The organism is Nocardia sp. (assembly GCF_025465275.1).
Classification (GTDB): Bacteria; Actinomycetota; Actinomycetes; order Mycobacteriales; family Mycobacteriaceae; genus Nocardia.
In genome coordinates this window covers 1-57,671 of sequence record NZ_JAODNK010000144.1, presented here as the reverse complement: position 1 = coordinate 57,671, position 57,671 = coordinate 1, and the positions used below count along the sequence as shown (strand labels likewise).

53 protein-coding genes (1 of these 53 running past the window's edge) are annotated in these 57,671 nt (G+C 66.5%); 23 read left to right on the top strand and 30 right to left on the bottom strand.

The features are described 5' to 3' along the window. On the bottom strand, positions 1-777 hold the 5' portion of the coding sequence (locus tag JWN03_RS31345; protein WP_441343091.1) for a DUF445 domain-containing protein. It extends 564 nt beyond the left edge of the window; only the first 777 of its 1,341 coding nucleotides appear in the window; it begins with the start codon at positions 775-777; its stop codon lies off the left edge, out of view. 194 nt (positions 778-971) lie between these two features. Between JWN03_RS31345 and JWN03_RS31340 the strand changes: the two genes are divergently transcribed. The 3 genes from JWN03_RS31340 to JWN03_RS31330 all read left to right on the top strand — a co-directional run bounded on the left by JWN03_RS31340 (position 972) and on the right by JWN03_RS31330 (position 4,620). After that, entirely contained in the window at positions 972-1,658 is a 687-nt protein-coding gene (locus tag JWN03_RS31340) for a TetR/AcrR family transcriptional regulator (protein ID WP_297622529.1), read from the top strand. Positions 1,659-1,923: 265 nt separating this feature from the next. Beyond that, complete coding sequence (locus JWN03_RS31335) at positions 1,924-3,357, top strand: ABC1 kinase family protein (protein ID WP_297622527.1); 1,434 nt, start codon at positions 1,924-1,926, stop codon at positions 3,355-3,357. A 21-nt stretch (positions 3,358-3,378) separates the two neighbouring features. After that, complete coding sequence (locus tag JWN03_RS31330; protein ID WP_297622525.1) at positions 3,379-4,620, top strand: saccharopine dehydrogenase family protein; 1,242 nt, start codon at positions 3,379-3,381, stop codon at positions 4,618-4,620. 301 nt (positions 4,621-4,921) lie between these two features. On the opposite strand, the gene JWN03_RS31325 is transcribed toward JWN03_RS31330, so the two are convergent. Continuing rightward, positions 4,922-6,403, bottom strand: a complete 1,482-nt coding sequence (locus JWN03_RS31325; protein ID WP_297622523.1) for a hypothetical protein — start codon at positions 6,401-6,403, stop codon at positions 4,922-4,924. Positions 6,404-6,623: 220 nt separating this feature from the next. On the opposite strand from JWN03_RS31325, the gene JWN03_RS31320 reads away from it, so the two are divergent. The 4 genes from JWN03_RS31320 (at position 6,624) to JWN03_RS31305 (ending at position 9,838) form a co-directional block, all read left to right on the top strand. Then, positions 6,624-7,289: an ESX secretion-associated protein EspG gene (locus JWN03_RS31320; RefSeq protein ID WP_297622607.1), complete on the top strand. Its 666-nt coding sequence runs from the start codon at positions 6,624-6,626 to the stop codon at positions 7,287-7,289. 81 nt (positions 7,290-7,370) lie between these two features. Next, on the top strand, positions 7,371-8,222 hold the full coding sequence (locus JWN03_RS31315) for a polyphosphate kinase 2 family protein (RefSeq protein ID WP_297622521.1): 852 nt from the start codon (positions 7,371-7,373) through the stop codon (positions 8,220-8,222). A 270-nt stretch (positions 8,223-8,492) separates the two neighbouring features. Next, positions 8,493-9,272, top strand: a complete 780-nt coding sequence (locus tag JWN03_RS31310; RefSeq protein ID WP_297622519.1) for a DsbA family protein — start codon at positions 8,493-8,495, stop codon at positions 9,270-9,272. Beyond that, on the top strand, positions 9,269-9,838 hold the full coding sequence (locus tag JWN03_RS31305) for a vitamin K epoxide reductase family protein (protein WP_297622517.1): 570 nt from the start codon (positions 9,269-9,271) through the stop codon (positions 9,836-9,838). Before JWN03_RS31310 ends, JWN03_RS31305 begins: the two co-directional genes overlap by 4 nt. Positions 9,839-9,853: 15 nt before the next feature. Here JWN03_RS31305 and JWN03_RS31300 read toward each other — a convergent pair whose 3' ends face one another. Both JWN03_RS31300 and JWN03_RS31295 read right to left on the bottom strand, forming a co-directional pair. Continuing rightward, positions 9,854-10,972, bottom strand: coding sequence for a S1C family serine protease (locus JWN03_RS31300; RefSeq protein ID WP_297622515.1), 1,119 nt, complete (start codon positions 10,970-10,972; stop codon positions 9,854-9,856). Between the two features lie 142 nt (positions 10,973-11,114). After that, positions 11,115-11,846: a ZIP family metal transporter gene (locus JWN03_RS31295; RefSeq protein ID WP_297622513.1), complete on the bottom strand. Its 732-nt coding sequence runs from the start codon at positions 11,844-11,846 to the stop codon at positions 11,115-11,117. Positions 11,847-11,953: 107 nt separating this feature from the next. On the opposite strand from JWN03_RS31295, the gene JWN03_RS31290 reads away from it, so the two are divergent. Next, positions 11,954-13,006 (top strand): NAD(P)-dependent alcohol dehydrogenase, encoded by a 1,053-nt coding sequence (locus tag JWN03_RS31290; protein WP_297622511.1) that lies wholly within the window; start codon positions 11,954-11,956, stop codon positions 13,004-13,006. 76 nt (positions 13,007-13,082) lie between these two features. Next, on the top strand, positions 13,083-14,180 hold the full coding sequence (locus JWN03_RS31285) for an AI-2E family transporter (RefSeq protein WP_297622509.1): 1,098 nt from the start codon (positions 13,083-13,085) through the stop codon (positions 14,178-14,180). Between the two features lie 9 nt (positions 14,181-14,189). Here JWN03_RS31285 and JWN03_RS31280 read toward each other — a convergent pair whose 3' ends face one another. The 5 genes from JWN03_RS31280 to aceA form a co-directional block, all read right to left on the bottom strand. After that, the gene (locus JWN03_RS31280; protein WP_297622507.1) at positions 14,190-14,399 is read right to left on the bottom strand and encodes an antitoxin; all 210 of its coding nucleotides are present in this window, start codon (positions 14,397-14,399) and stop codon (positions 14,190-14,192) included. 74 nt (positions 14,400-14,473) lie between these two features. Next, on the bottom strand, positions 14,474-14,602 hold the full coding sequence (locus JWN03_RS31275; protein WP_297622506.1) for a hypothetical protein: 129 nt from the start codon (positions 14,600-14,602) through the stop codon (positions 14,474-14,476). Between the two features lie 139 nt (positions 14,603-14,741). After that, positions 14,742-17,060, bottom strand: a complete 2,319-nt coding sequence (gene metE / locus JWN03_RS31270) for a 5-methyltetrahydropteroyltriglutamate--homocysteine S-methyltransferase (RefSeq protein ID WP_297622504.1) — start codon at positions 17,058-17,060, stop codon at positions 14,742-14,744. A gap of 293 nt (positions 17,061-17,353) precedes the next feature. Then, positions 17,354-18,241, bottom strand: a complete 888-nt coding sequence (locus JWN03_RS31265; RefSeq protein ID WP_297622502.1) for a 3-hydroxybutyryl-CoA dehydrogenase — start codon at positions 18,239-18,241, stop codon at positions 17,354-17,356. 481 nt (positions 18,242-18,722) lie between these two features. Beyond that, positions 18,723-20,012: an isocitrate lyase gene (aceA, locus tag JWN03_RS31260; protein ID WP_297622500.1), complete on the bottom strand. Its 1,290-nt coding sequence runs from the start codon at positions 20,010-20,012 to the stop codon at positions 18,723-18,725. A gap of 455 nt (positions 20,013-20,467) precedes the next feature. On the opposite strand from aceA, the gene JWN03_RS31255 reads away from it, so the two are divergent. Then, positions 20,468-21,613: an alpha/beta hydrolase family protein gene (locus JWN03_RS31255; RefSeq protein ID WP_297622498.1), complete on the top strand. Its 1,146-nt coding sequence runs from the start codon at positions 20,468-20,470 to the stop codon at positions 21,611-21,613. Positions 21,614-21,725: 112 nt separating this feature from the next. Further along, entirely contained in the window at positions 21,726-22,202 is a 477-nt protein-coding gene (locus tag JWN03_RS31250) for a DUF1772 domain-containing protein (RefSeq protein WP_297622496.1), read from the top strand. 57 nt (positions 22,203-22,259) lie between these two features. Here JWN03_RS31250 and JWN03_RS31245 read toward each other — a convergent pair whose 3' ends face one another. From JWN03_RS31245 to JWN03_RS31235, 3 genes are all read right to left on the bottom strand, one after another. After that, positions 22,260-22,466, bottom strand: coding sequence for a hypothetical protein (locus JWN03_RS31245; RefSeq protein ID WP_297622494.1), 207 nt, complete (start codon positions 22,464-22,466; stop codon positions 22,260-22,262). A 69-nt stretch (positions 22,467-22,535) separates the two neighbouring features. Beyond that, positions 22,536-22,787, bottom strand: a complete 252-nt coding sequence (locus tag JWN03_RS31240) for a hypothetical protein (protein WP_297622492.1) — start codon at positions 22,785-22,787, stop codon at positions 22,536-22,538. After that, entirely contained in the window at positions 22,784-23,191 is a 408-nt protein-coding gene (locus JWN03_RS31235) for a hypothetical protein (protein WP_297622490.1), read from the bottom strand. Before JWN03_RS31235 ends, JWN03_RS31240 begins: the two co-directional genes overlap by 4 nt. Positions 23,192-23,509: 318 nt before the next feature. Here JWN03_RS31235 and JWN03_RS31230 point away from each other — a divergent pair, with 318 nt between their 5' ends. Both JWN03_RS31230 and JWN03_RS31225 read left to right on the top strand, forming a co-directional pair. Beyond that, a complete protein-coding gene (locus JWN03_RS31230) occupies positions 23,510-25,762 on the top strand; it encodes a tetratricopeptide repeat protein (RefSeq protein ID WP_297622488.1) in 2,253 nt (750 codons plus the stop codon). A 75-nt stretch (positions 25,763-25,837) separates the two neighbouring features. Next, on the top strand, positions 25,838-28,669 hold the full coding sequence (locus JWN03_RS31225) for a tetratricopeptide repeat protein (protein WP_297622486.1): 2,832 nt from the start codon (positions 25,838-25,840) through the stop codon (positions 28,667-28,669). Positions 28,670-28,692: 23 nt separating this feature from the next. Here JWN03_RS31225 and JWN03_RS31220 read toward each other — a convergent pair whose 3' ends face one another. The 4 genes from JWN03_RS31220 to uraD all read right to left on the bottom strand — a co-directional run bounded on the left by JWN03_RS31220 (position 28,693) and on the right by uraD (position 31,750). Continuing rightward, complete coding sequence (locus JWN03_RS31220) at positions 28,693-29,925, bottom strand: M20 family metallopeptidase (protein WP_297622484.1); 1,233 nt, start codon at positions 29,923-29,925, stop codon at positions 28,693-28,695. Beyond that, positions 29,922-30,572 (bottom strand): 2OG-Fe dioxygenase family protein, encoded by a 651-nt coding sequence (locus tag JWN03_RS31215; RefSeq protein WP_297622482.1) that lies wholly within the window; start codon positions 30,570-30,572, stop codon positions 29,922-29,924. Before JWN03_RS31215 ends, JWN03_RS31220 begins: the two co-directional genes overlap by 4 nt. 351 nt (positions 30,573-30,923) lie before the next feature. Continuing rightward, on the bottom strand, positions 30,924-31,244 hold the full coding sequence (gene uraH, locus JWN03_RS31210; RefSeq protein WP_297622481.1) for a hydroxyisourate hydrolase: 321 nt from the start codon (positions 31,242-31,244) through the stop codon (positions 30,924-30,926). Continuing rightward, positions 31,241-31,750: a 2-oxo-4-hydroxy-4-carboxy-5-ureidoimidazoline decarboxylase gene (gene uraD / locus JWN03_RS31205; protein WP_297622479.1), complete on the bottom strand. Its 510-nt coding sequence runs from the start codon at positions 31,748-31,750 to the stop codon at positions 31,241-31,243. The genes uraH and uraD overlap by 4 nt, the downstream gene beginning before the upstream one ends. A 513-nt stretch (positions 31,751-32,263) precedes the next feature. Here uraD and JWN03_RS31200 point away from each other — a divergent pair. Further along, the gene (locus JWN03_RS31200) at positions 32,264-33,289 is read left to right on the top strand and encodes an XdhC family protein (RefSeq protein ID WP_297622477.1); all 1,026 of its coding nucleotides are present in this window, start codon (positions 32,264-32,266) and stop codon (positions 33,287-33,289) included. Position 33,290: 1 nt separating this feature from the next. On the opposite strand, the gene JWN03_RS31195 is transcribed toward JWN03_RS31200, so the two are convergent. Continuing rightward, positions 33,291-34,400, bottom strand: a complete 1,110-nt coding sequence (locus JWN03_RS31195; protein WP_297622474.1) for an ABC transporter substrate-binding protein — start codon at positions 34,398-34,400, stop codon at positions 33,291-33,293. Between the two features lie 34 nt (positions 34,401-34,434). Further along, positions 34,435-35,043, bottom strand: a complete 609-nt coding sequence (locus JWN03_RS31190; protein ID WP_297622471.1) for a helix-turn-helix domain-containing protein — start codon at positions 35,041-35,043, stop codon at positions 34,435-34,437. 60 nt (positions 35,044-35,103) lie between these two features. On the opposite strand from JWN03_RS31190, the gene JWN03_RS31185 reads away from it, so the two are divergent. Further along, positions 35,104-35,469 (top strand): DUF4345 family protein, encoded by a 366-nt coding sequence (locus JWN03_RS31185; RefSeq protein ID WP_297622469.1) that lies wholly within the window; start codon positions 35,104-35,106, stop codon positions 35,467-35,469. A 6-nt stretch (positions 35,470-35,475) separates the two neighbouring features. Here the strand turns inward: JWN03_RS31185 and JWN03_RS31180 are convergent, their stop codons facing one another. The 10 genes from JWN03_RS31180 to JWN03_RS31135 form a co-directional block, all read right to left on the bottom strand. Next, positions 35,476-36,306, bottom strand: coding sequence for an ABC transporter permease (locus tag JWN03_RS31180; RefSeq protein ID WP_297622467.1), 831 nt, complete (start codon positions 36,304-36,306; stop codon positions 35,476-35,478). Next, entirely contained in the window at positions 36,303-37,067 is a 765-nt protein-coding gene (locus JWN03_RS31175) for an ABC transporter permease (protein WP_441343092.1), read from the bottom strand. Before JWN03_RS31175 ends, JWN03_RS31180 begins: the two co-directional genes overlap by 4 nt. 50 nt (positions 37,068-37,117) lie before the next feature. Beyond that, positions 37,118-37,945: an ABC transporter ATP-binding protein gene (locus tag JWN03_RS31170; protein ID WP_297622465.1), complete on the bottom strand. Its 828-nt coding sequence runs from the start codon at positions 37,943-37,945 to the stop codon at positions 37,118-37,120. A 99-nt stretch (positions 37,946-38,044) separates the two neighbouring features. Then, positions 38,045-38,452: a hypothetical protein gene (locus tag JWN03_RS31165; RefSeq protein WP_297622463.1), complete on the bottom strand. Its 408-nt coding sequence runs from the start codon at positions 38,450-38,452 to the stop codon at positions 38,045-38,047. 281 nt (positions 38,453-38,733) lie between these two features. Beyond that, complete coding sequence (locus tag JWN03_RS31160) at positions 38,734-39,672, bottom strand: hexose kinase (RefSeq protein ID WP_297622461.1); 939 nt, start codon at positions 39,670-39,672, stop codon at positions 38,734-38,736. Between the two features lie 112 nt (positions 39,673-39,784). Continuing rightward, positions 39,785-40,636: a class II fructose-bisphosphate aldolase gene (locus JWN03_RS31155; RefSeq protein ID WP_297622459.1), complete on the bottom strand. Its 852-nt coding sequence runs from the start codon at positions 40,634-40,636 to the stop codon at positions 39,785-39,787. Continuing rightward, positions 40,627-41,565 carry a hexose kinase gene (locus JWN03_RS31150; protein ID WP_297622457.1) on the bottom strand — a complete coding sequence of 313 codons (939 nt, stop codon included), beginning with the start codon at positions 41,563-41,565 and terminating at the stop codon, positions 40,627-40,629. Before JWN03_RS31150 ends, JWN03_RS31155 begins: the two co-directional genes overlap by 10 nt. Positions 41,566-41,573: 8 nt before the next feature. Continuing rightward, a complete protein-coding gene (locus tag JWN03_RS31145) occupies positions 41,574-42,785 on the bottom strand; it encodes an N-acetylglucosamine-6-phosphate deacetylase (RefSeq protein WP_297622454.1) in 1,212 nt (403 codons plus the stop codon). A 40-nt stretch (positions 42,786-42,825) separates the two neighbouring features. Further along, positions 42,826-43,764: an ROK family protein gene (locus JWN03_RS31140; protein ID WP_297622452.1), complete on the bottom strand. Its 939-nt coding sequence runs from the start codon at positions 43,762-43,764 to the stop codon at positions 42,826-42,828. Positions 43,765-43,776: 12 nt separating this feature from the next. After that, a complete protein-coding gene (locus JWN03_RS31135) occupies positions 43,777-44,721 on the bottom strand; it encodes an SIS domain-containing protein (protein ID WP_297622450.1) in 945 nt (314 codons plus the stop codon). Between the two features lie 121 nt (positions 44,722-44,842). Here JWN03_RS31135 and JWN03_RS31130 point away from each other — a divergent pair, with 121 nt between their 5' ends. The 5 genes from JWN03_RS31130 (at position 44,843) to JWN03_RS31110 (ending at position 51,957) form a co-directional block, all read left to right on the top strand. Beyond that, the gene (locus JWN03_RS31130; RefSeq protein WP_297622448.1) at positions 44,843-46,096 is read left to right on the top strand and encodes an extracellular solute-binding protein; all 1,254 of its coding nucleotides are present in this window, start codon (positions 44,843-44,845) and stop codon (positions 46,094-46,096) included. After that, complete coding sequence (locus tag JWN03_RS31125) at positions 46,093-46,989, top strand: carbohydrate ABC transporter permease (protein WP_297622446.1); 897 nt, start codon at positions 46,093-46,095, stop codon at positions 46,987-46,989. Before JWN03_RS31130 ends, JWN03_RS31125 begins: the two co-directional genes overlap by 4 nt. Continuing rightward, the gene (locus tag JWN03_RS31120; RefSeq protein WP_297622444.1) at positions 46,986-47,873 is read left to right on the top strand and encodes a carbohydrate ABC transporter permease; all 888 of its coding nucleotides are present in this window, start codon (positions 46,986-46,988) and stop codon (positions 47,871-47,873) included. The genes JWN03_RS31125 and JWN03_RS31120 overlap by 4 nt, the downstream gene beginning before the upstream one ends. A gap of 12 nt (positions 47,874-47,885) precedes the next feature. Next, positions 47,886-48,674, top strand: a complete 789-nt coding sequence (locus JWN03_RS31115; RefSeq protein ID WP_297622442.1) for a DeoR/GlpR family DNA-binding transcription regulator — start codon at positions 47,886-47,888, stop codon at positions 48,672-48,674. Between the two features lie 100 nt (positions 48,675-48,774). After that, a complete protein-coding gene (locus JWN03_RS31110) occupies positions 48,775-51,957 on the top strand; it encodes a BTAD domain-containing putative transcriptional regulator (protein WP_297622603.1) in 3,183 nt (1,060 codons plus the stop codon). Here JWN03_RS31110 and JWN03_RS31105 read toward each other — a convergent pair. Both JWN03_RS31105 and JWN03_RS31100 read right to left on the bottom strand, forming a co-directional pair. Next, complete coding sequence (locus JWN03_RS31105; protein WP_297622440.1) at positions 51,941-52,702, bottom strand: ABC transporter permease; 762 nt, start codon at positions 52,700-52,702, stop codon at positions 51,941-51,943. The genes JWN03_RS31110 and JWN03_RS31105 overlap by 17 nt on opposite strands. Next, a complete protein-coding gene (locus tag JWN03_RS31100) occupies positions 52,699-53,643 on the bottom strand; it encodes an ATP-binding cassette domain-containing protein (protein ID WP_297622438.1) in 945 nt (314 codons plus the stop codon). The genes JWN03_RS31105 and JWN03_RS31100 overlap by 4 nt, the downstream gene beginning before the upstream one ends. 355 nt (positions 53,644-53,998) lie before the next feature. On the opposite strand from JWN03_RS31100, the gene JWN03_RS31095 reads away from it, so the two are divergent. The 3 genes from JWN03_RS31095 to JWN03_RS31085 all read left to right on the top strand — a co-directional run. After that, positions 53,999-55,603 carry a CocE/NonD family hydrolase gene (locus JWN03_RS31095; RefSeq protein ID WP_297622436.1) on the top strand — a complete coding sequence of 535 codons (1,605 nt, stop codon included), beginning with the start codon at positions 53,999-54,001 and terminating at the stop codon, positions 55,601-55,603. 5 nt (positions 55,604-55,608) lie between these two features. Further along, complete coding sequence (locus tag JWN03_RS31090) at positions 55,609-57,165, top strand: beta-N-acetylhexosaminidase (RefSeq protein WP_297622601.1); 1,557 nt, start codon at positions 55,609-55,611, stop codon at positions 57,163-57,165. 48 nt (positions 57,166-57,213) lie between these two features. After that, the coding region (locus tag JWN03_RS31085) for an esterase/lipase family protein (protein ID WP_297622434.1) at positions 57,214-57,671 on the top strand (458 nt) is incomplete at its 3' end.

The window sequence follows — 57,671 nt, the reverse complement described above, 5'->3', positions numbered from 1 at the left end:
GGAATTCACGAATTTCGGGGCCCAGGACGGGGAGTCCCGATTCACGATGCGGTCGATGGTCTCCTGGGAATCCAAGGCCCACTGGTGTGCCCGCTCGGCCAGCAGATCCAGCAGCGGAGCCTGCCGGTTGTCGGCCAGCAGCTCCTTGAGGACCTTGCCCAGCGGCGGACCCCACAGCGGTTCGGCAATGCGTTTGACGATGGTCTGGTCGATGATCTGCTCGACGTCCTCGTCACGCAGCGCGCCGATCACCGCGCGCAGGATGGTGGCGCTCTCCTCCGCCACCCGATCGGCGTGCGCCCGATCGGCCATCCAGCGGCCCAGGCGCAGCGAGATCTGCGTGGAATTCAATTTCGCCACCACGACATCGGGCGAGAGGAAATTCGTGCGCACGAAATCGCCGAGCCCCGCGCCCAGCTGATCCTTCTTCTTCCGAATGATGGCGGTGTGCGGGATCGGCAGGCCCAGCGGATGCCGGAACAGCGCCGTCACCGCGAACCAGTCGGCGAGGGCGCCGACCATGCCCGCCTCCGACGCGGCCCGCACATAGCCGACCCAGCTGCCGCCGTGCCCCTGTGATTGCGCCCAGGCGCAGATCAGGTAGATCAGGGTCGCCGCCGCGAGGAAGGCCGTGGCAATGGCCTTCATCCGCCATAGATCTTTGGCCTTGCCTTCATCACCCAGCAGGTCGGCGAAGGCTCCACCCGGTGAGGCGGCCGGTTGTGCCGACCGCCCGCTCGATTCGAGGACCCCGGCACTGCCGGCAGGTTGCTCCATATGTTCCATTCTGCTGCTTCCCCGAACCTACTCCCGGCCACCGGGCCGGTCCCGAACGTCCGCGATCGGGCCCGTGCGAGGCTTAAGCTGAATAGGCCCAGCACAACACGCAATGTAGGGAGTCCACCCTGTCCACCCACAGAGCCGTCGACGCCGGCGCGCGAGCCGACGCCGCAACCCCTCGACCGGGACGAGTGGACGGCCGCAAGAAGCGCTGGCAGCAGCACAAGATCGATCGCCGCGAAGAGCTGGTCGACGGCACCCTCGCCGCGATCCGCGCGCGCGGCGGCGATGCCGGTATGGATGAGATCGCCGCCGAGATCGGCGTCTCCAAGACCGTGCTGTACCGGTATTTCTCGGATAAGCAGGATCTGACCCGGGCCACCATGGAGCGGTTCATCGAGACCACGCTCATGCCGCGTATCTACGAGGCCATCAGCGACGACCTCGACGAATACCAGCTGGTGCGCAATACGCTCGCCGCATATGTGCACACGGTCGACGCCGATACCGATGTCTACCGGTTCATCATGGGCAACGGGTCCTCGACCGACACCTCCACGCTGGCCGACTTCGAGAAGTTGTTCGCGCAGGTGGTGTCCGCGGTCATCATCGACAAGGCGTTCAGCCGTGACGTCCAGACCGAGGGCGCCATGCTGTGGGCCTACGTGCTGGTCGGCGGCGTGCAGCTGGCGACGGACTGGTGGATCACCAACCGCACCATGTCCAGCGAGGAAATGCTCGACTACCTGACCATGATGGCGTGGAGCGCCATCGAGGGCATGGTCCGCGCGGGCGGCGATCGCACCTGGTTCAACTCCAGGCCGCACCAGCTACCCGACCCGGAGAACAAGGGCAGTGCCGCCTCTCCGGAACTTTAGCGCGCGGCCCGAGAGCCGTACGGACTTCGGTACGCGTAGGAGCGGTCAGGTGGGACACCGATTTTGGGGGTACCCGGGGAGTTACCCCGACCTCACGAAATCAGTTGTCACCGACGTTCGGGTCCGAACGTCTTCACCAATCTGGCTTGTTCGGGGCTGGGCTGGAAGATCAAGGTGTAGTTAGGCTGAACGAGGTAGGTGCCTGACAGGCGTCTACCGTCGCATCGGCACCAACGGGGGCGCCGGGTCCAATGGAGGGTCACTGATGGCGAAAGAGCTGCCGACATCCAGGCTTACGCGGGGGACGAAGCTGGGAATGGCCGTCGCCGGTAATGCCATTCGTGCGCAGAAGACCCGTCGCTCGATGCGCGGGCGCTCCGAGGCGGTGCGCGAGCGGATGGCCGAGGAATCGATGATCCGGGCCACCGAGCAGATGGTCATGGTGCTGGGCACCATGAAGGGCGTCGCCATGAAGCTCGGGCAGATGCTGTCGGTGCTGGACTTCGATCTGGTGCCGCCCGAGCATCGCGAACGCTTCCAGAAGCGGCTGGCCGTGCTGCGCGACAGCGCGCCCTCGGTGTCCTTCGAGGTGATGCGCGCGGTCATCGAGGAGGACTACGGCAGAACCCTCGAGCAGGTGTTCGCCGAATTCGAACCGGAACCCATTGCCGCCGCCTCCATCGGCCAGGTGTACCGGGCGAAATTGCACGACGGCCGGACCGTCGCGGTGAAGGTGCAGTACCCGGGCATCGACGCGGCCGTGCGCGCGGATCTGAAGAACCTGGCCATGTTCCGGCGCATTCTGCAATCGGCCATGCCGTGGGTGACCCCGGCCGTGCTGGACGAATTGCGACTGAATCTGGAGAGCGAACTCGACTACGTCGCCGAGGCGAATACCCAGTCGCAGATCGCGGCGCTGTACAGCGGGCATCCGTTCATCGTGGTGCCGGACACCATGCCGGAGCTGTCCTCCCAGCGGGTGCTGGTGAGCGAATATTTCCCCGGCCGGAGTTTCACGGAGATCCGGGCATTGCCTGCGGCAGAACGTGATCGGATCGGCGAGATCATCTACCGCTTCTATGTGGGTTCGCTGTTCACCTTCCACGAGTTCTGCGGTGACCCGCATCCGGGCAATCTGCTGCTGGGCGCGGACGGCAAGGTGGCGTTCCTGGACTTCGGGCTCTACAACCGGATGGATCCGGAGCATGTGGAATTCGAGGCCACCTGTATTCGCGCCGCGGCCGAGGATCGGGCGGAGGAACTGCGCGATCTGATGGTGCAGCGCGGCGTCATCGACTCCCCCGACGAGATCACCCCCGAAGAGTGTCTGGAGTACGTGCTGTCCGCGTGCGAGTGGGCGCTGGTGGACGAGGATCTCACCATTACGCCGGAGCTGGCGTCGGGTGCGTTCATCCTGGCGGTCGATCCGCGGGGCAGTGAGTTCGCGGGCATGAAACAGCAGAATCTGCCGCCGGAGCATCTGTTCTCGCGCCGCGCCGAATTCCTCACCTTCGGGGTGCTCGGTCAGTTGGAGGCGACCGGCAATTGGCATCGTGTCGCCCGGGAATGGCTGTACGGCGACGATCCGGTCACCGAACTCGGTCGCGCACACCGGGAATGGCTCTCGACCCGCCCCGTGCCCGTGCCGACCACCGGCCCCAAGAAGAAGACCACTCGTAAACGCGCCGCTAAGGCGTAACCCCACCGGACGGGAAATAATATGGCAGACAGGGAATTCGACCTCGTGCTATTCGGCGCGACAGGCTTCGTCGGCAAGCTGACGGCGGAGTATCTGGTGGAGGCTGCTCCTGCCGGGGCGCGCATCGCACTCGCCGGGCGGTCGCCGGAGAAGCTCACCGCGGTACGGGCCGAGCTCGGTCCGGGTGCGGCGAATTGGCCACTGGTGCAGGCCGATTCGACCGATCAGGCCAGCCTGGACGCGCTCGCCGCGCGGACCCGGGTCGTGGTCTCCACGGTCGGGCCGTACCTGCGCTACGGGCTGCCGCTGGTGCAGGCGTGCGCCGAAAACGGTACGCATTACGCCGATCTCACCGGTGAGCCGCTGTTCATTCGTGAATGCATCGACCGTTTCGGCGACCGGGCCGCCGAGACCGGCGCGAAGATCGTGAATTCCGCAGGCTACGACTCGATTCCGTCCGATCTGAGTGTGTACCAGCTCTACAAGCGCACCGTCGAGGACAATACCGGCGAGCTCACCGACGTCACCCTGGTGGCCTGGCTCAAGGGCGGCGTGAGCGGCGGCACCGTCGATTCCGGCCGCGCCATGATGGAAGCCATTGCGGCGGACCCGAAGAAGGGCGCGATCATGTCGCACCCGTATTCGCTGAGCCCCGACAAGGCCATGGAACCCGACGTCGGCCGCCAGAGCGATCAGGCCCTGGAGCGCGCGTCGAATATCGATCCGAGCCTGGACGGCTGGGTGGCCACCTTCATCATGGGCGCGCACAACACCAAGATCGTGCGCCGCAGCAATGGCCTGCTGGGCTGGCCGTACGGCAAGAACTTCCGCTACCGCGAGGTCATGAGCGCCGGCAAGTCCGCCACCGCACCGCTGGTCGCCGCGGGCATGGCGGGCGGCATCGTCGCCACCATGGCCGCCGGCGCGGTGCTGTCGCGCGTGGCCGTGGGCCGCAGGCTGCTGGACCACCTGGTCCCCAAGCCCGGCACCGGCCCGAGCGAAAAGGCCCGCAAGAGTGGCTGGTTCACCATGCGCACCTTCGCCCGCACCACCTCCGGCGCCAAGTACGTGTGCACCTTCGCGGGCAAGGGTGACCCCGGCTACGCCGCCACCGCCGTCATGCTCGGCGAATCCGGCCTCACCCTGGCCTTCGACCAACTCTCCGAACTGGCAGGCATTCTCACCCCCGCCGCCGCCATGGGCGACGCCCTCACCGACCGCCTCCGCAAGGCAGGCATGACGATCGAGGTCGACATCGCCTGACGTCCCTCGCAGTCACCCGGCGTGCTCTCGGCCAGTCATCCCGGCGCGCTCTCGGCCCCGTAACCCTGGCGCGCTCTCGGCCCCGTCACCCCGGCGCGCTCTCGGCCCGTCACCCCGGTGAGCTTTGCCCCGTCATCCCGGGGCACCTTTTGCCGGGATGCACACAGGATTCCGGCCGAAAGCGCGCAATGGGCAAGGGGTGCGCCCGATTAGGGCGATCACTGACGATGGTGTGGATCCCGGCCAAAACATGCCGGGATGGCCGGGCGGCGGGGGCCGGGGCGCCTTTGCCGAGTGGCCGCTACTGCCCGTCGCGGAGGGAGATCATGCCGCCGAGCGTGCCCAGGTAGGCGGTGCCGTCGGGGCCCAGGGCAATGCCGGCGTAGTTGTTGTTGTAGAGGGGGCCGGAGCCGGATCGGCGCTGCCACACCAGGTTTCCGGTGCGGAAGTCGAGGGTGGTCCAGTACCAGGGGTCGGTGAGGTCGGAGCCTTTGGCATAGGTGTAGATGAGGCCGTTCGCCAGGGATAGTTTGGCGACCACGCTGGGGGCGGCGATCGTGGTGTTGGTCCAGACCAGGTGGCAGCCGGTGCCGTCGTCGTCGATATCGACGCGGGCGAAGCCGGGGGTGGTGGTGCCACCGGCCAGGGTGGCCTGTGGGCTCGAGTAGCCGTAGTTGTTCTCGACGATCAGGGAATTGCCCGCGCCGATGAGCGAATTCTCGGTATCGCCCGCACCTTTCGCGAAGACCGGCACGCTGCACACCTCGCGCTGCGCGGCATTCGCGGCGGTGCGGTAGACGACCACATTCATCGGATCGGCATTGTCGGTGATCGCGACGTATCCGCCGGGCAGCACGGTGGGTGTGGTGCCGGTGCCGTCGTCGACCTGGCCGGGCTTGTGCTGACCGCTATTGGCGTAGGTGACGCGCCAGGTGATGTCGGGGCTGCCGCCCGCACCGGCGTCGAAGCGCAGCATTTCGCGATTGGTGGCGATGTACACCTCGCCGTCGGAGCCGACCGCGAAGGAGTTCTCGATTTCACCGTCTTCGCCGTCGCCGAGCCGGATCACCTGCACCGCACCGGTTTCCGGATTCAGGGTGCCTACGACGCCGTCGGTCTTGGTGACGAACCAGAGCAGCCCGTTCGAGTCCGGCAGTACCGAGTTCAGGGTTTCGCCGGGTCGTAGCGAAGCACTCAGGTCGTAGTCGTGTTCGAGGGTGAATCCGTCGGCATTCGGCGTTTCGGCGAACACCTGGACATGCCCGCTGCTCGAGCCGACCACCGCGCGATCCTGATTGTCGAGGTAGAAGTACGCGCCGCCGCCGAAGTTCGAGAAGGCGCCGGGCTTCAGGAATTCACCGGCCCCGCGACCGGGCAGCGGATAGTGGCCGAGCACTTTCAGTCCGGCCGGATCGATCAGGTAGAGGCCAGGATTCACCCCGGGGCAGTTGGAGATGATGCGCCCGGCGTGGTCGAAGGCGATGGATCCGCACTCGCTGCCGAGCAGCAGCGAATCCACCCGGGTGTCGTGGCCGAGCGGCCCGGGCCGGGTGTAGGTATCGCTCATCCAGCCGTCGCCGTGGATTCCGGAGTCGCCGCCTGCGGCCAGCCAGGGATGCCCCGGGACGGCGGGTACGCCGGTGACGGGTTGCGCGGTCGCGGGTGCGCCGAGGAAGTCCGCCCCCGGTCCGGGCAGCGCAGGAATCGGCGCAGCGCCCGCGGTTCCGGTGGCGAGCACGGTCGCGAGGGCGGCCGCGGCCAGCAGCTGAGCACCGGTTTTCATCTCTACCTCCGGCTATTCGCTTGCGGCGCAACGGCACACACAGCTCTGGTCGCACGACCAGCTTCGGCATGATCGCACATTGCGGCCCCGAACCCTACCGTGCGGTTCGTCACAGTAAGCCCCCTTGCACGACGGGACGCGCCCGCAGAAACCCTCCGGTAGGGTCGCGATCGGGACGGAGGGTCGTACCGCAGAAAGGGGGACGACCGTAGTGAAATGGATGCTGACCCCGGACGAATTCGCCATGGTCTGGACCCGCGAAACGCAGCTGGATCGCCGCCCCTATCCCCTGGACACACTCCCCCGGGCTCAGGAAAACCCCGGCGCCACGCCCCGATTGGGGCACCGCTTCCTGCGCCGCACCGATCCGGAGCTGACCGCCGCGCTCATGCTGTGCGCCCGCACCGATACCACCACGGTCTCGCTCTACGGGGAAAGCAGCACACCGGAGCCCCGCCGCATTCTCGCCTTCGCCGCCGTGGCGCAGCAGCGTGCCGGCATTCTGGTCGCCCGCCCAGACGCGGTGAGCGTATTGCTGTGCCCTGCCGAACAACTCGGGCAGGAACTGGTGGAGATCATCGGTTCGGCCCCGCCGGGCAGTCACGAGACCATGCAGGAGCCGCAGAACGCGGTGCTGCTTCCGGACGATTCGGCCACCCGGGGCGATCAGTTCCGCCGCAAACTCCGGGAACCGGTGGACGGCCGCGGCTTCATCACCGTCACGGTGGAACCGGCGAATCCGCTCTCCCCGCCCACCCGGCACCGCACCTGGATGGACTTCTCCGGCGACGGCCGGTATCTGCTCACCACCGCGACCGATCTGACACTGACTCCGGTCACCGACGCCGAACTGGCCGACCATCTCGTGCGATTGGCCCGGGTGTGACCGCAGGCCCGAGCCGGGTTCGACGGCCCGATTTCGGCGTGCTTGCCCACATGAACACCCGCCGCGTGTTACGCATGGGGGATGGCGAAGGCGACAACCTGGTCGAAACCCGTGACCAAAGTCCTGCGGGCCGATGGTGTACAGGTCAGCGAACTGAATACTTCCGGAACTCCTGGATTCAAGGGCGACAAGCGCGCCGGCGAGCAATTGCTCGCCGAGCGCGCCACTGTGCTGTCGGATCTGCAGGAGAAGCTGTACGCGAACGGCCGGCACGGCGACAATCGCAGTGTGCTGCTGGTGCTGCAGGGCATGGACACCGCCGGCAAGGGCGGCATCGTCCGGCATGTGATCGGCTCGGTCGATCCACAGGGTGTGGATCACGCGTCGTTCGGCGTGCCGACCGCGGAGGAGAAGAAGCACCACTACCTGTGGCGCATTCGCAAGCAGCTGCCGCGCGGCGGGCAGATCGGCGTCTTCGACCGCTCGCACTACGAGGACGTGCTGGTGGTGCGCGTGCACGATCTGGTGCCGCCGGAGGTCTGGGAAAAGCGCTACGACGAGATCAACAAGTTCGAGCGCAAGCTGGTCGACGACGGCACCACCATTGTGAAGGTGGCCATGTTCGTCTCCCTCGACGAGCAGAAGAAGCGGCTCGGGCAGCGGCTGGACCGCCCGGAGAAGTACTGGAAGTTCAGCACCAACGATCTGCACGAGCGCGCCTACTGGCCCGACTATCAGGACGCCTACCAGGCGGTTCTGGATCGCACCGATACCGAGTACGCCCCCTGGCACGTGCTGCCCTGCGACCACAAGTGGTACGCCCGGCTGGCCGTCACGGAACTGCTGATCGACGCTCTGCAGGGCCTGAAACTGGATTGGCCACCCGCCACCTTCGACGTGGAAGAGCAGAAGAAGCTCCTCGCCGAAGCCTGATATCCGCTTCACACCTTCCCTTTTGAACCTCCCCCACACCCGCCCTCTGCACCTCACCCAAAGTTCGCGGCCCGCCCGGTTCTGGACTGAGTGGAGCGGGGGAGCGAAGCGGAGGAGCGGAAGGAGGGAAGAACCGGGTAACGGGGCCGCGAACCGCCGGAGCGAAGCGGAGGCAGAAAATACAGAGGGCAAATTAACACTGTTCTCTCAGGTTCTCGGGCCAGGATGGGCCCGTATGAGTCGTGACAATGGAAGGCGTGGTGCGCACACGTGAGCAACAAACCGGGTGATCGCAAGAATCCTCTGGCGAAGGCTCAGCGAGCCGATCGCAATCGCAAGATCGCTATCCAGGCCGGCGTCGCCGTAGTTCTGGTGGGTCTGGTCGCGGCGATCGGCATCGGGCTGGCCATGCGCAAGAGCGATGACAAGAGCACGGCGGCCTCGTTCGCCCCGGTCGTCACCCACGATCAGAGCGCGGGCGCGGTGCCCGCGAATATCACCTCCACCGGCGCCATCCGCATCGGCAATCCGGATGCCAAGGTGAAGGTGCAGGTCGTCGCCGACCTGCAGTGCCCGGCCTGCCAGATGTTCGAGCAGAACAACTCCAGTGCGCTCGAGGCCGCGGTGAAGAACGGCTCGACGGTCGTCGAGTACAACATCATCTCGTTCCTGGACCGGGCCTCCAACGGCAACCAGTATTCGACGCGTGCGGCGAATGCGGCCTATGCGGTAGCCGCCGCCGATCCGTCGAAGTTCCAGGCCTGGCTGGCGTCCATGTACAGCCAGCAGCCCAAGGAAAACGGCAACGGCATGACCGACGACCAGCTGATCGCCATCGCGACGGCGGCCGGTTACACCGAACCCGCTGTGGCACAGGACATCACGTCGCAGAAGTACGTCGCCTGGGTGGGCGATGAGACCAAGGCCGTCTTCGCCACCGGCCTCAAGTCCACGCCGTCGGTGTACGTCAACGGCAAGTCGATCACCGACGGCCAGACGCTGATGAGCCCGAACGGCATGCAGTCGGTCATCGAGGCCGCGGCGAAGTGATCATCGCGGCTGCACCCAAATCCGCGTGGCCGCTACTACTCGGCGGACTGATCGGCTGGGCGGCGTCAGTGACGCTGCTCGTCGACAAGTTCAAGCTCTACACCGAACCCGGCTTCAAACCGCTGTGCAGTATCGATCAGACCATTTCCTGTACGACGGTGATGGATTCGGATCAGGCGGCGGCCTTCGGCTTCCCGAATCCGATCATCGGCGTGGTCGGGTATTCGGTGGTGGTGACGCTCGGCGTGCTGGCCATCGCGAATGTCGGTCTGCCGCGCTGGGTCTGGGGCGGCCTGTGGGCCGGTCTGGCGGCGGGCATGGGCTTCATCGGCTGGCTGATCTACCAGGCGGTCTTTCTGATTCACGCGCTGTGCCCGTGGTGCATGGTGGTGTGGGCGGTGACGCCGCTGCTGCTGGCCGTGGTGACCGGGCAGCTGTGGGGTAAATCGCGGGGACTGCTGCAGATTGTGGTGGAGTGGCGGTGGACCGTGGTCGCCATCTACTACGCGGTGGTCATTCTGATCGTGTACATCCAGTTCCAGGATTACTGGCGCGATCACCTCTGAGTCGAACCGACGGGCCTAGTTCGGCGGGCCGACGGTGAGCGTCACGCTCACCGTGCGCTGCCCGCCGCCGGGCTCGTTCAGATCGAGCCGCACCACATCCTCCGGTTTATGGAGGTTGAGTGCGGCTTTCAGCATTTGAGTGCCGGCGATCGGGCGGCCGTCCACGCCGGTGATCACCTCGCCTTCGGTGAGCCCCGCCGCGAAGGCGGACTGCCCGTACACCGCCACATCGATGCGCGCGCCGGTCGGCTGGGCATCCGAGGTGAGAATGCCGAGAGTCGCGGTCGGGCCGATGTGCACGGTGTCCGTCGGTGTGCCGGAACGGATTTGGCGCACCACCGTCATGGCGGAATCGATGGGCACCGCATAACCCTCGGGGCCGTGCCCCAGCGCCTTCTGCAGATCCCCGGAAGCCGCGGCGACCACGCCGACCACCGCGCCGTAGCGATCCGCCAGTGCCCCGCCGGATTGCCCGGCGGCAACCGCCGCCGCGACTTCGATCAAGCCGTGCAACGCTTTCCGGGACATATCGACTTCGTTCCGCGCCACGATGGTGCTGTCCAGATTGGTGACGGCGCCCCCGACCGCGGTGGGCGAACCGGTGCCGCCCGCATTGCCGATGGCCAGCAGTTGGTCACCGAGCCGCAGCGCGGCGGAGTCGCCGACCCGTGCGACCGGAAGACCATGTGCCCCAGTGAGTTCGATGAGCGCTATATCCGCGCCGGAATCGTAGCCGAGCACGGTGGCGGGATAGACCGCACCGGTGCCGACATCCGTAACCTTCACGGTGTCAGCGCCTTTGATGACGTGATGGCTGGTGAGCACCTCGCCGTCCGCGGTGAGCACGATGCCGGTGCCCGCCGCGCCCAGCCCGAACGGCTGGATGCCTGCGGTGATATTCACCAGTGCGGGTTCGACCACACCGGAGACGAGCTTGGTGTCCAGGGGCGGCAGCGGTGGGCCGAGCAGCGTGGCGGTGGGTGGTTCCTGGTGGAACGACCAGCGCGCCAGGTCGCCGTGATAGCCGAGGAATGCCGTGACGGCCAGGACTGCCACAAAAATGAGGACGAGCAACCGCCCGCCGCCCGTGTGAGAGGGGTCGCCTCCGGTCATGCGACGCGTGTCGTCGTGCATCGATCCCCTCCGACTGCTGTGCGCTGATCGGCTTCCGAGCATCTGTACCCTCTGGTGTACCAGGCGCCCGGGCGGTCCGCGGGTCTTCCAGGTAACACATATGTACCGCCCAGTTCGCTGAGCATGTGCTCGAATCCGGCCGTCAGTGACTCGCTGCGGCGACCAGCAGCATGAATCCCAGCCCGAGCAGGGTGAAGAACAACGGGGCCGTCGAGGGCTTTCCGGCATGCGCCTCCGGCAGGATGTCCGCGGTCGCGAGATACAGCAGGAACCCGGCGAAATAGCCGAGGTACATGCCCACGAAAGTGGTCGGCACCTTCACGAACGTGCCGACGATCGCACCGATGACAGGTGCGATGGCATCGGCCGTCAGCATGGCCAGACCGCGCCGCCGCGCGTTCCCGTACAGCGTGGTGAGAGTGAAGGTATTGAACCCGTCCGCGAAATCGTGGCTGATCACCGCGATGGCGACGGCAGCGCCGGCCGCCGCACCGACCTGGAAGCTGATGCCGATACTGAATCCGTCCAGGAAGCTGTGGAACACCAGCCCGGACGCGGCCACCAGTCCGACCGAGGCGAAATCGTGGTGGTGCGCACCGAATTCGTCCTCGTGCCCGGTGTGCAGCGCCACCGTCCGCTCCAGAATGTGCACGGTGAAGAAGCCGACCACCGCGGCCAGCAGCGGCACCGGCACGCCGAGCGCGCTGCGGGGGTCCGCCTCCAGCGCCTCGGGCAGCAGATCGAAGGCCACCACGCCGAGCATGACACCGGCGGCCAGGCCGAGCACCAGGCGCTTGCGTTCGCCGATGCGGTCGGCCACCAGGCCCCCGATGAAGGTCGAGCACATCGACACCAGCGCCAGCAGAATCGCCATCGGCCCAGCATGCCGACCGGATGCCCGGTCATCCGCCCGCCACGCCGAGGGTGAGATTTCGAACGAATCCTTGGTAAATGGATGGGTGCGCAGGTAGGCATGTATTCATGAGCACTGCTGCCGCATACGCCGTGTCCGCGCCCGACGGCCACTTCGAGAAGCTCGCCATCGAACGCCGTGACCTCGGACCGAACGATGTGCTGATCGATGTGAAGTACGCCGGCATCTGCCACTCCGACATACACACTGCCCGCGACGAATGGGGTGGCGCCCGCTACCCCTGCGTGCCCGGCCACGAGATCGCGGGCCTGGTCGCCGCGGTCGGGTCGGCAGTCACCAAATATGCCGTCGGCGACCGGGTCGGCGTCGGCTGCATGGTGGACTCCTGTGGCAAATGCGAGCCTTGTCTGGCCGGTGAGGAGCAGTACTGCATCCCCGGCGCGACCATGACCTACAACACCGCCGTCGCACCGGAGCTGCAGTCCGGCGGCTACACCATGGGCGGCTACTCCACGCAGGTCGTGGTGACCGAGGGCTTCGTGGTCGGCATTCCGGAGGGCATCGGCCTGGACGTTGCCGCACCGCTGCTGTGCGCGGGCGTCACACTGTTCTCGCCGCTGCGGCACTGGAACGCGGGCCCCGGCAAGCGGGTCGCGATCATCGGCATGGGCGGGCTCGGACATGTGGGCGTGAAGATCGCCGCCGCCATGGGCGCCGAGGTGACCGTGCTGAGCCATTCGCTGAGCAAGGAGGAGGACGGTAAGCGCTTCGGTGCGCACCACTACTACGCGACCAGCGATAAGCAGACCTTCCGCACTCTGCGCGGCAAGTTCGATCTCATCCTGAATACGGTGTCGGCGGATCTGCCGATCGACGACTACCTGCGGCTGCTGGCTCTCGACGGCACCCTGGTGATTCTCGGCCTGCCCGAAAAGCCGCTCCAGGTCAAGCCTTTCACCATCGCCGGCTACCGGCGCTCGCTGGCCGGATCCATGATCGGCGGCATTGCGCAGACCCAGGAGATGCTGAACTTCTGCGCCGAGCACGGCATCGGCGCGGAGATCGAGGTCATCTCGGCGGACCGCATCGACGAGGCGTACGACCGGGTGGTCGCCAGCGATGTGCGCTACCGCTTCGTCATCGATACCGCGACCATGTAGTCGCGCCTCGATAGTTCAGCAACACGCGGCGTTTCCGCTCCCACGGAGCAGGCGACGCCGCGGCTACGTTTGCGGAGTGTCCGAGGAAGCTGACGAAGTAGTCGATGTACCGCGCAGAATAACCGTTCAATCGATGATTCCGGCGTGGCTGCCACGCGCCTATCTGATGGCGGCCGTCACCGTCGCCGGGATTGTCATCACCTTCTGGTCGCTGGCCAAATTGCAGGGCCTGCTCACCGTGCTGGTGATCTCGCTGTTCCTGGCCTTCGCCATCGAACCGGCGGTGAACTGGCTCGCCGCGCGCGGCTGGAAGCGCGGGCTCGCCACCGGCGCGGTCTTCGTCATCGTGCTGGTGGCGATCGTCGGATTCCTCTGGACCATGGGCGGATTGATCGTCGACCAGGTCACCGCGCTCATCAGGAACGCGCCGCACAATACCGAAGACGCTGTGGCCTGGATCAATTCGACCTTCCACACCGATCTGTCCGGCACCGATATCACCCAGCGGGCCTCGGAACTGAGCTCCTCACTGGAGAAGTGGGTGGTCGGCCTGGCCGGTGATGTGTGGGGTATCGGCACGACCGCGCTCGGCGTGCTGTTCCAGGGCCTCGGCGTCCTGCTGTTCACCTACTACTTCGCCGCCGACGGGCCGCGCTTCCGCAATGTCGTCTGCTCCGTGCTGCCACCCAAGCGGCAGCGACATGTGCTGCGCGCCTGGGATATCGCCGTCGAGAAGACCGGCGGCTACCTGTATTCCCGTGCGCTACTGGCACTCTGCTCGGCCGTCGCGCACTACGCAGCCATGCGGATACTGGGTATCCCGTCGGCGTTCGCGCTGGCGCTGTGGGTGGGCGTGGTCTCTCAGTTCATTCCGACCGTCGGCACCTATCTCGCCGGCGCGCTGCCGGTCCTGGTCGCCCTGTGCCAGAGTTCGAGTACCGCACTGTGGATTCTCGGCTTCATCGTCGTCTATCAGCAGTTCGAGAACTATGTGCTGCAACCGCGAATCACGGCCACCACCTTGGATATGCATCCGGCGGTGGCCTTCGGGGCGGTGCTCGCGGGGGCGGCACTCTTCGGGGCGACGGGCGCACTGCTCGCCATACCGGTCACCGCCACCGCGCAGGCCTTCATCGGCGCGTACATCCGCCGCTACGACGTCGCACAGACCTGATTACCGGACCTACCTGCCCTGTTCGTGCAGCGCCTTCTTCGCGGCTTCCTGCACCTTGTCGACCTGGCCGGCGAACTTGCCCTCGGTGCGCTCGTCGACCAGGTCACCAACCTTGTCCACCAGCGGATCCAGCTTGTCTGCATGCTCGCTCGCCAGATCGGCGGCCTTGCCGGCGACATCCTTCAAATTGTCGAACAGACCCACAGTCGTCACTCCCATCTCGAATCAACCTCGCCCACAGGCTAACCGGCGGACGAGGCGGAAACGCCGAGCGACAACTGTGTGCTGCACCGCTACCGCGGCGGCCCGGACTTCCACGGCTGGGGCGGCGAAACCTGATCGCCCTTGTTGTCATAGGTGTCGTTGAACTCTTTGCCGTCCTCCGGTGTATCCGGCTGATCGCCCTTCCCCGTCGGATCCATATCCGCCTCCTGTCTCGAAACTTCCTGCGCCACAGGCTAGGCCCAGTTTCATGACTGAATCATGAGTTGCCGAGCACAACGGCGGCACGGGTTTTCACCCGTGCCGCCGTTGTGCCAGTTGCTTCGCGCGCCCCGCCGATCAGCCTTCCGGCGGGGTGCGGGCGGCCTCCGCGCGGCGGCGGACGCGGCGGGCGGCCGCGACCATATTGCGCAGGGACGGGTCCAGCTGCCAGTGGTGGCGGGTCTTCAGACCACCATCCGGGTTGGCCCACAGGCGTTCCGGGGTGATTGCGGCGGCAGCGGCGGTGAGCGCTTCGTCGAGTTCGTCGATGTCCGGGATGCGCGCCGAGCGGCTCTCGTACACACCCGGGCCGACGCCGTGGGTGAGGCCGCGGCCTTCGGCATTGTCTTCCTGCAGCGACTTGAGCACCCATTCGATGGAGCGGGTGGCGACAATGGCCGTCACGTCCGCATCCAGTTCCTCGATGGCCTGCACGACGTCACCGCGGCTGGAATAGCCGATGTGCGTATGGATCTGGGTCTCCGCCCGCACACCGGAGGTGGCCAGCCGGAACGCACCGACCGCCCAGCGCAGGTATTCGGCGCGGCCCTTGACTCGCAGCGGCAGCAGTTCGCGAATGGACGGCTCGTCCACCTGGATGATGGCGATGCCCGCCTTCTCCAGATCCACGACCTCGTCCCGAATGGCAAGCGCCACTTGGTCTGCCGTATCGAACAGCGGCTGGTCCTGGCGCACGAACGAGCGCGCCAGCATGGTGACCGGTCCGGTGACCATGCCCTTGACCGGCTTATCGGTCAGCGACTGGGCATAGACGGCCCACTCGACCGAGATGGCCGCGGGCCGCGACACATCGCCGTACAGGACCGGCGGCCGGACACAACGGGATCCGTACACCTGCACCCAGCCGAAGTGCGTGGTGGCGAAGCCGTCCAACTGCTCCGCGAAGTACTGGATCATGTCGTTGCGCTCGTGCTCACCGTGCACGAACACATCGAGGCCGATGTCCTCCTGCAGCCGGATGGTGGCCTCGATCTCGGCTTCGATGCGCTTGCGGTAGTCCTCGTAGGACAGTTTCCCCTGGCCCAGGTCGTAGCGGGCCTGGCGGATCGCCGTGGTCTGCGGGAAGGAACCGAGCGTGGTGGCGGGCACCAGCGGCAGATTCAGCTTGGCCTGCTGCGCGACTCGCCGCACCTCGTACGGTTCGCGCTCGCGCATCTTCTGGGTGACGTTGTACACCCGTTGCCGCACAGCGTGTTTCTGCTTGAAGTGCACCGAGGTCGGGCGCTTGCGCCACTTCTCGTTCGGGCCGTCGGTGAGTGCCTTGGCCAGCGAAACCACCTCGAGGACCTTCTGTTTCGCGAAGGCGAGGCGATCGGCGACGTTCTCCTCGAGCTCGTATTCGACGAGCAGGTCGTAGGGCACGTGCAGTAGCGTCGCGCCGGTGGAGACGACCAGGTCCGGGCAGACCTGGGACAGCGCGTTCAGGTATTCCAGCGCCATCACCCGGTCGGCGCGCCACACATTGGTGCCGCTGATCACGCCCGCGTACAAGCGCTTCCGGCCGATGCCCGGGATCTTGGCCAGATCGTCGGGGCGGATGCGGTGGTTGGCCAGATCGAGCCCGATGGCCTCGACCTTGGTGCGCGCCAGCGCTTCCAGGGCTTCACCGAAATCGCCGTACTGCCCGGTGACCAGCAGTCGCGGCCGCAGCGGCGCGGTCGAAAGTCGTTGGTACGCCTGCTCGAACACCTCGATGGTGGAGGGTGAGCGGTCGCTGGTGAAGCAGGGCTCGTCCAACTGCACGCAGGTGGCGCCGCGCTTGGCGAGCGCCTCGAGTAGCTCCTCGTACACCGGTAGCAGCTTGTCCAGCAGCACCAGCTTGTCGAATTCGGTCTCGCCCGGCACATGTCCGGTCTTCGACAGCAGCAGCAGCGACAGCGGGCCCAGAATGACCGGCCGCAGTTCGATGCCCGCCGCCTTCGCCCGATCGAATTCGTCCAGCAGCGCCTCGGGGTGCAGCGAGAATTCGGTATCGGAGTCCAGCTCGGGCTGCCGGTAGTGGTACGGCGTATTGAAGAAACGCACCAGCTCCAGCGGCGGCAGATCGGGCCGCCCGCGCGCCATCAGGAAGTAGAAATCCAAGGGGTGCAAGTCTTCTCGATACGGCTCGAACCGCTTCGGCACCGCGCCGAACAGCAGCGCATTGTCGAGGACGTGGTCGTAGAAGGAGAAGGTGTTCCCAGGCACCTGGGTCAGCCCGGTGGCCGCCAGCTCGAGGTACTGGCTCTCCTGGATCTCCCGCCCTACCGCGAGCAGCTCCTCACGCTCCAGCGTGCCGTGCCAGTAGGACTCGAGAGCACGCTTGAGCTCGCGGTGCGGTCCGACCCTCGGATACCCCAGGATGCTGGATCCGAAGCCATCGCTGACATTGACCATGTGCGGGACACTCCCTTCGAAGCTGCCGGTCCGACTCGACCCATTTGCAGCTTATGCTGACCCGCCTCCCCGCACCTTCAGCGCACGGCTGGGAGCCGTTCGCCGTCATGCACGCGTAGCGGCGGTCTGGTGCGGCACCGATTTTGGACGTACCCGGTGAGTTACCCAGACCTCACGAAACCAGTTGTCACGTTCTTTGATGGAGGGGTTGCGCGGCTTCGCTGAGATGCCACGCCTTACGGGCTGGCCGCTCGGCGCTCGAAACGGGCGCCGAGCGGGCTGCACCCAGGGCGCTAGTTACGCGGAGAGGCCGGGGAGTTGTACTGGTAGAAGCCGGTACCCGCCTTCTTGCCCAGCAGGCCCGCTTCGACCATGCGCATGAGCAGGGGCGGGGCGGAGTACAGCGGCTCCTTGAACTCCGAGTACATGGAGTCGGCGATGGACTTCACGGTGTCGAGGCCGACGAGGTCGGTGAGCGCCAGCGGGCCCATCGGGTGGGCACAGCCCAGCACCATGGCCTTGTCGACGTCTTCCTTGGTGGCGAAGCCGGATTCGACCATACGGATGGCCGAGAGCAGGTACGGCACCAGCAGCGCGTTGACCACGAAGCCGGAGCGGTCGGCGGAGCGCACGACCTGCTTGCCGAGCACCTCGGAGGCGAACTGCTCGGCGCGCTGGGAGACGGCCTCGGTGGTCTTGAGCGTGGTGACCAGCTCGACCAGCGGCAGCACCGGCACCGGGTTGAAGAAGTGCATGCCGACAACCCGCTCGGGGTTGTTGGTGGCCACGGCGATCTTCATGATCGGGATGGAGGAGGTGTTGGAGGCCAGCACCGCGTTCGGGTCGGTGACGACCTTGTCGAGCTCGGAGAAGATGGCGGTCTTCACATCTTCGTTCTCCAGCACGGCCTCGACGACCAGCTGACGGTCGGCGAAATCGGCGAGATCCGAGGTGAAGCGCAGCCGCCAGGCAGTCTGCTCACGCTCCCGCTCGGAGATCTTGCCACTCGACACCGCACGGTCCAGCGACCGCAGGATGCGGGCCCGGCCGGCCGCGGCCAGTTCCCGGGTCTGTTCGAACACGAGCACATCGACATGCGCCCGGGCGCAGACCTCTGCGATACCCGCGCCCATTTGTCCGGCGCCGATAATGCCAACGCGCTGAATCTTTTCGCTGCTCACGTCCCACTCCGTTCCGCCTCCCCGCAACTTTTGCGGGCGGCTAAGTGCCGTTGTCAGTCGGGCACCCGTGCCTACGTCAGGTTCCAAACCAATTTGGCCGTACCCCGGGAGTTACCCCGACTCTCACGAAATCAGTTGTCGCCTACCGAGCGCCTACGGGTAAGTCTCGAGTTTCAAAGCTATAGGAAAAAACCCTCCCCGCCGGGGCTGTCGACGGGAAGGGAGGGTGAACACCGTCGAGGGGAACTTGCGTCCCCCTCGACGGGTTCCGTGGACCCAGGGCGGCGGAGGTTGTGATGCGACTACCGCTCTGAGTGGAAGCCCTCGAAACCCGTTGTTACGGAACGTAACAACTGATCTCGTGAGATCCGGGTAACTCCTGGGGTACGCCCAAAATCGGGTTGGTACCTGACCGCACCACGCATGCACGACTGACAACGGCTCTCAGCCGGGCGCCAAAGTTGCGGGGTGGCGGACTAGCTCAGTGGAACTGGCCCTCTTCGGTGGAGCCCTTCAGGGCAGCCGTGGAGGTGTTGGGGTCGACGGTGGTGGCGATGGTGTCGAAGTAGCCGGCGCCGACCTCACGCTGGTGCTTGATGGCGGTGAAGCCACGCTCGGAAGCGGCCTTGAACTCGCGCTCCTGCAGGTCGACGAAGGCGGTCATGCCCTCACGGGCGTAGCCGTACGCCAGGTCGAACATGCCGTAGTTGAGCGAGTGGAAGCCGGCCAGGGTGATGAACTGGAACTTGAAGCCCATCGCGCCGAGCTCACGCTGGAACTTCGCGATGGTCGCGTCGTCCAGGTGCGCCTTCCAGTTGAACGAAGGCGAGCAGTTGTAGGCCAGCAGCTGGTCCGGGAACTCGCTGCGGACGGACTCGGCGAACTTACGGGCGACCTCGAGGTCCGGCACGCCGGTTTCCATCCAGATGAGGTCGGCGTAGGGGGCGTAGGCCTTGGCACGCGCGATGCAGGGCTCGATGCCGTTCTTCACACCGAAGAAGCCCTCGGCGGTACGGGTGCCATCGAGGAACTCGCGGTCGCGCTCGTCCACATCGGAGGTGATGAGGGTGGCGGCCTCGGCGTCGGTGCGGGCGATGATCACCGACGGCACGTCGGCGACGTCGGACGCGAGACGCGCGGAGGTCAGGGTGCGGATGTGCTGCTGGGTGGGGATCAGCACCTTGCCACCGAGGTGGCCGCACTTCTTCTCCGAGGCGAGCTGGTCTTCCCAGTGCACGCCGGCGGCGCCGGCCACGATCATGGCCTTCTGCAGCTCGTAGGCGTTCAGCGCGCCACCGAAGCCGGCCTCGGCGTCGGCGACGATCGGGGCGAGCCAGTTGGCGACGGAGGTGTCACCCTCGACCTTGGAGATCTCGTCGGCGCGCTTGAGCGCGTTGTTGATACGACGGACCACGGTCGGAACCGAGTTGGCCGGGTACAGCGACTGGTCCGGGTAGGTGTGCCCGGAGAGGTTCGCATCACCGGCGACCTGCCAGCCGGACAGGTAGATGGCCTTCAGACCGGCGCGGACCTGCTGGACCGCCTGGTTGCCGGTGAGGGCGCCGAGGGAGTTGATGTAGTCCTCGTTATTGACGAGGTCCCACAGGATCTCCGAGCCGCGGCGGGCCAGGGTGGCCTCTTCGACGACAGTGCCCTGCAGCTTCGAAACCTGCTCGGCGGTGTAGGTGCGGGTGAGGCCCTTCCAGCGCGGGTTGGTGTCCCAATCCTGCTGAATTTCCGCGACGGTTCTCGGGGTGCCGGTGGTCGACATCTCTGACTCCACTTCCTGTTCGGTCGGTTGGCCCCAGTGGTCGTACTCTCGCGATGTTCGAACACTGCTGGAGCAGCAATTTGCAGGCTTGCTATGCCCGCGGGGTGTACTTCCACACGATGGCACAGGAAAAAATGTCCGTCTACCTGTTGCAAGTGTGAATCCACGCTAGCTTTCGCGGGCCTTTTGCTAAGCCTGCGAAATTTGCTTGCTAATAGCAGCAGTGGAATCTACTTGCGAGTAGCCCTGACGTGCAGTTTTGCATAACGCCCGTACTGTTTGGGTGACGAGGGCCACCGGCACGCGACGCGCCGATGTCCGGCGAGCTGTGAGCACCTTCACATTCGATTGTGATCTTGATAGGTGTGGGGCCAGACACCCGGGGTACCGATAAGGCCCTAATCTGGGCACGCGTCCAGGCTAGGTGCGACGTCAGAGAACCAAAGGAGACACGGATGCGGAAACGATGGATGTCCACGACGGCCCTGGCCGCCACCTCGATCGCAGTGCTGGCAGGCGCGCCGCACGCGGTCGCCGACCCGGCCGGCGAGATCGGCACGGTGACTTCCGTCGAGCCACTGGCGCCCGCCGCCGTGCTGCCCGGCTCGGCGCATTCCGAACGCATTCTGTACGGCAGCACCACCGCGAACGACCAGCCGACAACCACGAGTGCCGCCGTTTACTTCCCGCCCGGCGAGGCGCCCGCCGGAGGCTGGCCGGTCATCGCCTGGGCGCACGGCACGGTCGGACTCGGTGATCAGTGCGCGTACTCCATCGCCGGACCGGCTGCGGTGGATCGCGATTGGGCCTACCTGGGCACCTGGCTGAGCCAGGGCTACGCGATTGTCGCCGCCGACTATGCGGGACTGGGCACGCCGGGCGATCATCCGTACCTCAACGGCACGGTCGAGGCGCACAACGTGGTGGATGCGGTCAAGGCCGCGACCAGCCACTATTCCTCGCTGGCGAAGAAGTGGGTGGTGGTCGGCCAGTCGCAGGGCGGCGGTGCGGCGGTCGTGACAGCGCGCTACGCGACCGAATTCGGCGGGCCCGGCTTGGACTACCGGGGTGGCGTCGGCACCGGCGTACCGGCTTATATCGAGGACATTCTGCTGCCGCTGGGGCCGGGCGTGCCGCCGGTCAAGCTGCCCGCGCACAGCACCGGATATGTGCTGTACATCCTCAATGGCCTGCGCGCGACCTATCCCGAGCTGAATATCGAGTCCTACCTCAATGATTCGGGCCGCTACTGGCTCGATCGCGCCAACGGCTCCTGCCTGGAATCGCTCGGCGAGGAGTTGACCGCGAACAATGTGGTGGTCGGCAATCTCTTCTCGCGGCCGCTGTCGCAGATCCCGGATCTGCAGGGCATGCTCTCGCGGGTCATGGGCCTGCCCGAATCGGGTTACGACAAGCCGCTGTTCATGGGCCAGGGTCTGCTCGACACCGATGTGATCATGCCGGCGACGCTGGCGTTCGCGGCCAAGCTGCAGGCGAACGGTCAGCCGGTCACCCTGCACACCTATCCGACCACTCACGACGGCACCGTGAATGCCTCGCTGCCGGACTCGGTTCCGTTCGTGCGCAACCTTTTCTCCTGATCAGCGCCCTCCTCCCGACTGAAATCTAGCGTCGCTAGACAAACTAACTGCGCCACTGTTATGGTTGCTTCAGTTCCTAGCGCTGCTAGATTTCAGTAGGAAGAGGCACCAGATGCTCACCACCACCGGCCAGATCCTCGCCATCGCCGCTGTGCTCGCCAATGGCGCCGTCTACGGCACCGATATCTGCGCCACCGCCATCACCCGCTCGGTCAACAAGCACTTCGACGATGCGCAGGTGACCATCGCCTCCGGCTGGGGCCACTACTACGGCGACAAGCGCATGCCGATCTTCGGCGCGGGCGGCGTCATCACCGCCGTGCTCACCACGGTCACCGCCGTGGTCTCCGGTCAGGTCGGCGCGGCAATCGCCGCCGGTATCGCCATCGTGGCCCTGCTGAGCTGGCTGGGTTTCTACGTCCGAATCGCCAAGCCGGTCAACACCGCCCAGACCGCGGCCGCCAAGTCCGGCATCATCCCCGCGAATGCCCGTGCGCTGCAAGACAAGTGGGACAGCATCCTCCCCTACCGCGTCGCCCTCCAGGCGATCGCCCTCACCGGCCTCGCCGCCTCGATCGCGCTGTTCTGATCCGCGGCAGTCCCGAAATCGGCCCCGCACCAACAGGTGCGGGGCCGATTCGGGAGGTCACTGCTCCTCAGGACCCGAGCGCCGGCGTATGCCGCGCGCCCCGAACAGCCCCATGGTGGTGAGGAATACCGTCACCGCCGCGGGCCAACTGTCCAGCAGCCCGGTCCCGATGGCGAGCGCCGCACTCACCGCGACGGCGAGCAGTGGAGCCTGGATGGGACCGGGCGGTCCCGTATCTTCTGTTGAATTGTGCTGGGTAGCCATGTGAACTCCATTGGTCAACCATGGTGGACGGGAAACAAGATGCGACCGACCGGCGCGCAATGGCGCCGATCAGCTCGCCGCGGGCACGGGCGGCGCACTCGGCGAGGTTCCGCAGAACGGTGCGCAGTCGAGCGCCATCGTCGGAGCGGTGCCGGCTCCCGGACCCGGTTCGGTCGAGATGTGATCGCCGCAGCTGGTGGCGACCACCAGCATGACGATCACTCCGAAAACCAGTACGGCGGAGAACAATCCGACGAACCAGCCGGCGTGGAACCGCGGAAAGGGCACCACGACCATGTAGGATCCGATTTCGAAGATCATCGCTTCACCTCCTTCCCTCCGTGCTCGCACTCCTGCCTGGTCACTGTCGGAGACCCGCAGCGCCCCTGCGGATTCCGCCAGGACCCGGTCGGCTCCTCGACCTCCGCACCGCCCTGTCGCAGCGCGAGCAAGCACATGACGTCGATGAGCGGGACCCCGAGAATCGCCGCGTTCAGCGCGGCCATCTCGGCATCGAATTCCCCACCGGGACTTAGCAGTTCGACGAATATCATCTCTGCCAGCGCGATACCGGCGACCGCCTGTTCACGGTCCAGCCGGTAGTGCGTAGGCAGATAGGAAAGTACCCACCGCCCCTTGTACGACTCAGGCACATCGATCCGGAATGCGACCTCGCGAGCCACATCACTGGTGATGAGCCAGCCCTCAGCAGAAATAATTGCCATTGATCCAATCCTTTACCGCCAGGACCTCTTTCCCCGTTCAGGTCCTTGTCGAATAGATCAATTGTGGCGACAGCGGCCGCTATTCGACGATCCCAGCGGTTTGCTGGATTTCTTGGCATACCGCAGGTCCTTGACCAGCCGAAACATGCGCGGTACCAAGGAAATATTCACAATCGGCGGGGGCGGGTCTACGGACTACCGCAGCGGGAGGGGCACTGTGTCACAGAACAGTGAATCCGGCGCGTATGGGGCAGACGCACGCAAGGAACTGCGCCGTATTTTACTCGACTCCGGGCTCCGCGAGCACGAGGTGCCGGAGTGCCCGGAGACATGGTTCCGTTCGTGGGCAGGCAGCGGCAGGTGGCGGAGTTTCGGCAGCGCATCCAACGGCATCTGGAGCACAACGGTCCCGCGGTGCATGTGGTGAACGGGTTGGCGGGCATCGGTAAAACGGCGCTGGTGCGCTGCGTGGTGGACGCGCATGCCGAGCATTACCCGGACGGGCTGATCTGGGAGGATCTGCACGGCCACACCTCCGGTCGGTCCCCGCGCACGGCCGCTGATGTACTGGAGCAATTGCTGCTCAAGATCGGGGTGGCGCCGGAGATCATCGAGATCGATCTGGAACGTCGCGCGCACCGCTGGCGCGACGAGATGCGCGGTCGCCGAGTGCTGATCGTCTTCGACAATGCGCTGGACAGTCAGCATGTGCGCCCACTACTGCCCCGATCACGGGATTGCCTGGTGATCATTACGAGCCGGCGCCGGCTTACCGGGCTGGCGGAGGCGGCCTCACCGGTGCAGCTGGATGCGATGACCATGGGCGAAGCCGAGGAACTGTTCCTCGAATTAAGCCATCTGCCAGCAGATTACGACGTGAGCGCGGTCCGGCGAATTCTGGAGACGGCGGGCCGGTTGCCATTGGCCATCCGGTTGATCGGCGGTCAGATCGCACACGGCGGCGAGGAGATGCTTGCCGCGCTGGCGGCCGAATTCGACAGTCTCGCAGACGGTTTACGGCAGGCGCCCGCCGATCCGGCGGCGCTGGAGTCGGTGGCCGATCACATTCTGGACCGCTTCGCCGCGGAGGGCGAAACCCTGCGCGCCGCTTTCGAATTGTCGTATCAGCGCCTGCCGGATCCGGAGCTGCGGCGGGTGGTGCGCCTGCTCGGCTGGTTCCCGGGACCGGAGATCACCGCCGGGACCCTCGCTCCCATGGCCGCGGTGTCCGAGGCGACCGCGGGCACTCTCATCAACCGGGTCTCCGAGGTGGGCTTCCTGGACCGGGCCAAACGACTGCCGGAACCGGCCGGGGTGACCCGGGCGCCACGGCCGGAGCGCTACCGCATTCACGATGTGACAAGGCTGTTTTCGCGAGCCCAGGCCGATATGGAGGATCCGTCGAGTGAACATGCCGCGGCGATAGACCGGCTGGTCCGGCACTGCCTGGTGATCGCACGCCGGGTGGGTATCCAGCTGCCGTACGAGATGGCGGGCAGCTTCCCGAATCCGTCGCGCGCCGACCCGGCCACCCCGGCGGTAGCGGCCGCCACGGAGTGGTTGACCGGGGAGCGGGAAATGCTGCTGGGCTGTATTCGCGCGGCCGGGTCCGGCGTCGAGACCGGTGAGCTCGCCCGACTGCTCGGTTCGCAATTGTCCAAGTCGGGCTACTGGTCGGATGCGCGCTGGTTATTCGTGCGGGCGCTGGCCATTACCCGCGGGACCGCCGATCGCACCGAGGAGTGCGACATCCTCTACGAATTGGGCACGGTGCATCGCCGTTCGTGCGACTACGACACCGCGTCCAAATGCTTCGAGGAGGCCCGCGCCATTGCGGACGAGCTCGAGGACGAGCTGCGGACCTCGGCCGCCCTTTGGGGTTATGCCGAGGTCACCCGGCATATCGGCAGTTACGAACGGGCGCGGCACGCCTACCTCGAATTGCTGGAGATCGGTCAGCGACTGGGGAATCCGAAGTTCGAGGGCTTCGCACTGCGCGGGCTCGGCCATATCGAGCGGATGCGCGGCGCACCCGATCCCGCCCGCGACCACTACCTCGGCGCGCTGGGCATCGCCGGCCACATCGGTGACCGCTACAGCCTGGGCTGGTCGCTCTGGGGCTTGGGCCTGACCACCAGGGATACCGGCGATCTGGAAACCGCGCGCACCCAGCTGACCGATGCGCACACCATCGCACTGGAGCTGGATGACGCACTGCTGCAGGCGGACGCACTCTGCGCCCTGGGCCACCTCGCGCGCGACACCGGCAATCTCGATGCGGCCCAGGAGTTCTACTCCAGCTCACTGGATATCGCCCGCCGCAATCGGGACCCACACGGCGAAGCCGATGCCCTCGACGCACTGGCGGCCATCGTCACCGAGGTCGGCCCCGAGTGGCGCGTCTGCGACTTCCTGGCCAAGGCGCTGGCGCGCTACGAGAGCATGGGTATGCGGGTCGCCGACCGGGTGCGGTCCGACCTGATCCAAGCGGTGGCGATATGCGCGGAGCGCAATGTGCAGCTCCCCGATCAGGTGCGCGAGGCGCTACACACGCTGGAATTGGATCCGTGAGCCGTCGACCACTGCGTAATCGATTCGAATTCTGGCTGCTACCAAGTAGATTGGATCATAAGCGGGAGGTGTGCGATGCGCAGAAGTCAGCCCTGTGACGACTGCCTGTACCGCGCCGCTGATGCTGACGAGCGCCGCCGCATCCGAGACCAACTGCTGGGTGTCGGTCTCACCGATCGGCAGCTCGTGGAACCGCTGGCCGCCGAGTTACGCCAGCGCGGCTACCGACCCCGGGCCGCGTGGCGTTATGCCAACGATCTGACCCAGCCGGAAGTGGCCGACCAATTCAACGCTCTCACGGATAGTTTCGCCATGCGGGCAAGCCGGATCTCGGAGTACGAACGCTGGCCTTTCGCCCGGGACGGCACGGCACGAGCGAGGAGCCCGCGCCCCACCCTGTCAGCGCTGCGGACGCTCGCCGTCATCTACGGAACGACCTGGGATCAGCTCGTGGACGTGGCTGACCTGGAACAGATGCCGGAGTCGGAGCGTCGCGAATTCCGCAGTGCGGCCGGGCAGCGGTCGATGGAGCGCCCGACCGGCTTCGAGAGCGAATTACCGCCGGAGGTACCGCATTTCACCGGGCGCTGGCCAGCGCGCGCCGAATTGGCACGGCGGGTGCGGGAACACCTCCACCGAGGTGCGGACCTGGTGCACGTCATAGACGGACCCCCTGGCGTAGGTAAAACGGCACTCGCCCGCTGGGCGGTGACGGAGTACGGCAGGCAGTATCCGGACGGTCAGGTCTGGGTCGATCTCTTCGGATTCACGCCGGGCCGGGAACCGCGCGGTACCGCGGACCTGCTGGAGCGACTACTGCTGGAGATCGATGTGCCGCGGGTGACGATCGAGACCGACCCGGAACGCCGGGCCGCGCAGTGGCGCAAGGCAATGAGTCGTCGGCGCATGTTGCTGGTGTTCGACAATGCCGCCGACACCGCGCAGGTGCGGGATCTGCTGCCTCGCTCACCTGGTTCGTTCGTGCTGATCACCAGCCGCAGCCGACTGATGGGGCTGGTAGTGCGGCCCATGCACCTGGACGTGATGGACGCGGACGAGGCGGAGGAGTTGCTGGTCAAATTCGCCAACCTCGATCCCGGTGGATACGACCGGGACGCGGTCGGCCGCATCGTGGCGGCATCGGGCCGATTACCGCTGGCGCTCAAGCTTTTCGGTAGTCAGCTTGCTCATCATGACGCCGGAATGCTGGCGTCGAGTGCCGCCGATCTGACGGCCCTGACCGCGGAGATGCGCCGGGGGCCGCTGGCCGACAGTATGAATCGGAATCTGGTCGAGACCTTCCTGGACAGCTTCGCAGCCGGTGAGGAATCGGTGCGCACCACCTTCGAGAAGTGGTACGAGCGGCTCGAGGACCCCGAGCTGCAACGGACGGTACGCCTGCTGGGATGGTTCCCGGGGCCGGAGATCAGTGCGGAACCGCTGTCTGCCATGGCCGATGTGCCGGTGGGACGCGCGAAGATGCTGATACGCAGGCTGTTCGAGGCCGGTCTGCTCGATCCGCTGCCCGGCGGATCGCACTACCGCATGCACGATATGACCAAGCGGTACGCCGGAAGTCTCGCCGCTCCGGACGACGACCTACCCGTCGCTATGAACCGACTGGTCGCCTTCGGCCTGACCATCGCTCGCCGTACGAGCATTCCGGGCCAAGAGAATGCGGCCACCCGCATCGTCGGCCCGATGGACGGAGCCCGTGCGCGGGCCTGGATCAGCAAGGAGCGGGAGCTGCTGGTCGGCTGTGTCGAAAACGCCGACGCGACCACGGACAGTGCCGAACTCGCACGGTTGCTGGCTTCCCATCTGTGCGGCCGAGGTCGCTGGTCGGCCGCGTATCAGCTGTACGAACGCTCGCTGCGGATCGGCCGGGCGACCGGGAGCGAACAGGCCGAGGCCTGGGCCCTTACCGGACTCGGACGGGTGGACCGGCTCAGCGGCCGGCACGAACGCGCCGAGGCGAGTTTTGCGGCGGCGCACGCACTGGCGGCGAGCCAGCCGGACCACCGTTGCCTCGCCGAAGTGCTGTGTGAACGCGGGCAATTAGCGTGGATCACCGCCAGGCACGATGATGCCCGCGAGGACTTCATCGCGGCGCTGGAGACCTCCCGGGCGATCGGGCACCAGCCGACCGAATGCGATGCCCTCGATGGGCTCAGCCGGGCAGCCCGCATGATCAGTGATTACCCTGCCGCACAGTCGTGTTCGAGGGAGGCACTGGCCATCGCCGTCGACCTCGACGATCCGGAACGCATCGGCAACGGGCAGTGGGGACTGGCTGAATCACTGCGGCTGCACGGTGATCACGAAACCGCACGCCTGCACTATGTGAATGCGCTGCGTATCGCCCGCGCGCTCAACTACCGGAAGATGGAGGGTGATGCGCTGCGCGGACTCGGCCACTCCGAGCGAATGATCGGCACCCCGGAGACCACTCGCAAGTACTTCGCGGAGGCCCTGGCCATTTCGCGCCGGATCCACGATCTGTACGGCGAGGGCTGGGCGCTGTGGGGTCTCGGGAACATCGAGCGTGAAGCGGGCAATACCGAGGCGGCACGCAGCGCCTTCGACCTGGCCGGCAGGCTGGCGAAGCGGGTGAACGATCCGCTCGGCGAGATGGAGGTACTCCGGGGCTTCGGACATCTCGAGCGGCAGATCGGCGAATATCAAAACGCCCGTGACTATTACGAGGCTTCCCTGGCGATTGCCCGTCATGTGGGCAACCCGCAAGGCGAGGCAGACGCGCTGCACAATATCGCCCGGGTGGGCGCGGCCCAGGGTCGCCGCACGGAGGCGTGCGAACAGCTGCGGAGCGCCCTGCGGATCTGCAAGGAGCTACAGCTCGCCCTGACCGGGCACGTCGAGGAAGAGCTCCGCAATCTCGGCTGCTGAACCATCCCCGTCGCTGAACGCCCTCAGGCGCAGCGCAGTACGGTCAGCGCAGCCAGAGTTCTTGCACAGGCGGCCATTTCGCTGATCAGCACGTGATGTTCGGTATCCGAATCCGATCCGCGCGGCCCGAACAGGCAGCATTCGATGCCCGCGCGGGAAAGATGCGTGGTGTCGTTGCCACAGTACGAGTACGGCAGCGCCAAGCCGGTTTCCTCCACGACGAACTCGGACACCAACGGCAATAGTCTCGAAATATCCTGCACGACTGCGGAATCAGGTGAGACATCCATGGGCGGCATATCGGTTCCGCCGACCCGGTGCACCGGATCGGGCGGATGGTCGAGGCCGATCACGGCGTGCGGGAACGCCGCTCGGGCGCGGTGCAGGAATCCGGTGAGCGCGGCGGTGACATGCAACGGCTCATAGGGTGGCGGATAACGCAGGTCGATGAGGACGGTGGCCTTGCTCGCGCTGTAGCTGATGCTCGCCGGATCGTGATCCTCACCCCGCCCGATCAGGGCGCTCGCATGCTGATGGCGCGGCAATGTCGGAAAATCGCTGTTGCGCAGTCCGAGATCGGTGTCATCGAACAGATCGAGCAGCGTGCGCATGACGGCGAAGGCATCCACACCCTCGGCATGCCGGCTGGTGTGGGCGGTGCGGCCACGGACTACCAGCGCGAACTTGTACACGCCCGCGGTTCGGGTGAGAACCCGCCGCACCGAGTACGGCTCGGGCACCACCGCGGCCTCTGCGGTGAGGCCGGCTGCCAGCGCGTGGCGGGTGCCGATTCCGCCCTGCAGCTCGCCGACGACGAACTCCAGTAGCAGGCGGCGTTTCAACCGAATCCCACTGCGGCGCACCATGATAGATGCGGCAATCATGGCCGCCAGACCGCTCTTCATATTGTGCAGACCGGCGCCGTAGAGTCTGTCACCCTCCCGGCGAGCGGCGTACGGATCGGCTCCCCCGAAATCCGGCGGCAGATCCATGTCCAGATGGCCATTGAGCAGCAGCGCCGGACGGCCCTGCTCCGGGCCGAGCCATCCGATGGTCTGCGACCTACCCGGTTGCACCTCCTGCAGGTCAGCTGCTATCTCATTGTCGTGCAGTAGTTCTCGCACCCGGTCCGCCAGCGGCGTCTCCTGTTCGGTGAGAGACTCGACAGCGGTCAGTTCGGTCGCGATTTCCACGAGTTCATCTATGGCGAGCAGACCGTCGAGGCTGCCGAGAAAGCGGTCGATCGGGGCGGTCACGGCTCACGGAATCCGGTCAGCAGCACATCGCGGTGGGCGGCTCGCTCCGGATCGGCCGCAGCGATCGGATGCGTGTAGTGCAGCACCCGGGCGTCATCGAACAGAAAGGAATCCATCGGCTCGGCCAATTCGAAACTGTCCAGGCGCTGTTCGGGCGTTTCGTAGACCTCCGACACCCCGCCGGCCATGTTCTCGCGGTGGACGAGATGCACCGATCCGCCGAGAAGGCCGTCTCGGTGAACGCCCTCCGGCGCGGGCTCACCCGGGGCGGAGATCCGGATGAAGTGGATGTCCACTTCGACTTCGGGCGCCCGTACCGCATCCAGAACACCTGCGGTGCGCAATGATTCGGCCACGACGCCCGCGATCTTGGCGGTGACCGCGGTGACCGGATGCTCGGGCGGGATCAGCTCGAATACCCGTTCAATCCCTCCCTGCAGCGGATTGACCGACATCGATTGAATGTACGGCCCCGGATCGGTGTCGGGTGTAAAGGTCAACTCCCCGACCGCCAGTGCGAATCGCTGATAGGCGCGCCGACGCGTGCGGCTGCGCAGCGGTAGCCACTCGTCCAGCGCGAGCTCGCGCTCATAGACGCCCGCGAGGATGGCGAACTCGTCCGGTGTCAGGTGATCGCGCAGCGCCACGAGGGCATAGCCGGATTTCCGCAGTCCGGGCTGCGCGGCGCTTACATGCGAGGCAGCGCTGTCGGTACCCAGCGGAGACTCCTTTCCTGGTCGACTCCGGGCAGGGGCACAGCTATGAACGGGCACAACGACGTCGGATTGTGCCATATCGACGGTGCCGGTCTCGCCATATTCGAGTCGCGGCGCAATTGCGCCCCTTGACAGCTGCGAAACTACTCCGCGACTGCGATCAGCGCAGCTCGAGCGCGAACGACCGCCACGCCGGTGGCCGCCTCGCCGTAGGCGCGAATCACAGCGTCGTGCACCATAATTCGGCCATCGATGACCTGAGCGGGTGGCGGCGAGGGCGGCTCAGCTGCCCCGGTAGGTCGAGAAGGCGAAGGGCGAGAGCAGCAGCGGTACGTGATGATGCCGCTCCTCGGCGACCGTGAACGCGATGCTCACCTCGGGATAGAAGGCGTCGACGCCCTGCGCCGCGAAGTACGCGCCGGTCGCGAAGCGCAGCCGGTAGTCACCGATCGACAGTTCACTGCCCAGTCCGGTTATGCGCCCGTCGGCATCGGTGAGGCCCGACGCCAATTCGTCGCCGCCCCAGTCGAACAGCGTCACCTCGACCCCGGCGGCGGGTGTGCCCCGCACGGCGTCGAGCACATGGGTACTCAGCGAGCTCATACCGCTACCCCCGTATTCAGCAGTCGGCGCAGCCGAATCCGGTTGATCTTCGCCAATTCCTCTCGCACGATGCGCCTTTCAATGGCCGGTTGGTTCCCGAGACGAGCGGTGAGCACTTCCAGCAGTTCCTCCGGTGTCCGCCCGGTGGCGCACACCAGATACACATGCCCGAATTTTGCCTCGTAATCCCGGTTTCCGGCCGCAATGGCGGTGCGCACGGCGGCATCGGCATCGGCCATTCCGGCTTGCTCGCGTGCCGAGTTCGCGCTGTCCGGCCGCTCCCCGATGCGAGGATGTCCGGAGAGCGCCCGGTCGATCTCGGCTTCGCTGATCTCCCCCAGCTCCGTATCGGCGGCGCGCAGCACGTCGTCGATGGTCGCGTAGGGCCGTCGTGCCGCCACCGCCTGCGCCCAGGCAGGCGACGAGCAGCATGTCAGCAACATGTCTGCCGCGGCCGTTTCGGGCAGTGCGGCGAATTCGTCGAGGCCGATCCTGTTGTCCGTCATCACCCTCCAGGATCGGTCATGAATACCGCCTACGCCACTCGAGCAGCGAATATCGGCGCGCGGCGCTACCCTCTCGGGCATGAGCTCCGAATGCTGCGATGGGACAGTGCCGGCGACCAGCGCCGGCGATCGTTGCGGCATGCCGAAGGCGCTGGCCGAGGAGGGAATCCGCCCGGTCTCGCAAACCCCTCGCATTGCCCTCGGAACGAGGAAGAACAGGTTGCGAACGGGAGATGTCCGCCCGCACCACAAAGTTGCGGCGGGGACAACCTCGGTGGGGATTACTCGCATGGGGATTACTGCGCGCGGGATTGCCACTGTTGGAGATACCGCATCCTTGATTGTGCTCGGTCCGAAGCACCGAGCGGGCGCTTGTGTGAATGCCACGGGAAATTCTGGGGCCGGGACTTATTTGCGCGGAAGAGCGGATATGGTGTGCGTCACGTGTGATGACCTTGCGACGGGGATCGATAGGGACTACCCGTGCGGCACACGGTGATCGGGAGCAAGTAGATGCGGGATATCGTCGACGACCTGCTACGCGTATGGCACAGCGGGCGAACGGGCGGCTTGGCCACCCTGGTGCGGACGGTCGGCCCCACACCCCTGCCGATCGGTGCGGCGATGGTCGTCGATGCGGAGGGCCGGGCCTTCGGGTCGGTCTCGGCGGGCTGCGCGGAGGCCGCGGCCTACGAGGCGGCCCTGGAGGCCGCGCGGACCGGCCGGCGCGGGCTGCACCGCTTCGCGCCCGGCAGTGGCCTGGATGCCGGGATGGATTGCGGCGGCACCCTCGATGTGTTCACGGAACCATTCTCACGCAGGCATTTTCCCGAGTTCCCCGATGTGGCCGCCGATATGGTGGCGCAGCGTCAGGTCACCGTGTTCACGGTGGTGTGGCACAACGATGCCGATGTGATCGGGCAGCATCTGATCACCGATCGCAAGCACGGCACCGAGCTGGTGTCGCTGCCGGATTCGGATGTGTTCGTCTCCTCGTTCACCCGGCCCCCGCGCATGATCATCGTGGGCGCCAATGCGATTGCCGGTGCGCTCGCGATCCAGGCCAAACTGCTCGGCTATCGGGTGACGGTTGTCGATGCCCGCTCCACCTTCGCCAATGCCGATGCCTATCCCGGCTGCGAAGTGGTGGTCGATTGGCCGCACCGCTATCTGAACACCCTGGCGGCGGCGGGGGAAATCACCTCCAGCACAGCGGTGGTGGTGCTCTCGCACGACGCCAAATTCGAGATCCCGCTGCTCACCATCGCGCTGCGACTACCCGAGCTGGGCTTCCTGGCCGCGCTGGGTTCGACGGCCGCGAACGCCCATCGCATGGAGGCGCTGCAGGCCGGCGGCTTCGATGACGAAACCCTCTCGCGCCTGCGTTCCCCGGCGGGGCTGGATCTGGGTGCTCGCACCCCCGCCGAGACCGCGGTGTCCATCACCGCCGAATTGCTGGCGGTCCGCAATGAGACCACTGCCGAGCCGCTGTCCAGTCTCGGCGGCTCGATCAGCCAGCATTCGTCGCTGGTCTCCTGAATCAGGAGATCGGCGTCTTCAGCTCGGGATGCTCCGCGTAGACCTCTTTGAGAATCGACATATCGAAGAGCTTGTCGGCCGTGATGTCGATCTTGGCCTTGCCGAGCGCCGCAATGTTTTTCGCGATGAGATCGTCCGACATGGTGAACAGCCCATTGGCCTGCGACTCCGGCGAGACGACAAGACCGTTCTGCGCCGTGACCTCCTTGGTCTGCTCTCCGAGTTCGAGCCGCTGATCCTTGCCGTACACCTCGACGGCCAGCCGTGCCGCCTCGGCGGAATTGGCGACCGCGTCCCGCCAGCCCTTGATATCGGCGACCAGCCAGGCCTTCAGCTTCTCGCGCTCGCTGTCGATCGTCCGCTGATTCACGGTGAGCGATTCGGCGACGAGCGGTAGCCCGTAGTCCGCGAAGAGGAAGTTGGCATTGGCGAATCCCTTGCTGGCCAAGGTGATCGGCTCATTGGTGACGTAGCTGACCCAGCCGTCGACCTCACCGTTGGCGAGCGGCGACGGATCGAACTGCGCCGGCACGATGGTGACGTCACTCGGCGACATGCCGTTCGCGGTCAGCAGCGCATTGAAGATGAGCTGATTGGTGTCCTGCACACCGATCTTGCGGCCCTTCATATCCTGCGGCGAGTGGATGGGCTTCGCGGCGGAGCTGACAATGCAGAAGGGGTTCTTCTGATACGTGGCGCCGACGATCTTGGCGTTCAGGCCCTCCAGCACCGCGGGCGCGGTGGTCTGCGGCGCGGACATGCCGATCCAGATCTTGCCGGTGGTCAGACCGGCCTCCACGGAGGTGCTCGCAGCGCCGCCCGCGACCAGATTCACCGATCCGAATCCGGCATCCTTGAAGTAGCCCTTCGAATCGGCGAAGTACTCTCCCGCGAATTCGATGTTCTTCAACCAGGACAGCTGCACAGCCACCGTCCCGTATTTCGACCCGTCACTGGTGGTGCCATTGTTCGACCCGGACGAGTCCTTACCGCAGGCGGCAAGGACTCCGCCACCGGCGACCAGGCCGGCGGTCAGCCCGGCAAAACGGAAGAAGGATCGCCGATCCAGGGACAGCGGAGAGACCGGAACCGGCCAAGACGTACGACTCATGTCCCGAATCTAGGGTGTTTCAGTTTCCATCGTTTTACTTTCGCATTTCCACTACCACCCGGGTCCCGGGCAGCAACGCGCTGGCGGTCAGTCCGAACATGGCGTGGAAGGTATCGCTGAAATGACTCGGCGACGCGAATCCGGCTTCGATTGCCGCCGTGGTGAAATCAGCGCCGCCGCTGACGGCCCGCGCGACGTGCGCCATCCGTGACCAGAGCCGGTAGCGGCGGAAAGTGGTCCCGGTCTCCGCCGAGAACAGATGCAGGAATCGGGAGACCGAAAGATGCGCCGCGGCGGCGAGTTCGGCCGCCGTCGGGTTGACAGCGAAATCGGCGCGAATCGCCTTCAGCGCGGTATCGATCCGCGGATCCATGGCCACCGGATCGATATAGAAGAAGAGCATCCGCTCCCCACCGGCAATGACCTGATGTGTGGTGCGCGGCGGAATGAGCGCACTACGCACCACCCGTTCGGTGCCGTCGGCGGTCCGCAGCGTGAACGGCGCGTCGACGCCCACCGCGAGGCAGTGCACCGATCCGGAGTGCGCATCCAGGCGCAGTGACGGGCCGAGGTAGACCGCGTATCCCGGCCCGAGCCAGATCGTCGCGGGATAGCACGATTCCGGAAGCGGAACATCCTGCACAGTGGCGATCATCGCATATGGCCGCAGGTCGCGGCCGTGCACAAGTGCCCGGGAGGCCTCGTGGATGCCGTCTTGATCACCGCCGTCGCGGTGTTCTTTCTCCTGATGGGTGGCTATGCCCTGGCCGCACCCGCAGCCGTGGTGCAGCCCTTCGGTTTCCGGGTCGAGACGCCGGTGGCCCGTTCGGAAATCCGGGCCGTGTACGGCGGATTCGGCATTGCCGTCGCGGCACTGCTGGGTGCGGCGGCCGCGAATGTGGGTGGCATCCGTACGGGAGCGGTCATCGCGGTGGCCGCCGCGCTGGGCGGAATGGCCGCCGGGCGCATTATTTCCCGCGTGCTCGACCGCTCCGTCGGGTTCTATCCCGTCTGGTTCTACTGCGGTGTGGAGCTGCTCGCGGCCGGTTTGCTGTGCGCTGCCGCATGATCGGTGTCAGTCCTGTCCGCGCTGGGGGGCGAAGCGGGCGAGGACCAGATTTTCCAGGACGCCTACTACCGCGTAGGCGCAGACCGAGACGACGGTGACCAAGGCGATCGATGCCCAGAGGCGGTTGTACTGGAAGGTGGGAATAGCTCGGATCAGGCCGGCGCCCAATCCTGTTCCGCTGCCGAGCCATTCACCGAGGAGTGCGCCGATGAGCGCGCCCGGAACCGAGACTCGTGCGGCCGCGAAGACCGATGGGAGCGCTGCGGGGACCGAGACCATGCGCATGGCTGTCCACGATGAGCCGCCGTATGCGGCAACAAGTTCCATGGCCTGGCGGGGAGCGCCGCGCAAGCCGGTCATGATCATGACCAGTGCGGGGAAGAAGACCACGATGGCCGCCAGGACGCTGACGCCGAGCAGGCCGCGACCGAATACCAGCACGATGATCGGGGTGAGCGCCACCAGCGGCACCGAGCGCAGCAGCATGGCGACCGGCATGAATGCCTGCGCTATGGCGGGTACGCCGACGAAGAGTGCGGCCACCACCAGCGCGCCGCCCATGCCGAAGGCGAAGCCGATGGTGGCGTCGCGCAGCGTGATTCGCATTTCACCGAAGAGCGCGTGCCGGGCCGTATCCGAGGTCGGACCGGTCACCAGGTAGGTCCAGACATCGCCGGGACTCTTGCCGACCAGGCCGACCTGCGGGTACAGCGCCAGGAAGCCGTACCAGAGCACCACCAGCAGGATCAGCGAAACCACCAGTGGCAGCAGGAATTTCCCGATGGGCCGCAGCACCTGCAAAGCCTTCAGTGTTTTTATGGCGTGCTCGTTTCTCATTGCGCCTCGGCTCGGGTCCACGGCAGCGCCAGGCGCGCCACCAGGGCGATGACGGCATAGCCGAGTCCGGCCAGGGCGGCGGCGGCCAGGGCCATGCCCCAGGTGCGCGGCACATTGTAGGAGGTCTGCGCGGCGGTCAGGGCCACGCCGATACCGCTGTCGACACCGCCCAGATATTCGCCGATGATCGCGCCCAGCACCGCGGATGGCGCGGCAATCTTCAAGGCCGCCAGGGTATTCGGCAGCGCGGCAATGAGCTGCACCTGCCGCATGCGCTGCCAGCGCCCGCCGCCGTACGCGCGCACCAGATCGAGACTGGTGCTGTCGGCCGATCGCAGCCCGGTCACCGCGCCGACCATGGTGGGAAAGAAGCAGTACATGGCGGCCAGGAACACCGTCGGGGTGCGCCCGCCGAAGACCACCAGAATGATCGGCCCGAGCGCCAGCAGCGGCGTGCAGTAGCTGAGGATGGCCAGCTGGGTGACCAGCATTTCGATCGGTGGAATGAGCACGACCAGCAGCGCCAGCACGATGGCGAGCGTATTGCCCCACAGGAACCCTTGCAGCGCACCCTGTGCCGTGACCCGGAAGTTGGGGCCGTACAGCGCCCAGCCGTCGCTGTACATGGTGTGCAGCACCAGCCACGGTCCCGGGATGGTGCCATTGGCCACCTTCATGGCCGCCAGCAGCGCCCAGACCGCGACCAGTGCCACGATCCCCGTGAGTCCGCCGAGCCCGGTCGAGGGGAGCAGGGCGCGCAGCGCGGACCGTTCGCGGGTGCGTGTTGTCTCGTCTTCCGTTGCCACGCCGATCATTCCGCGACCACCCCGCCCTGTCCGGTGCGGCCGAACAGCAGTTCGGAGAGGTAATCGCAGAGTTTGTGGAATTCGGGAGTGCGCATCATCTCGGGCGTGCGCGGGCGCGGGAGGTCGATATCGACCATCTCGACCACGCGTCCGGGACGCGGGCTCATGACCGCCACCACATCGGAGAGGAAGACCGCTTCGGCAATGCCGTGCGTGACCATCAGTGTGGTGGCGGGCTTTTCGGTCCAGATGCGCAGCAGTTCCAGGTTCAGCCGCTGGCGCGTCATATCGTCGAGGGCGCCGAAGGGTTCGTCGAGCAGCAGGATGGTAGGTTTCACCACCAGGGCGCGCGCGATCGAAACTCGTTGCCGCATACCGCCGGACAGCTGTGCGGGCTTGGCCTTCTCGAAGCCTTCGAGGCCGACCAGCGCCACCAGGTCCGCGATCAGCTTCGGATCGGCGGGCAAACCCGCGACCTGCAGCGGCAGCTTGATATTGGATTCCACGCTGCGCCACGGCAGCAGCGCCGAATCCTGGAAGGCGATCCCGAATTCGTGCCGCCGCCGCAGCTCGGCCGGGGTCTCGCCATTGATGCGGGCGGTGCCGGCGCTCGGGGTGTCGAGTCCGGCCAGGATGCGCAGGATGGTGGACTTTCCGCACCCGGACGGGCCGAGCAGCGACAGGAACGTGCCCTGCGCGGTATGCAGGTCCACCGCGTCCAGCGCGGCGACACTGCGCCGCCCGGACCGGAAGGTCTTGCTCAACCCGCTGATATGAATGCCTGTTCCTCCGGCGGCAACGTCCGAACTCACTGGGCCGACTTCCGAACTCATAGGGCCACAGTAGGAGCCGGGAATTGCGCGGACATTGCGAATCAGGGGACGAAATGTCGAGCTTGTTACGAGCAATCACCGAAGGCGGTTACCGAAGCCTCACCAAGCGGCGGGTTCGAACCAATCCCGGGCCTCCCGGCGAAAGAGCAGCACGATCACCGCGAGTGCGCTGATGGGCCCGAGCGGCCCCGGCGGATGCCCCTCGGTAATGGACGGCACCGTCCAGAACATATCCAGCGCGGCCAGCAGAATCGCCCCGATCCGCACCGACTGCCCCACGGACTGGAAGGTCAATCCCACCAGACCGAGCAACCAGCTGGGCAGGAACGGTACGGCCGTCTCAACCGCGGACCGGGCCCCCAGCAACCATCCGGACGATGCGGTACACAGCATCCCCACCACGGCCATCCCGACCGCGATTATTTGTGCCGCGCGCACCGCCCGCGGCATTCGGTATGTCTCGTCCAGGTCCGGCCCCTGATCGGGCGGCAATCGGAGGTCCGACATCCCACCGAATTTACCCCGTCACCCACCCCCGACCCCGAAACCACGCCGCCGCAGCACAACCCCGTCATCCCGGCATGCTTTTGGCCCGGGATCCACCGCTGCCGTGCGGCCTCAACGGTGTGGATCCCAGCCAAAAGCGCGCCGGGATGACGAGAGTCGCTGCCGGCAGCCGCTAGGAAACAGGTTCGAGTTCGCGCACGCGAACCGTCGGGGTGAGGCGATCCCGGAGGACGCGATCTATCTCGCCCGCGACCGGGATGACGAGGGGCCGCCTGCAGCCGCTAGGAAACGGGTTCGAGTTCGCGGACGCGGACTGTCGGGGTGAGGCGGTCGCGGAGGACGCGATCTATCTCGCCCGCGACCGGGATGACGACGGCGGCCGCGGAGGTGGCGACCGCGTCGATGAGGAGGGTCGGCCAATGCGGGGCGGGGTTGGCGGACAGGCCCGCGATGACGGCGGCGACGGCGGCGTCTCCCGCGCCGGTGGGATTCCCCGCGAGGGCTTGTGGGAGCGCGGCGGACCACGCTCTGGTACCGGTCACGGCGATCATGCCGAGCCCACCGCGGGTGACGATGACGGCGCCGACGCCGTCCGCGATGAGCGGCTCCACGGCGGCCAGGATTTCCGAGGCGGTGGTGGCGGGACGCCCGGTGAGACGTTCCAATTCCTCGATATTGGGCATGAGCACCACCCCGGGCACCTTGGCGGAGAGTTCGAGCGCCGCGCCGTCGACATCACAGATGGTGGGCACCCCCGCGCGCACGGCGGTGCGGGCGAGTTCGGCGGGCATGCCGGCGTCGACACCGCCGGGCAGTGATCCGGCGACAACCATGCCGCTCATATCCGACAGCATTCCGGCCACGCGCACCCGCAACTGGTCGACGGCGTGCGGTTCGGAGATACGCGGCCCGGGCTCCCACAGCGCGGTGGCGGTGCCGTCATCGGATTCGCTGATCACCACGGTGCGCCGCACCCACGGCAGCGCGTGCACAAAATCGACCGGCATTTCCAGTTCGGCCGCTGCGGCGAAGGAGTGGTCCGAGAATCCGGTCGCGCGCGCGTACTTGCCCAGCTGATTGAGCACCCGGTTCACATTGATGCCGCGACCGCCGAGCCGCTGGTCCACCGACCGCACCCGATGGGCGCGACCCCGCTCGAAATGCTCGACCCGGTACGTCATGTCGTAGGCGGGGTTCATGGTCACGGTGAGGATCACCACTACAGCTAGTCCACGTCCGAGCAACGGACGCAACCCCCAAACCTCGCGAAAGGGCAGCAAAGAGGTTCGCAAAGGCGGTGGTTCGTGCGAGGAAGGCTTGCCGGTCGGCAGCTCAGTTCGGCACGGCGCGCAAGCTGCGGGCCGCAATGACGCGCAGGTGGTGTTCGACATCCTGCTGAATGCCGAAACGACCGGGTCCAAGGTACTTTCGCGGATCCGAGGCTCCGGGGGCGGCGGCCAGCGCCACGCGGACGGCTTCGGTGAGCGCGATATTCAAGCGCGTGCCGTAATTGATCTTGACCATGCCGTGCCGGACGGCGGCGCGCAGACCCTCATCGGGCACGCCGGAGGACCCGTGCAGCACCAGCGGAATATCGAGCGCCGCGGCGAGGCGGGAGATGAGGTCCTCGTCCAGGGTGGCGGCGCGAGTCGACATGGCATGCACCGAGCCGACGGCCACGGCCAGCGCGCCGACACCGGTGGCGGCGACAAAGGCGACGGCCTCGTCCGGATCGGTGCGCACACCCGGAGCGTGCGCGCCGTCCTTGCCGCCGACCTCGCCGAGTTCGGCTTCCACGAAGACCTCCCGCGCATGGCACCAGCGGGTGATTTCGGCTGTCGCAGCGACATTTTCGTCATATTCGAGCGCCGCACCGTCGTACATGACCGAGCTCAGCCCGAGCTCGACCGCTTCCCGGATCAGCGCGGTATCCGTCGCATGATCCAGATGCACCGCGAGATCGGCCGTACTGTCCACGGCAATGGCCAGACAGGCGCGGGCCAGCGGCTTCAGGCCGCCGTGATATTTCACCGTATTCTCCGAAATCTGCAGTATCGCAGGCCTTTCGGTGGCCTCGGCCGCAGCGGCGATAGCTTCCGCGTGCTCGAGCGTGATGACATTGAAGGCGCCGAGTCCCCCCGGCCCGGCTAGCTCGATCAGTCTCGGGACAGGCGTCAAAGGCATGGCTTCTCCTGGATAGTCGGCCCGCCCACCGGTTTCACTCGAACCTGGCGAATGAGGCGGTCCCGTAATTCGTGGTCGATCTCGCCCGCCACCGGCCGGGCCACCGCCGCCGCCGAGGTGGCGACGGCATCGGCAAGCAGTGCGGGCCAGCCGATTCCGGCGGCCAGTCCGGATATGACGGCAGCGGCGGCGGCATCACCCGCCCCGGTCGGATTACCGGTGACCGCTTCCGGCGAGCAGGCGGACCAGGCGCCGGGCGCGGTGACGGCCACCATGCCCGCGCGGCCCCGGGTGGCGATGATTGCGCCGACTCCGGCCTCCAGCAGGGGCTGCGCCACCGCCACCACTTCGGCGGAAGTGCGCGGGCTGACACCGGTCAGAGCCAGTAGCTCATCGGTATTGGGCATGAGCACCACGCCGGGCACCTGGACCGCCGCGTGCAGCGCCGCACCGTCCACATCGCAGATGACGGGGATACCGGCGGCGATCGCGAGCCGCGCCAGCTCGGCTGGGAAGTCCGGCCGCAGCCCTCCAGGCAGCGAACCCGAGATCACCACGCCGCGCGCCGCCGGCAGCAGTTCACCTATTCGGCGGCGCAGGTCCGTCATGGCGCGCTCCGGATCGGCCACTTCCGCACCCGGCTCCCACAATCCGGTGGTGGTGCCGTCGGCCTCACTGAGAACGACGGTGCGGCGGACGCGCGGCAGCGCTGTCACGAAGTCGACGAGCAGTTCGCGGGCGGCCTCGACGGCGAACGCATCATCGGCGAATCCTGTTGCCACGGAGCTGTTCCCCAGCTCGTTCAGCACCCGCGAGACATTGATGCCTTTACCGCCGACTCGCTGGATCAGCACCGGAACCCGCTGCACCGCCCCGTATTCGAACCGATCGAGCCGATAGGTCAGGTCGTAGGCGGGATTCAGGGTCACCGTGAGAATCACAGCCAGCGCCCCCGAGACAACACTCGCCGCAGCGTCAGATCGTCATCGACCACAAGGAGATCCGCGTAGCCCCCGGCGCGCACCTCTCCGACATCGGCCAGACCGGCAATGCCCGCCGGTGTCGCGGTGGCCGCACGCACGGCATCGACCAGGGACACGTCACATTCGCGCACCGCCCAGGCCAGGCACCGCAGCAGATGCGCGGTGCCACCGGCGATGGAGCCACTCGCTATCCGCGCCACCCCATCGCTGACCTGGACATCCTGCGATCCGAGCCGATATTTTCCGTCCGGCATCCCGGCCGCCGCCATCGCATCGGTAATCAGCGCGACCCGCCCCGGTGCGGCGGCGAAAGCCAGTGCGCCGAAGCCGGAGTCGACGTGCACGCCATCTCCGATGAGCTCGACCGAAGCATTGCCTCGCGCCGCAGCCGCCAACGCGGCGGCTACCGGCCCGGCCGATCGATGATGCAGCGGTGGCATCCCGTTCCCGAGATGAGTCACCGAGCTCGCAAGGCCGTTGGGCTGCAAGGCTTCCCGGAAGGACGCGAAATCGGCGTCACTGTGACCGAGCGACACCGTCACACCGTGATCGGCCAATAGACGTGCCACCGAATCGAATCCGGGCCGCTCCGGGGCCAAAGTCATAATCTTCAGATGCCCCCCGGCAGCCGCGAGCAGCCGCTGGACCAGCCGCGGATCCGGATCGGTGAGATAGCGCGGATCGTGTGCGCCACACCGTGTTCCCGCCAAGAAGGGCCCCTCGGCATAAATCCCGCCGATCACCCCGTCCTCGGCGAGCTCCCGCAATGCCGCCACCTGCGCCGCCATGTCGTCCGGTGCGGCGGTGACAATCCCCGCCAGCACGGTGGTACTCCCCCGCGACCGGTGGTACTCGGCAGCTCCCGCCGCCTCCTCCTGATCCTCGGTGTCGAACCGATGCCCCGCACCCCCGTGCACATGAATGTCCACCAGCCCGGGTAGCAGCGTCCCCTCGAACGGCAACTCCGCCGAACCCGGATGCGTCACAGCCCATTCGGCCAGGGTACGAACGGCGATGACGCGCTCGCCCTCCACCGAGACAACCCCGTCCGCGACATCATGTGCCGCGGACACAATGCGCCCCCGAATATGCAGGCCGGCGCCGAAACCCGCCGCGCCCGCGGCGCTCTCGTTCTGCTCCGTCCGGCGACTACGTGTCCCGCTCATAGACCGGCCGCACTCGGACAGCCGCCGGATCTCGCCGCACTCATGCCAGTACGCCGCATCTGGCGAAGAGGGCGGCGCCGGTGAGTCCGGCGCGGGCGCCGAAGGAGCCGATGACCACCTCGGGGGCGGGGACCACGCGCAGGCGTTCGGTCAGGGCTTGGTGCAGGGGGTGGGCCAGGGCGTCACCCGCACCGGCGAGTCCGCCGCCGAGCACGATCCGTTCGGGGCAGGCGGCGTGGATCACGCCCAGCAGGCCGTCCGCGAGAGCGTCGACGGCATCGTCGATGACGGCGCGCGCCTCCGGATCATGGGCGAGGCGGCCGAAGACGACTGCCGCACTGAGGCATTCGGTACCGGTACGGCGGGCGTAGGCGCGGGCGATGGCGGCGGCCGAGGCCACGGTCTCGACGCAGCCGGTATTGCCGCAGGGGCAGAGCAGGCCGTCCTTGCGCACCGCGATATGGCCGTATTCGCCGGCCTGGCCGATGCCGCCGCGCACGAATCGCCCTCCCACGGAAAGGGTTCCACTGATTCCCGTGCCGATAATCACCACGCAGACGGAGCTGCGGTCCTGGCCCGCGCCGAACCGCCATTCCGCCCAGCCGGCCGCCGCCACATCGTGTTCGAGCAGGACCGGCATCCCCCATCGATCACTGAACCGGGTTCCCACCGCCACATTCCGCCAGCCGATATTGCTGCTGAACACGGCGATCGACGCGGCCGTGTCGACCACCCCGGGCAGCAGTACCGCCGCGCGTTCGACCCGTGCCCGGTCCGCCGCGGAGAGCTTGTCCAGCAGCGCATCTCCGAGTTCCAGCATGGACTCGAAGGCGGCCGCGCCGTGCGGGGTGGCGACATCACCGGCGGCCAGTACGACGCCCGCGGCATCGGTGATCTCCGCCTTGATGGTGGTGCCGCCGACATCGAGACCGAGCACGAGCGCGTCCGCTCCAAGTCCGATGACGGGTTGCAGGTTCATGCCGGGCTCCGCTCAGGAATCGAGAACTACCGAGCGAGTGAGGCTACGCGGATGGTCGGGATCCAGGCCCAGATCGGCCGCACGAAGCACACAGAGCCGGTGCACGCGAACGAGATCCGCCATCGGATCGATACCGCGGTGTTCCAGATGCGCCCCGGTCGCGGCGATATCCGCGGCGAATCCGGGCAGCAGTGGACCCAGCGCCCAGACCGCACGCCCGGGCGCGGCGATGCTGATCGGCCCGTGCCGGTATTCGGTGGACAGATAGGACTCGGTCCAGGACTGGCAGGATTCGCGCAGCTTGAGCGCCGCTTCCTCGCCGAGTGCGGCGGCGAATCCCATTCCGGTGAAGGTGATCTGGTCCGCATATCGCACCGCCCCGAGGGCTGTCGCGGCGTCCTCGGCCAATACCGCTCGGGCCTGGGCGATTACGGGCGTGAGATCCTCGCCGAGGCTCCAGCGCAGGATGGCCAGCGTGGTGGTGGCAAAGCGCGTCTGCACCACGGACTGCTCGTCCACATCATCGATGAGGATCGAATCGCCCAGTGCGAGCACGGGTGTGCCGGGGCTCGAGCAGATGATCGTGCGCGGCGCCTCGACCGGGAGCGCACGCAGCGCGTCGATGACCTCGGTGGTGGTGCCGGAGCGGCAGATCACCACGTAACGGTCGTAGCGCCGACCGGTGGGCACTTGCCCGGCGGGCCAGGCGTCGGTCAGCCCCTGTCCGGACCGCTCACGCAGCGCCGCATAGGCGCGCGCCATGAAAAGGGAAGTGCCGCAACCGATCGCGGCCACATTTTCGCCGGATACCGGAAACAGCGCGCGATTCCGGTCGGCGATGATCTGCGCCCCGGCCCAGTTGTCGGGCTGCGAGGCGATCTCGGCGGAGAGATGAGTAGCGGGAGTTCTTTCGGCGGAGGGCAGCACCAGCCCAGAGTGCGCCCAGTGATCGTTCATGTCAAATTTACAGCCAAAGCAGTCACAATCGATCACGGCTGCGTTAGATTCGACAACAATCACCCGATCGACCTCATCATCCTCGGTTTCGCCCGGGTGCGTGTATCGAAAGGTTCCACAAGTGAAAAGATCCCTCCACCAGACCATTGCGGCCGTGGCAATGCTCACGGCAGCCGTCCTCGCCACCTCCTCCTGCGGTTTCGGCTCGAAGAGCTCCTCCGACAATGGACCGAACTCCCTCAACCTGCTGGTTCCCACCTACAGTGACGGCCCGCACGGCACCAAGGCGCTGTGGCAGGGCATCCTGAAGGGCTTCCACGACCAGAACCCGGACATCTCGGTGAATCTGCAGGTGGAGTCCTGGGAAACCATCAACGATGTGGTGCGGACCGATCTGCAGTCCTCCTCCAGCACGCCGGACATCCTGAATATCGATGCCTACTCCAGCTTCGCCGGCGACAAGATGCTGTATCCGGCCTCGGATATCGTCTCCGATTCGGTGCTCGCCGATATCCAGCCCGGCTTCAAGCAGAACGCCACCATGGACGGAACCCAGTGGGCGCTGCCGCTGTTCGCCTCCACCCGGACGCTGTTCTACAACACCGACCTGCTCACTCGCGCCGGCGTCACCACCCCGCCGAAGACCTGGGCCGACCTCACGGACGCGGCCAAGAAGGTCGAGGCGCTCGGCGGCGGCGTCTCCGGCTACGGTCTGCCGCTGGGCAGCGAGGAGACGCAGGGTGAGACCTCCATCTGGACCTTCGGTGCGGGCGGCAATTGGTCGGCGGACGGCAAGGTCACCGTCGATACCCCGGAGAACCTGACCGGTGTGCGCGCCATGAAGTCGATCGCCGATGCCGGGGTGACACAACCGAATCCGGGTGCGACCGACCGCAAGGACGTCCTCAATGCCTTCATCCAGGGCAAAATCGGCATGATCGAGGGTCTGCCCCCGCTGATCGGCATGATCGCCGACAAGAATCCGAGCCTGAAGTACGCGACCGCGCCCTCGCCGACCGAATCCGGGCAGCCGGTGACGCTCGGTGTGGCCGATCATCTGATGGCCTTCAAGAAGGACGGCAGCAAGCAGGCCGCGATCAAGAAGCTGCTCGACTACTTCTACGCGCCGGACGCGTACACGAATTTCGTGAAGTCCGAGCACTTCATTCCGATCACCATCAGCGGCCTCACCGCTCTCGCCGATGATCCGGTGACCAAGGCATTCTCGGCCACGCTGCCCTCCGCCAAGTTCTACCCGAGCAATAATCCCAAGTGGGCGGCCGCGCAGGGCGCGATCAAGCAGCAGCTGGGCACCATCACCCAGGGCGCCGATCCGGCCGATGTGCTGAAGAAGATCCAGCAGGCCGCGAATTGAGCAGGCGTAGAACCAGATTCACGGCAGGGCTGGCCGCCCTGCCGTGGGTCAGCCCGGTTCTGCTCCTGGTGGTCGCGATCGTCGTCTTCCCCGCCGGGTATATGTTCTGGACCAGCACCCGCAATCTGTCCCCGTACGGCCAGGATCGTGGTCCGGCCGGATTCGGGAATTACCGGGCGCTGTTCGCGATTCCGGAATTGGGATCGGTGCTGTGGCACACGGTCTTCTGGGTGGCGGGGGTCGTCTTCATCACCCTGGTGCTGTCGGCCGCGCTGGCGCAGTTCCTGAACAAGGACTTCCCGGGCCGGACGGCCGTGCGCCTGGCGGTCCTGGTGCCGTGGGCGGCCTCGGTGGTGATGACGACGACGATCTTCTACTACCTGCTGGACCCGGATGTCGGCGTCGCCAATCGCTTCCTGGTCGATATCGGCGTGCTGGACCGCGGTTTCGGTTTCACCAAGGAGCCCACGCAGGCGTTCCTGGTGGCGATCGGCGTCGGCGTCTTCGTCTCCATCCCGTTCACCACCTACACGATTCTGGCTGGGCTGCAGTCGATTCCAGCCGAGGTGGTGGAGGCGGGCCGGGTGGACGGCGCGAACTCCTGGCAGCGCTACCGCCATATCGTGCTGCCGCAGCTGCGCCCGGCCATGGCGGTGGCCGCCATTATCAACATCATCAACGCCTTCAATTCGCTGCCGATTCTGCAGGTGCTGACCGGCAGCATCGCCGGATTCGCCGCCGACACCACAACCACGCTCACCTTCAAGCTCATCCGGCAGAACCAGCAGATCGGTACCGCCGCGGCCATGAGCGTGCTGAATTTCGCGCTGATCGTGGTGATCATCGCGGTCTACGTGAAGGTGATCCGCCCGACCGACCAGGTGGACTCGTGACGACTACGCTCCCCACTCCGGAAGTCGCCGCCACGACGGCGAAACTCTTTGTGTCCCACCGGAAACGACGCCGCTGGGAACTGACCGCGGTGGGCGTACTGCTCGCCGCGCTCTTCCTGATCCCCTATGTGGTGATGGTGCTCGGCTCGCTCAAGTCCCGCGCCGAGATCCTGCGCATTCCACCGACCTATCTGCCGCATGTATGGCATCCGGACAACTACTCCACCATGTGGAGCACTCCGGAGACGCCGCTGCCGTTCAATCTGGCGAGCACGATCGTCATTTCGGTGAGCGCGACGCTGCTGGTGCTGGCGGTGGCCATTCCGGCCGCGTATTACACGGCGCGGCGGCGCTTTCCGGGCCGCGCCGCCTTCCTCGGCGTTGTGCTGGTCACCCAGATGCTGCAACCGACCGTGCTGGTGACCGGCCTGATCCGGGAGTTCTTCGCGCTCGGCATCAATGACACCTGGCTGGCCATGATCCTGGTGAACGCGGCCTTCAACCTGTCCTTCGCGGTGTGGATTCTGCACAGCTTCTTCGCCTCGGTGCCGGTGGAGATCGAGGAGGCCGCGCAGCTGGACGGGCTGAGCCGGTGGCAGATCCTGACCCGGGTGAGCCTGCCGCTGGTGTGGCCGGGCATCGTCACCGCGACCATCTTCGTCATGGTGGCCTGCTGGAACGAATTCGCCGCCAGCCTGGTGATTCTGACCACGCCGGAGAACCAGCCGCTGTCGGTGGCCCTGACGAAGTTCATCGGTCAGTACGACACGGCTTGGCAATACGTGTTCGCCATCTCTACCGTCGGTATCGTGCCGGTCGTCATCCTCTTCGCGTTCATCGAAAAACGCCTGGTCGCCGGTCTCACAGCCGGCAGCGTCAAATGACAGGAGGGTGAAATGACCGCAGCGGCCGATCGATCCACGCGCTGGAACAGGCTGCTCGAACTGCTGGCCGAATCCGGCCGGCTCTCGGTGGAGGAGGCGGCCGAACGGCTGGCGGTCTCCCCCGCCACCGTCCGCCGCGATTTCACCTCACTGGCCGAACAGCAACTGGCTACCCGCACGCACGGCGGCATTGTCGCGACCTCGGTCGCCTACGACCTGCCCGCCCGGTACCGGCACGGCGACGAGGCCAAACAGCGCATAGCCGAACACGCTGCCGGCCTCATCAATACGCATGCCGTGGTCGGGCTCAACGGCGGCACCACCACCACCGCCGTGGCTCGTGCGCTGGCGGGCCGGCCCGACCTGGCCACCGCCACGGACGAGCGGCTCACCATCGTCACCAATGCGCTGAATATCGCGTCCGAGCTGGTCCTGCGGCCGTATCTGCGCACCATCTGCCTCGGCGGCATGGCCCGGCGCGAATCCTACGAACTGCACGGTCCACTCGCCGAGCGTTCCCTGGCCGAATTGCGGCTGGACACACTGGTTCTCGGCGTCAATGCCATCTCCGTCGACGGTGGCGCGCAATGCACCCATCTCGACGAGTCCGGCGTCAATGCCGAAATGGTCCGCCGCGCACAGCATGTCATCGCGGTGGCGACCTCGGACAAGCTCCAGCGCACCGCCCTGGCCCGCATCTGCCCCATCGACCGGATCCACGTCCTGGTCACCGATTCCGACGCCGACCCGGAGACCGTCGCCGGCCTGCGTGCGGCCGGCGTGCGAGTCGACCTGGTGTGAGCCCGAACCCGGTGGCCGCCCCCCGGGGTTGAGGGATTACTCGAGGGATGTCCCGCCCGGGACCGGGCGGGCTGGCGGCTTGCCGAGCGTGCACGGCAAGATGGGCCGAGTGCAGATCGGGATGCTTGGACCGCTGGTTATTCGGGCGGATGACGGTGGCGTTATAGAGGTACCGGGTGCCCGGTTACGTGCGCTGTTGATCGCCCTCGCGCTCGAACCCGGGCGCGCCGTTTCGAAGGCGAAGCTGGTCGACTGGATCTGGGGTGAGCAGCCGCCCGCCGATGCGGCGAATGCGCTGCAGGCATTGGTCTCCCGGCTGCGGCGGGTGCTGCCGGACGGGTCGATCGATGTACAGCCGGGCGGGTATCGCCTGACTGTGGAAGCCCACGCGGTCGACGCCGTGCGGTTCGAACAGCTCGTCGACCAGGCCCGCGGCAGCGCGGATCCGCAACGGGCCCAGTTACTGCGCGAGGCCCTCGAATTGTGGCGCGGCGCCGTCATGCAGGACGTCGCGCTACAGGACAGCGAAGCTTTCGACGCCGTTGTCGCCCGGCTCGAAGGGCTGCATCTCGCCGCGCTGGAGGATCGATACGAAGCGGAGGTCCGCCTCGGCCGGGGTGCGGAACTGGTCGCGGAACTGACCGAACTGGTGGCCCGGCATCCGGTGCGGGAACGGCTCGCCGCCGCGCTGATGCGCGCGCTCGGCGCCGCGGGTCGTGGCACCGAGGCGCTGCTGGTGTACCAGCGGACACGGGAGGCCCTCGCCGACGAGTTGGGTGTGGACCCGTCACCGGAACTGTCCGGGTTGCACGTTGCGCTGCTGCGCGGCGAAGTGGGAGCACCCGAGGAAGTCCGGGTGCCGGACGAAGTCCGCAAGACGAACCTGCGGGCCGAGTTGACCACCTTCGTCGGCAAGTCCGCCGACGTCGCCGCCGTAGCCGAACTTGTTGCGGGGCATCGGCTCACCACCTTGAGCGGGCCCGGCGGCTCCGGCAAGACCAGGCTGGCTGTGGAAACCGCCCAGACCCTGCTCGGCGAGCTACCGGACGGGGCCTGGCTGGTGGAACTGGCCTCCGTCGACGCGAGCGGTGACCTGGCACAGGCGACCCTGGCCGCGCTCGGACTGCGGGACGCGCTGCTCGGCGGCGCACCTGACGCCGGACCGATGGACCGTCTCATCGCCGCGTTCCGCGAGCGCGAAGCGCTACTGATTCTGGACAACTGCGAGCACGTGATCGAGGCCGCGGCGACATTCGCCCACCGGCTGCTCGGCGAGTGCCGGCGGCTGCGGATTCTCGCGACGAGCCGGGAACCGCTCGGCATTACCGGTGAGGCGCTGTGGCAGGTCGAGCCGCTATCGCTGCCGGACGCGGACGCGGCCCCCGGCGAAATCGAATCCTCCCCCGCCGTTCAGCTGCTGCGGGACCGGGCGGGCGCGATGCGCAACGATATCGGGACCGACGCCCACACGCTGTCGACCATGGCACGCGTCTGCCGCGCGCTCGACGGGATACCGCTGGCAATCGAACTCGCGGCAGCCAGATTGCGCACCATGTCGCTCGATCAGCTCGCCAACCGCCTCGACGATCGCTTCCGCCTGCTGACCGGCGGCAGTCGCACCGCGATGCCGCAGCACCGGACGCTGCGCGCGGTGGTCGACTGGAGCTGGGAACTGCTCACCGACGCCGAACGCATTGTGCTGCGCAGACTTTCGGTGTTCTCCGGCGGTGCGAGCCTGGAGGCCGCCGAGCAGGTCTGCGCGGGAGAGGCGGTCGAGGGGTGGGAGGTCCTCGAGCTGCTGACCACGCTGACCGAAAAGTCGCTGCTGCGCACCGTGGCAATCCGCACCGAGACTTCCGCCGGTGACAGCGCACCGCGCTATCGGATGCTCGAGACGATCAAGGAGTACGCCCGCGACCGGCTCGCGGAGGCGGGGGAATCGGAGGAGGCGCGCCGCGCGCATCTCGCGTACTTCACCGAACTCGCCGTGACCGCCGATCCACATCTGCGCCGTGCCGAGCAGTTGGAATGGCTTGCCACCCTCGAGGTCGATCACGACAATATCGCCGCCGCCCTGCGCGCCGCGCTCGCGACCGACGACGCGACCGGGGCCATGCGGCTCGCGGCCGCCGCCGGCTGGTACTGGTGGCTCGGCGGGCACAAGGCCGAGGGCATGGAGCTGATCATCGCGGCCGCCGAGGCGCCCGGCGAGGTGGACGATGACACCCGGGCCATGGTGTACACGCTGGTCGTGCACTACGTGTCCTCCGGGCGGAATGACGAGTTCCAGGTGGAGGATTGGATCCACAAGGCCTACCGGCTCAGCCAGCACACCAAGGTCAGCAACCCGCTGCTGGGGTTCGTCGGCGCACTGGAACGCATGCTGCAGGGACCGGACACGTTCCTGACCGCGTTCGAACCGCTGCTCACCGACGACGATCCGTGGGTACGCGCACTGGCTCGGCTGCAGATGGGCAAGATGCGGATCGTGGTCGGGCTCGAGGTGCAGGATGTGGACGCGTATCTCGAGCTGGCGCTCGCCGAATTCCGGGCGATCGGCGAGCGGTGGGGTATGTCGTTCGCGCTGACCGAAGTGGCGAATCGGATTGCCATGCGTGGCGAGTTCACCAGTGCGATAGAGCATTTCGACCAGGCGATCGCGGTGGTCACCGAGGTTGGCGCGATCGAGGATGTAGTCCAGATGCGGGCGCGGCAGGCTCAGCTGTATTGGCTGCTGGGCGATGCGGAGTCGAGTGCGGCGGCCATGTCCGAGGCACAGCTGTCCGCACAACGGTGCGCGTGGCCGAACGCCCTGGCCGAGCTGGCCCTGGCGCAGGCGGAGCTGGCCCGCTGGCACGGCGACACCGAGCAGGTGTACCGCCAGATCGACCTTGCGACAGTCACATTGGATACGGAGTCGACCAATATCCGGGCGGTGACACACGATCTGCTCGGTTATGTCGCCGACAACCTCGACGAGGCCCGCGAGCACCGCATCACCGCATTCCGGGCGGCGTCCGAGGCGGGGTACGCGCCCCTGATCGCACAGGTGCTCATCGGAGTCGCCGACCAGGCGCTGCGCGGTGAACAGTACGAGCAGGCCGCCCGGCTGCTCGCAGCGAGTGCCACCGTGCGCGGACTGCCGGATCGGTCGCATCCGGATGCGGCCCGCATCGAGCTGGCCACGCAAGAACGCCTCGGCGAACCGAAGTTCGCCGAGGCGTCGCGGGAGGGTGCGCAGACGAGCTGGCATGAGCTGGTCGAAACTACGCTCGCTTGCTGAATGTGGCACGTGACCACAGGTATCCGACCAGGGCGATGCCGGCGCACCAGGCGAGCGCGGCGGCCGTGTAGCCGCCCGACGGGTTGCCGGTCAGCATGCCGCGCAGCGATTCGATGATCGGCGTGAAGGGCTGGTACTCCGCGAATTGCCGGATGCCCTGGCCCATCTGGTGAGCCGGCACGACCGCACTGCTCACGAAGGGCAGCATGATCAGCGGCACGGTGGTCATGCCCGCGGATTCCGGAGTCTTCGCGGCCATTCCCAGTGCGACGGTGAGCCAGGCGGTCGCGAAAGCCGTCGCCGCGATGATGCCGATCGCGCCGAGCCAGTCCAGCAGGGTCGCCGAGGAGCGGAAGCCCAGCGCGAAGCCGACGCCGATGACGGTCGCGGTGGAAATCGCGATGGTCAGCATGGTGGCCACCACGTGGCCGGTCAGTACGGCGCCACGGGAGACGTCCATGACCTTGAACCGGTTGATGATGCCTTTGGTCATATCGGAATTCACCGATACCGCGGTCGAGGACAACCCGTAGCTGATGGCCAGCAGGATCATGCCCGGCAGCGCGTAGTTGATGTATTTTTCGCCGACATTGAAGGCATTGCCGAAGACGTAGACGAAGATCAACAGCATCATGACCGGCATCAGGGCCGCGTTGAAGATGGTGACCGGGGTCCGGGCGGTGTGTTTGAAGTTGCGCCGCAACATGATCGACGCATCGGCCAGTGGTGCTGAAAGGGTGCTCATGATGCGTCGGCCTCCGTGGTCGCGTGTCCGGTCAGGGCAAAGAAAACGTCGTCGAGGTCGGGGGTGTGGATGGAGACGTCCTCGGTCTCGATCGAGTGGTCGGCGAGCCGATTCAGCAACTCCCGCAGGGACTTCGTCCCGCCGTCGCCGGGAATCCGCAGGGCCAGCGCCTCGTCGTCGCGGGTGGAGCCGGGCAGAATCCGTGCTGCCGCTTCCAGTTCCGCGATGGCGGTGAAGGTGACCTGGATGTGGCTGCCGGGTACCTGGCGCTTGAGGTCGGCGGGAGTGCCCTCGGCGACAATGCGGCCCTGGTCGAGCACCGCGACCCGGTCGGCCAGCTGATCGGCTTCCTCGAGGTACTGGGTGGTGAGGAAGACGGTCACGCCGCCGGCCGCCAGATCTCGCACGATGTCCCACATGGTGCGCCGGCTGCGCGGATCCAGTCCGGTGGTCGGCTCGTCCAGGAAGATGATTTCCGGCTTGGTGACCAGCGTCATCGCCAGATCGAGCTTCCGGCGCATACCCCCGGAGTAGGTCGACGCGTGCTTTCGCGCCGATTCCACCAGATCGAACCGTTCCAGCAGGTCGGCGACCACCCGCTTGCTCTCGCTGCCCCGCAGGCGATGCAGATCCGCCATCAACCGCAGGTTCTCCTCCCCGGTCAGTAGGTCGTCCACCGCCGCGAACTGCCCGGTCACCCCGATCGCCTTGCGCACCGCCTTGGGCTCGGTCGCGATGTCGTGCCCGGCCACACTCGCCGTGCCGCCATCGGCGGTCAGCAGCGTGGTCAGCACATTGACCGCGGTCGTCTTCCCGGCGCCGTTCGGACCGAGAAGCGAGAAGATCGTGCCTGCGCCGATATTCAGATCAATACCATCGAGGACTGTTTTGTCCCCGTACGTCTTTCGCAGCCCGGAAGCCGCAATCGCTGAACTTGTCATGGGAGTACTGTCGCCAGCCCCGCTGATACAGACCTGACGCAGACCTGACACGCCCCCTGACACGGAGTGCACACGGCGGTAGGCGGCCGGGACCTCAGGTTTTGTGATTGTTAATGATCGGTTTCTGTATAGACAGAGCACAAACGCTCAATTACTCTCGGGTCAACCGATTCCGGCCGCAGGGCATGAGGTCGGTTGCCTCGCCCGCGCCGTCCCAGAGGACTCCTCATGCATGAACTTCCCGCACCCGATCTCCTCGGCACGATCATCGGCTACATCCTCATGTCACCGGTGTCGCTGCTACAAAATCTGGGTCAGCTCCTCGCGAACCTGCACTGAGGGAGGGAAAGCGATCATGAGGAATCGACTGTTCCGTGTACTCGCCGCGACCACGCTGTTCATGGCGGGAGCCACGCTGTGCCTGACGCCCGCCTCCGCCGTGCCCATCCCGGGCGGGCAGATCACCACGATCTTCATCCCGGGCGCGGACGGGGTTCCGATGAATGCCGTGATCACGGCGCCGCCGGACCTCGCCGCCCACAAGAATGCGCTGGTATTGCAGCCATCAGGGTGGGGAGTGCCGTCGATGGGCAGCATCGGATCGGCCTACAAGCTTTCCGCCGCCGACGGTTTCGTCTCCATCGAATACACCGCGCGCGGCATGTATCTCTCCGGCGGTGACGTGGACCTGTTCGGCGAGAAGGACGCCGAGGACGCGTCGGCGATCATCGACTGGGCCATCGCCAACCTCAATGTGGACCCCGAGCGCATTGCGGTTGCGGGCGGCTCGTACGGTGCGGGGCTGAGTGTGCTTGCGGCGGCGCATGATTCGCGTATCAAAGCCATTGTCGCCGACTCTCCGCCCGGCGATCTCGCCGATGCGCTCGCACCGAACGGCACCCCGAAGACCGGCGGCCCGGTCGCGCTCGCACTGGCCGGGGTGGCGACCAACCGCTTCAGCCCCGAGCTCGTGCGGCGCGGCCTCGACGCGATCGTGCGCGGCAATGGCGTCGCCTTCGATTCGCTGGCCTCCCGGCACGTTCTCGCCGACGCCATCCCGAAGCTCAATACCAATGGCACGGCCGTCTTCCTGGCCCACGACTGGCAGGACAGCCTGCTGCCCGTCGGGCCCACGTATTCCATGTTCGATCAGCTCACCGGACCGAAGATGCTGTATCTCGCGCCCGGTGACCACTCGACCGCCGGTGGCGCGGGCCAGATCGTCGGGCTGCCCAATTCGTTCTGGGACGCGGGACTGCGGTGGCTGGACCACTACGTCAACGGCACCGACAATGGCATCGACCGGGAGCCGGCGGTGAATATCCAGGCCGCCGATACCGTCAGTCTGCTGCCCGATCCGAATGCGCTCGTGCACTTCGATTCGGTCGCGGACGCACAGGCCGCGCTCCGCGATTTCCCGCTCTCGGCCCCCGCGGCGGGCGTAATGGGCGGCGATCCGAACGAATCCTGGAGTCAGCCACTGACTTCCGGTCCGACCACCGCCATCGCCGCGGTCCCGTACGTCACCGGTTCGCTGGCTCAGCTCGGCCTGGCTCCGGCCATCCCGATCGGCAGCGTCGATCGCTATGTCGCGGGCGTCTGGCGTACCGCACCGTTCGCGAACGGTGGTGTGGTGTCCGGCAAGGTGCACCTGAATCTGACTGTCACACCGCCGAGTTCGGACCTCACCATGATCGGCATCCTCTACGACGAGGGGCCCGACGGTAATGGCAAGAACATCAGCTACTGGCCCATCACCCGGCACGGTCTCGCACCGGGAGCGCCCACCTCGGTCGAGTGGGATCTCGCGCCGACCTATTGGAATCTGGCACCGGGACACCGTTTGACGCTGACCGTCACCACCCAGGACCCGATTCCGTTCGATAGCGCGACGCCGATGGGCAGCCAGGTCGTCTTCTCCGCGCCGTCGGTGGCGGAACTGCCGGTGCGCACCTCGTGAGCCGGATGCCGCGGGCGATCGCGGCCGCGCTGGGAGCGGCCGCGCTCTGCGCCGGAGCCCTCGCGCTACCCGCACCGGCGGGGCGGGCCGATAGCGCGCCCACCCTGCCGGTGACGGTGCCGAGCGTGCACGAATTCACGCCGGGCACAGGACGTTTCGATCTCGCGGGCGGGGCGCACATCGTGGCTTCGAGCGCGGCCGCGCCGATCGCTTCCCGATTGGCCGCGGACCTGACCCGCGCCGGTCGCGCGGTGACGGCGGGGAACGGCGCGGCGGGTCCGGGTGAGGTGGCCCTGCGCGTCGACCATTCCGGGCCGCCACAGCCGGAGTCGTACCGCATCGATGTCGGCGACACCGTGACCGTCACCGCCCGCACCACCGAGGGCGCGATTCACGCCACCCAGACACTGCTGCAATGGTTTTCGCAGAGCACCGCACTGCCGACCGGAACCGTGACGGACTGGCCCGATTACAGCGAGCGCGGCCTGCTGCTCGATCTGGGGCGCAAATTCCTCACCGTCGACTGGATCAAACAGCGTATCCGCGAGATGGCGTACTACCGGATGAACATCATCCAGCTGCATCTTTCGGATAGTTACGGATTCCGGCTGGAGAGCACCTCGCATCCGGAGATCACCTCGCCGGAGCATTACAGCCGGGCCGATATCGCCGAAATCATTTCCTACGCAGGCGAATACGGCATCGAAGTGATGCCGGAAATCGGGTTCCCCGGGCATATGAACGGCATACTGCAACCACACCCCGAACTGGCCCTGCACCCGGCCGTCACCAGCCCGATCGACGCCGCCACCGACAGCCTGCTCGCGGGCACCGCGGACGGTCGCATCGATCTGTCGAATGCCGCCGCCCGCCCGCTCATCGAAGATCTGCTGCGCGAATTCATCCCCATGTTCCCCGGGCGCTATTTCCACCTCGGCGGCGACGAATACATCAGCGATTACAGTCGTTATCCCCAGCTCACCGATTACGCGCGTACCGTCCTCGGCCCGGCATCCACCGGACAGGATCTGGTCGCGGACACCTTCAATTGGGCGAATGGAATCGCGCGGTCGTACGGCAAGACCGCCCGCATGTGGAACGACGGAATCCCGCACGGTGGCAGCATTCCGATCGACCGCTCGATCATTGTCGACTACTGGACCGGCGGCAACGGCCCGCTCCCCTGGTTCGGCGGCGTCAACGGTCCGGAATCCCTTGCCGACCAAGGCTTCACACTCACCAATGCGAGTTTCACTCCCACCTATTGGGCCACCGGCGGCTATGCCGCACCGCTGAACTCACCGCCGGAACTGCTGTACGCCTGGGATCCGGGCCTTTTTGTCAACGGCACCCGGTTGCGGCCGGACCAGCGCGGTCAATTGCTCGGTTCGAAGCTGTTCGTGTGGGCGGACGATCCGTATGCCATGACCGAGCAGCAGATGGTCGATCCGGTCCGGGCGAGATTGCCGATCATGGCGCAGCAGCTGTGGGCGGGCACCAAGGGCACCTCGTATCCGGTGTTCGCCGATCAGGTTCGCGCCGTGGGTATCCCCGCCATTTGAATACCGAGAATTCCCACACCACAACACAATTCATGATAGGAGAGGGCGATGGTTCGAATCTCGGGCACTGCCCTCGCGGCAGCAGTCGCGACAGCCGTTCTCACCGGTATGGCCGCCACACCCGGTACCGCGACCGCCGGACCCGTTGACCCGGCCGGAACCTGCCGCCCCACCGCCGACCATCCGTACCCGGTCGTACTGCTGCACGGGACCATGGATGATTCGAGCGCTTGGAATGTGCTGTCCCCCAGCCTGACCGCGGCCGGATACTGCGTCTTCGCGCCCAGCTACGGGCGGGACAGCTCACCCCTGCCCTACGGCGGTATCGCACCCATCGCCCGCGCCGCCGACGAGGTCGCGACCTATATCGACGGGGTGCTGGCACAGACCGGTGCGACCCGTGTCGATATTGTCGGGCACTCCCAGGGCGGCACCATTGCCGAGTACTACGCCAAGAATCTGGGGCAGGCGCGGCACGTGCACACCGAACTCCTGCTGGCCCCCGG

Coding starts and splice junctions, on each gene's coding strand:
- JWN03_RS31315 (WP_297622521.1), top strand. CDS start 7,371: ATGGCGAAGGCGACAACCTGGTCGAAACCCGTGACCAAAGTCCTGCGG.
- uraH (WP_297622481.1), bottom strand. CDS start 31,244: ATGAGCTCGCTGAGTACCCATGTGCTCGACGCCGTGCGGGGCACACCC.
- JWN03_RS31140 (WP_297622452.1), bottom strand. CDS start 43,764: ATGAACCTGCAACCCGTCATCGGACTTGGAGCGGACGCGCTCGTGCTC.
- JWN03_RS31320 (WP_297622607.1), top strand. CDS start 6,624: ATGCTGACCCCGGACGAATTCGCCATGGTCTGGACCCGCGAAACGCAG.
- JWN03_RS31330 (WP_297622525.1), top strand. CDS start 3,379: ATGGCAGACAGGGAATTCGACCTCGTGCTATTCGGCGCGACAGGCTTC.
- JWN03_RS31225 (WP_297622486.1), top strand. CDS start 25,838: ATGCGCAGAAGTCAGCCCTGTGACGACTGCCTGTACCGCGCCGCTGAT.
- JWN03_RS31200 (WP_297622477.1), top strand. CDS start 32,264: ATGCGGGATATCGTCGACGACCTGCTACGCGTATGGCACAGCGGGCGA.
- JWN03_RS31290 (WP_297622511.1), top strand. CDS start 11,954: ATGAGCACTGCTGCCGCATACGCCGTGTCCGCGCCCGACGGCCACTTC.
- JWN03_RS31295 (WP_297622513.1), bottom strand. CDS start 11,846: ATGGCGATTCTGCTGGCGCTGGTGTCGATGTGCTCGACCTTCATCGGG.
- JWN03_RS31110 (WP_297622603.1), top strand. CDS start 48,775: ATGGGCCGAGTGCAGATCGGGATGCTTGGACCGCTGGTTATTCGGGCG.
- JWN03_RS31090 (WP_297622601.1), top strand. CDS start 55,609: ATGCCGCGGGCGATCGCGGCCGCGCTGGGAGCGGCCGCGCTCTGCGCC.
- JWN03_RS31280 (WP_297622507.1), bottom strand. CDS start 14,399: ATGGGAGTGACGACTGTGGGTCTGTTCGACAATTTGAAGGATGTCGCC.
- JWN03_RS31300 (WP_297622515.1), bottom strand. CDS start 10,972: ATGCACGACGACACGCGTCGCATGACCGGAGGCGACCCCTCTCACACG.
- aceA (WP_297622500.1), bottom strand. CDS start 20,012: ATGTCGACCACCGGCACCCCGAGAACCGTCGCGGAAATTCAGCAGGAT.
- JWN03_RS31095 (WP_297622436.1), top strand. CDS start 53,999: ATGAGGAATCGACTGTTCCGTGTACTCGCCGCGACCACGCTGTTCATG.
- JWN03_RS31115 (WP_297622442.1), top strand. CDS start 47,886: ATGACCGCAGCGGCCGATCGATCCACGCGCTGGAACAGGCTGCTCGAA.
- metE (WP_297622504.1), bottom strand. CDS start 17,060: ATGGTCAATGTCAGCGATGGCTTCGGATCCAGCATCCTGGGGTATCCG.
- JWN03_RS31155 (WP_297622459.1), bottom strand. CDS start 40,636: ATGCCTTTGACGCCTGTCCCGAGACTGATCGAGCTAGCCGGGCCGGGG.
- JWN03_RS31100 (WP_297622438.1), bottom strand. CDS start 53,643: ATGACAAGTTCAGCGATTGCGGCTTCCGGGCTGCGAAAGACGTACGGG.
- JWN03_RS31325 (WP_297622523.1), bottom strand. CDS start 6,403: ATGAAAACCGGTGCTCAGCTGCTGGCCGCGGCCGCCCTCGCGACCGTG.
- JWN03_RS31245 (WP_297622494.1), bottom strand. CDS start 22,466: ATGGCTACCCAGCACAATTCAACAGAAGATACGGGACCGCCCGGTCCC.
- JWN03_RS31275 (WP_297622506.1), bottom strand. CDS start 14,602: ATGGATCCGACGGGGAAGGGCGATCAGCCGGATACACCGGAGGACGGC.
- JWN03_RS31335 (WP_297622527.1), top strand. CDS start 1,924: ATGGCGAAAGAGCTGCCGACATCCAGGCTTACGCGGGGGACGAAGCTG.
- JWN03_RS31105 (WP_297622440.1), bottom strand. CDS start 52,702: ATGAGCACCCTTTCAGCACCACTGGCCGATGCGTCGATCATGTTGCGG.
- JWN03_RS31165 (WP_297622463.1), bottom strand. CDS start 38,452: ATGTCGGACCTCCGATTGCCGCCCGATCAGGGGCCGGACCTGGACGAG.
- JWN03_RS31235 (WP_297622490.1), bottom strand. CDS start 23,191: ATGGCAATTATTTCTGCTGAGGGCTGGCTCATCACCAGTGATGTGGCT.
- JWN03_RS31145 (WP_297622454.1), bottom strand. CDS start 42,785: ATGAGCGGGACACGTAGTCGCCGGACGGAGCAGAACGAGAGCGCCGCG.
- JWN03_RS31195 (WP_297622474.1), bottom strand. CDS start 34,400: ATGAGTCGTACGTCTTGGCCGGTTCCGGTCTCTCCGCTGTCCCTGGAT.
- JWN03_RS31170 (WP_297622465.1), bottom strand. CDS start 37,945: ATGAGTTCGGAAGTCGGCCCAGTGAGTTCGGACGTTGCCGCCGGAGGA.
- JWN03_RS31250 (WP_297622496.1), top strand. CDS start 21,726: ATGCTCACCACCACCGGCCAGATCCTCGCCATCGCCGCTGTGCTCGCC.
- JWN03_RS31180 (WP_297622467.1), bottom strand. CDS start 36,306: ATGAGAAACGAGCACGCCATAAAAACACTGAAGGCTTTGCAGGTGCTG.
- uraD (WP_297622479.1), bottom strand. CDS start 31,750: ATGACGGACAACAGGATCGGCCTCGACGAATTCGCCGCACTGCCCGAA.
- JWN03_RS31240 (WP_297622492.1), bottom strand. CDS start 22,787: ATGATCTTCGAAATCGGATCCTACATGGTCGTGGTGCCCTTTCCGCGG.
- JWN03_RS31135 (WP_297622450.1), bottom strand. CDS start 44,721: ATGAACGATCACTGGGCGCACTCTGGGCTGGTGCTGCCCTCCGCCGAA.
- JWN03_RS31255 (WP_297622498.1), top strand. CDS start 20,468: ATGCGGAAACGATGGATGTCCACGACGGCCCTGGCCGCCACCTCGATC.